General features: G+C 66.9%; 50 protein-coding genes (1 of these 50 running past the window's edge). 33 read left to right on the forward strand and 17 right to left on the reverse strand.

The window, feature by feature from the left end; translation table 11 throughout:
- Positions 1-123: 123 nt before the first annotated feature.
- Together rsmI and NUU27_RS07950 are read left to right on the forward strand one after the other, a co-directional pair.
- Complete coding sequence (gene rsmI, locus NUU27_RS07945; RefSeq protein WP_257761550.1) at positions 124-1,032, forward strand: 16S rRNA (cytidine(1402)-2'-O)-methyltransferase; 909 nt, start codon at positions 124-126, stop codon at positions 1,030-1,032.
- Entirely contained in the window at positions 1,022-1,390 is a 369-nt protein-coding gene (locus NUU27_RS07950; RefSeq protein WP_257761551.1) for a YraN family protein, read from the forward strand. Before rsmI ends, NUU27_RS07950 begins: the two co-directional genes overlap by 11 nt.
- A 33-nt stretch (positions 1,391-1,423) precedes the next feature.
- Here NUU27_RS07950 and NUU27_RS07955 read toward each other — a convergent pair whose 3' ends face one another.
- On the reverse strand, positions 1,424-2,803 hold the full coding sequence (locus NUU27_RS07955; protein ID WP_257761552.1) for a cytochrome P450: 1,380 nt from the start codon (positions 2,801-2,803) through the stop codon (positions 1,424-1,426).
- A gap of 156 nt (positions 2,804-2,959) precedes the next feature.
- Here NUU27_RS07955 and NUU27_RS07960 point away from each other — a divergent pair, with 156 nt between their 5' ends.
- Positions 2,960-3,157, forward strand: a complete 198-nt coding sequence (locus NUU27_RS07960; RefSeq protein WP_257761553.1) for a CsbD family protein — start codon at positions 2,960-2,962, stop codon at positions 3,155-3,157.
- Between the two features lie 55 nt (positions 3,158-3,212).
- Here NUU27_RS07960 and aztD read toward each other — a convergent pair whose 3' ends face one another.
- Together aztD and znuA are read right to left on the reverse strand one after the other, a co-directional pair.
- On the reverse strand, positions 3,213-4,421 hold the full coding sequence (aztD, locus tag NUU27_RS07965; RefSeq protein ID WP_257761554.1) for a zinc metallochaperone AztD: 1,209 nt from the start codon (positions 4,419-4,421) through the stop codon (positions 3,213-3,215).
- Positions 4,422-4,573: 152 nt separating this feature from the next.
- The gene (znuA, locus tag NUU27_RS07970; RefSeq protein WP_257761555.1) at positions 4,574-5,563 is read right to left on the reverse strand and encodes a zinc ABC transporter substrate-binding protein ZnuA; all 990 of its coding nucleotides are present in this window, start codon (positions 5,561-5,563) and stop codon (positions 4,574-4,576) included.
- A 155-nt stretch (positions 5,564-5,718) separates the two neighbouring features.
- Here znuA and NUU27_RS07975 point away from each other — a divergent pair, with 155 nt between their 5' ends.
- From NUU27_RS07975 to NUU27_RS07985, 3 genes are read left to right on the forward strand one after another with little or no spacing between them, the layout of a single operon-like run.
- The gene (locus tag NUU27_RS07975) at positions 5,719-6,615 is read left to right on the forward strand and encodes a metal ABC transporter ATP-binding protein (RefSeq protein WP_257761556.1); all 897 of its coding nucleotides are present in this window, start codon (positions 5,719-5,721) and stop codon (positions 6,613-6,615) included.
- A complete protein-coding gene (locus NUU27_RS07980) occupies positions 6,605-7,426 on the forward strand; it encodes an iron chelate uptake ABC transporter family permease subunit (protein WP_257761557.1) in 822 nt (273 codons plus the stop codon). The genes NUU27_RS07975 and NUU27_RS07980 overlap by 11 nt, the downstream gene beginning before the upstream one ends.
- Positions 7,423-7,818: a Fur family transcriptional regulator gene (locus NUU27_RS07985; RefSeq protein WP_257761558.1), complete on the forward strand. Its 396-nt coding sequence runs from the start codon at positions 7,423-7,425 to the stop codon at positions 7,816-7,818. The genes NUU27_RS07980 and NUU27_RS07985 overlap by 4 nt, the downstream gene beginning before the upstream one ends.
- A gap of 290 nt (positions 7,819-8,108) precedes the next feature.
- Here the strand turns inward: NUU27_RS07985 and hisD are convergent, their stop codons facing one another.
- From hisD to NUU27_RS08020, 7 genes are all read right to left on the reverse strand, one after another.
- The gene (hisD, locus tag NUU27_RS07990; protein WP_257761559.1) at positions 8,109-9,440 is read right to left on the reverse strand and encodes a histidinol dehydrogenase; all 1,332 of its coding nucleotides are present in this window, start codon (positions 9,438-9,440) and stop codon (positions 8,109-8,111) included.
- A gap of 83 nt (positions 9,441-9,523) precedes the next feature.
- A complete protein-coding gene (locus NUU27_RS07995) occupies positions 9,524-9,979 on the reverse strand; it encodes a GNAT family N-acetyltransferase (RefSeq protein WP_257761560.1) in 456 nt (151 codons plus the stop codon).
- The gene (locus NUU27_RS08000) at positions 9,972-10,901 is read right to left on the reverse strand and encodes an ABC transporter ATP-binding protein (protein ID WP_257761561.1); all 930 of its coding nucleotides are present in this window, start codon (positions 10,899-10,901) and stop codon (positions 9,972-9,974) included. Before NUU27_RS08000 ends, NUU27_RS07995 begins: the two co-directional genes overlap by 8 nt.
- A complete protein-coding gene (locus NUU27_RS08005; RefSeq protein ID WP_257761562.1) occupies positions 10,898-11,701 on the reverse strand; it encodes an ABC transporter ATP-binding protein in 804 nt (267 codons plus the stop codon). The genes NUU27_RS08000 and NUU27_RS08005 overlap by 4 nt, the downstream gene beginning before the upstream one ends.
- Entirely contained in the window at positions 11,698-12,594 is an 897-nt protein-coding gene (locus NUU27_RS08010) for an ABC transporter permease (RefSeq protein WP_257761606.1), read from the reverse strand. Before NUU27_RS08010 ends, NUU27_RS08005 begins: the two co-directional genes overlap by 4 nt.
- 11 nt (positions 12,595-12,605) lie before the next feature.
- Entirely contained in the window at positions 12,606-13,583 is a 978-nt protein-coding gene (locus tag NUU27_RS08015; RefSeq protein ID WP_257761563.1) for an ABC transporter permease, read from the reverse strand.
- Positions 13,584-13,674: 91 nt separating this feature from the next.
- Positions 13,675-15,333 (reverse strand): ABC transporter substrate-binding protein, encoded by a 1,659-nt coding sequence (locus NUU27_RS08020; protein WP_257761564.1) that lies wholly within the window; start codon positions 15,331-15,333, stop codon positions 13,675-13,677.
- A 251-nt stretch (positions 15,334-15,584) separates the two neighbouring features.
- Between NUU27_RS08020 and NUU27_RS08025 the strand changes: the two genes are divergently transcribed.
- The 11 genes from NUU27_RS08025 to NUU27_RS08075 all read left to right on the forward strand — a co-directional run bounded on the left by NUU27_RS08025 (position 15,585) and on the right by NUU27_RS08075 (position 30,710).
- Positions 15,585-18,959: a response regulator gene (locus NUU27_RS08025; protein ID WP_257761565.1), complete on the forward strand. Its 3,375-nt coding sequence runs from the start codon at positions 15,585-15,587 to the stop codon at positions 18,957-18,959.
- A gap of 45 nt (positions 18,960-19,004) precedes the next feature.
- Complete coding sequence (locus NUU27_RS08030) at positions 19,005-20,927, forward strand: beta-N-acetylhexosaminidase (protein WP_257761566.1); 1,923 nt, start codon at positions 19,005-19,007, stop codon at positions 20,925-20,927.
- A gap of 180 nt (positions 20,928-21,107) precedes the next feature.
- A complete protein-coding gene (locus NUU27_RS08035; RefSeq protein WP_257761567.1) occupies positions 21,108-22,637 on the forward strand; it encodes an ABC transporter substrate-binding protein in 1,530 nt (509 codons plus the stop codon).
- A gap of 193 nt (positions 22,638-22,830) precedes the next feature.
- Positions 22,831-23,772 carry an ABC transporter permease gene (locus NUU27_RS08040; RefSeq protein WP_257761568.1) on the forward strand — a complete coding sequence of 314 codons (942 nt, stop codon included), beginning with the start codon at positions 22,831-22,833 and terminating at the stop codon, positions 23,770-23,772.
- Complete coding sequence (locus NUU27_RS08045) at positions 23,772-24,635, forward strand: ABC transporter permease (RefSeq protein ID WP_257761569.1); 864 nt, start codon at positions 23,772-23,774, stop codon at positions 24,633-24,635. Before NUU27_RS08040 ends, NUU27_RS08045 begins: the two co-directional genes overlap by 1 nt.
- On the forward strand, positions 24,635-25,852 hold the full coding sequence (locus NUU27_RS08050) for an amidohydrolase/deacetylase family metallohydrolase (protein ID WP_257761570.1): 1,218 nt from the start codon (positions 24,635-24,637) through the stop codon (positions 25,850-25,852). The genes NUU27_RS08045 and NUU27_RS08050 overlap by 1 nt, the downstream gene beginning before the upstream one ends.
- Positions 25,849-26,865: an ABC transporter ATP-binding protein gene (locus NUU27_RS08055; RefSeq protein WP_257761571.1), complete on the forward strand. Its 1,017-nt coding sequence runs from the start codon at positions 25,849-25,851 to the stop codon at positions 26,863-26,865. The genes NUU27_RS08050 and NUU27_RS08055 overlap by 4 nt, the downstream gene beginning before the upstream one ends.
- Positions 26,862-27,863: an ABC transporter ATP-binding protein gene (locus NUU27_RS08060; protein WP_257761572.1), complete on the forward strand. Its 1,002-nt coding sequence runs from the start codon at positions 26,862-26,864 to the stop codon at positions 27,861-27,863. The genes NUU27_RS08055 and NUU27_RS08060 overlap by 4 nt, the downstream gene beginning before the upstream one ends.
- Positions 27,864-27,899: 36 nt before the next feature.
- A complete protein-coding gene (locus NUU27_RS08065; RefSeq protein WP_257761573.1) occupies positions 27,900-28,394 on the forward strand; it encodes a RidA family protein in 495 nt (164 codons plus the stop codon).
- Between the two features lie 166 nt (positions 28,395-28,560).
- Positions 28,561-29,763 (forward strand): aminotransferase class V-fold PLP-dependent enzyme, encoded by a 1,203-nt coding sequence (locus tag NUU27_RS08070; RefSeq protein WP_257761574.1) that lies wholly within the window; start codon positions 28,561-28,563, stop codon positions 29,761-29,763.
- Between the two features lie 140 nt (positions 29,764-29,903).
- Positions 29,904-30,710: an IclR family transcriptional regulator gene (locus tag NUU27_RS08075; protein WP_374566062.1), complete on the forward strand. Its 807-nt coding sequence runs from the start codon at positions 29,904-29,906 to the stop codon at positions 30,708-30,710.
- A gap of 13 nt (positions 30,711-30,723) precedes the next feature.
- Here the strand turns inward: NUU27_RS08075 and NUU27_RS08080 are convergent, their stop codons facing one another.
- From NUU27_RS08080 to NUU27_RS08100, 5 genes are read right to left on the reverse strand one after another with little or no spacing between them, the layout of a single operon-like run.
- The gene (locus NUU27_RS08080; RefSeq protein WP_257761576.1) at positions 30,724-31,233 is read right to left on the reverse strand and encodes a GAF domain-containing protein; all 510 of its coding nucleotides are present in this window, start codon (positions 31,231-31,233) and stop codon (positions 30,724-30,726) included.
- Between the two features lie 14 nt (positions 31,234-31,247).
- Positions 31,248-32,000, reverse strand: coding sequence for an ABC transporter ATP-binding protein (locus tag NUU27_RS08085; RefSeq protein WP_257761577.1), 753 nt, complete (start codon positions 31,998-32,000; stop codon positions 31,248-31,250).
- Positions 31,997-32,842 (reverse strand): ABC transporter ATP-binding protein, encoded by an 846-nt coding sequence (locus tag NUU27_RS08090; RefSeq protein ID WP_257761578.1) that lies wholly within the window; start codon positions 32,840-32,842, stop codon positions 31,997-31,999. The genes NUU27_RS08085 and NUU27_RS08090 overlap by 4 nt, the downstream gene beginning before the upstream one ends.
- On the reverse strand, positions 32,839-33,735 hold the full coding sequence (locus NUU27_RS08095; protein WP_257761579.1) for an ABC transporter permease: 897 nt from the start codon (positions 33,733-33,735) through the stop codon (positions 32,839-32,841). Before NUU27_RS08095 ends, NUU27_RS08090 begins: the two co-directional genes overlap by 4 nt.
- Complete coding sequence (locus NUU27_RS08100; RefSeq protein WP_374566067.1) at positions 33,732-34,808, reverse strand: ABC transporter permease; 1,077 nt, start codon at positions 34,806-34,808, stop codon at positions 33,732-33,734. Before NUU27_RS08100 ends, NUU27_RS08095 begins: the two co-directional genes overlap by 4 nt.
- Positions 34,809-35,010: 202 nt before the next feature.
- Here NUU27_RS08100 and NUU27_RS08105 point away from each other — a divergent pair, with 202 nt between their 5' ends.
- The 7 genes from NUU27_RS08105 (at position 35,011) to queF (ending at position 40,842) form a co-directional block, all read left to right on the forward strand.
- Positions 35,011-35,706: a helix-turn-helix domain-containing protein gene (locus NUU27_RS08105; protein ID WP_257761580.1), complete on the forward strand. Its 696-nt coding sequence runs from the start codon at positions 35,011-35,013 to the stop codon at positions 35,704-35,706.
- Positions 35,707-35,708: 2 nt separating this feature from the next.
- Positions 35,709-37,295, forward strand: a complete 1,587-nt coding sequence (locus NUU27_RS08110) for an ABC transporter substrate-binding protein (protein WP_257761581.1) — start codon at positions 35,709-35,711, stop codon at positions 37,293-37,295.
- A 64-nt stretch (positions 37,296-37,359) separates the two neighbouring features.
- Positions 37,360-38,457, forward strand: a complete 1,098-nt coding sequence (locus NUU27_RS08115; RefSeq protein ID WP_257761582.1) for a Xaa-Pro peptidase family protein — start codon at positions 37,360-37,362, stop codon at positions 38,455-38,457.
- Between the two features lie 132 nt (positions 38,458-38,589).
- Positions 38,590-39,294, forward strand: coding sequence for a 7-cyano-7-deazaguanine synthase QueC (gene queC, locus NUU27_RS08120; protein WP_257761583.1), 705 nt, complete (start codon positions 38,590-38,592; stop codon positions 39,292-39,294).
- Positions 39,287-39,643 carry a 6-carboxytetrahydropterin synthase QueD gene (gene queD / locus NUU27_RS08125; RefSeq protein WP_257761584.1) on the forward strand — a complete coding sequence of 119 codons (357 nt, stop codon included), beginning with the start codon at positions 39,287-39,289 and terminating at the stop codon, positions 39,641-39,643. Before queC ends, queD begins: the two co-directional genes overlap by 8 nt.
- Positions 39,640-40,359: a 7-carboxy-7-deazaguanine synthase QueE gene (gene queE, locus NUU27_RS08130; RefSeq protein WP_257761585.1), complete on the forward strand. Its 720-nt coding sequence runs from the start codon at positions 39,640-39,642 to the stop codon at positions 40,357-40,359. The genes queD and queE overlap by 4 nt, the downstream gene beginning before the upstream one ends.
- A gap of 15 nt (positions 40,360-40,374) precedes the next feature.
- On the forward strand, positions 40,375-40,842 hold the full coding sequence (gene queF, locus NUU27_RS08135) for a preQ(1) synthase (protein ID WP_257761586.1): 468 nt from the start codon (positions 40,375-40,377) through the stop codon (positions 40,840-40,842).
- 175 nt (positions 40,843-41,017) lie between these two features.
- On the opposite strand, the gene metH is transcribed toward queF, so the two are convergent.
- Entirely contained in the window at positions 41,018-44,812 is a 3,795-nt protein-coding gene (gene metH, locus NUU27_RS08140; RefSeq protein WP_257761587.1) for a methionine synthase, read from the reverse strand.
- 202 nt (positions 44,813-45,014) lie between these two features.
- The gene (locus NUU27_RS08145) at positions 45,015-47,117 is read right to left on the reverse strand and encodes a bifunctional rhamnulose-1-phosphate aldolase/short-chain dehydrogenase (protein WP_257761588.1); all 2,103 of its coding nucleotides are present in this window, start codon (positions 47,115-47,117) and stop codon (positions 45,015-45,017) included.
- Positions 47,118-47,352: 235 nt separating this feature from the next.
- Between NUU27_RS08145 and NUU27_RS08150 the strand changes: the two genes are divergently transcribed.
- The 9 genes from NUU27_RS08150 to NUU27_RS08190 form a co-directional block, all read left to right on the forward strand.
- Complete coding sequence (locus NUU27_RS08150; protein WP_257761589.1) at positions 47,353-48,129, forward strand: DeoR/GlpR family DNA-binding transcription regulator; 777 nt, start codon at positions 47,353-47,355, stop codon at positions 48,127-48,129.
- The gene (locus NUU27_RS08155; RefSeq protein ID WP_257761590.1) at positions 48,126-49,538 is read left to right on the forward strand and encodes an FGGY-family carbohydrate kinase; all 1,413 of its coding nucleotides are present in this window, start codon (positions 48,126-48,128) and stop codon (positions 49,536-49,538) included. Before NUU27_RS08150 ends, NUU27_RS08155 begins: the two co-directional genes overlap by 4 nt.
- Positions 49,535-51,058, forward strand: coding sequence for a sugar ABC transporter ATP-binding protein (locus NUU27_RS08160; RefSeq protein ID WP_257761591.1), 1,524 nt, complete (start codon positions 49,535-49,537; stop codon positions 51,056-51,058). The genes NUU27_RS08155 and NUU27_RS08160 overlap by 4 nt, the downstream gene beginning before the upstream one ends.
- Before the next feature lie 5 nt (positions 51,059-51,063).
- On the forward strand, positions 51,064-52,056 hold the full coding sequence (locus tag NUU27_RS08165; RefSeq protein WP_257761608.1) for an ABC transporter permease: 993 nt from the start codon (positions 51,064-51,066) through the stop codon (positions 52,054-52,056).
- A gap of 10 nt (positions 52,057-52,066) precedes the next feature.
- A complete protein-coding gene (locus NUU27_RS08170) occupies positions 52,067-53,014 on the forward strand; it encodes an ABC transporter permease (protein ID WP_257761592.1) in 948 nt (315 codons plus the stop codon).
- 60 nt (positions 53,015-53,074) lie between these two features.
- The gene (locus tag NUU27_RS08175) at positions 53,075-54,181 is read left to right on the forward strand and encodes a substrate-binding domain-containing protein (protein WP_257761593.1); all 1,107 of its coding nucleotides are present in this window, start codon (positions 53,075-53,077) and stop codon (positions 54,179-54,181) included.
- 89 nt (positions 54,182-54,270) lie between these two features.
- Positions 54,271-55,338 carry a class II aldolase/adducin family protein gene (locus NUU27_RS08180; RefSeq protein WP_257761594.1) on the forward strand — a complete coding sequence of 356 codons (1,068 nt, stop codon included), beginning with the start codon at positions 54,271-54,273 and terminating at the stop codon, positions 55,336-55,338.
- Between the two features lie 4 nt (positions 55,339-55,342).
- Positions 55,343-56,623, forward strand: coding sequence for an FGGY-family carbohydrate kinase (locus tag NUU27_RS08185; RefSeq protein ID WP_257761595.1), 1,281 nt, complete (start codon positions 55,343-55,345; stop codon positions 56,621-56,623).
- Between the two features lie 14 nt (positions 56,624-56,637).
- On the forward strand, positions 56,638-56,774 hold the 5' portion of the coding sequence (locus tag NUU27_RS08190; protein WP_257761596.1) for a TIGR01459 family HAD-type hydrolase. The gene runs 694 nt beyond the window's last position; the window shows 137 of its 831 coding nt (coding positions 1-137); the start codon lies at positions 56,638-56,640; its stop codon lies off the right edge, out of view.

The following is a 56,774-nucleotide window of genomic DNA, read 5'->3' on the forward strand; positions in this document are numbered from 1 at the left end:
CCGGCCTTGCGGCCGGCCGAAGTCCAAAGTTTCATAAACTGCGTCTTCCTCAATTTCGCGCGCGACTTTGCAACCATGCTGCCGGCATGTCAAAGAGATGTGCGAACGGGAACGGTGAAGCCTATGGAAAAGCAGCGCGCGGAGAAGAGTTTCGTGGTGGGCGGCGCGCGCATCGGTGCGGGTCCGCTGGAGCCCGCTCTCTATCTGGTGGCGACACCGATCGGCAACCTTGCCGACATCACGCTGCGCGCGCTGGAGGTGCTGGCCGCCGCCGACATCCTCGCCTGCGAGGACACGCGCACCTCGCGCATCCTGATTTCCCGCTACGGCATCAAACGCGCCATGACGGCCTATCACGAGCACAATGCGCGCGAGGCGGGCCCACGCCTGCTTAACGCCCTCGAGGCAGGGCAAAGCGTCGCCCTGATCTCGGACGCCGGCACGCCGCTCGTCTCCGACCCCGGCTACCGGCTGGTCGAACAGGCCGTCGAGAAAGGTATCCGCGTGGTTCCCGTGCCCGGTCCCTCCGCCGTGCTCGCCGCGCTGTCGGCCTCCGGGCTGCCGACCGACGCTTTTTTGTTTGCCGGCTTCCTTCCGGTCAAGGACGGCCAGCGCCAGCGCCGGCTCGAGACGTTCCGCCAGACGCCGGCGACGCTGATCTTTTTCGAATCGCCGCGCCGGCTGGCCGGAAGCCTTGCCGCGATGGCAGAGGCGCTGGGCGGCGATCGACCGGCCTGCGTGGCACGCGAAATCACCAAGACCTTCGAGGAGATGCGGCGCGACACGCTGGCAAAGCTCGCCGCGCATTACGCCGAAGCCGGCGCGCCGAAGGGCGAGATTGTCGTCTGCATCGGCCCGCCGGGCGAGGCGGCAGAGGCGAGCATGGTGGACACCGACCGCCTGCTCCTGTCGCTCGCCGCCGAGATGCCCGCCGCCAAGGCGGCCGGCGAGGCGGCCCGTATGACGGGCGCCCGCAAGGCCGATCTCTACCAACGCCTGATCGAGCTGAAGGCCGCCAGCGATGCCGGCTGAGGCGCGGCAAAAAGCCTATCGGCGCGGCCATCGCGGCGAATGGCTGGCCGCAGTCGCGCTGATGGCCAAGGGCTACCGCATCCTCGCCCGTCGGCACCGCACGAAGCTTGGCGAGATCGATCTGATCGCCCGGCGCGGCGACCTCGTCGCCATCGTCGAGGTCAAGGCCCGTCCGAGCCTTGAGCAGGCGATGGAGGCGGTGGGCTACGAGGCGCAGCGCCGCATCGAGCGCGCCGCCGATCTGTGGCTGGCCCGCCAGCCCGATCACGCCCGGCTGTCGCTGCGCTTCGACCTCGTCGCCGTGCTGCCACGCCGCTGGCCCGTGCATGTGGAGAATGCGTTTTCGGGAAGAGGATAGGCCGGCAAGCTCCGCCTCACCCGGGAAGACGTCTCATGCCGACGAACGCCGGCTCACCCGCATCGGCAAGCCGCCCTGCGGCTGGGTGGTGAGCTTCTGCACCGGCCAGGGCTTCGTCTCGGGCAGCGTGTCGAAGCGGAAGCGCGACAGGAGCACGGCGAGCGCGATCACCGCTTCCTGCATGGCGAAGCTGGCGCCGATGCACACACGCGGCCCGGCGCCGAAGGGCAGATACTGGTAGCGATCGAGCTTCTCGCGGTTTTCCGGGTGGAAGCGCGACGGCAGGAAGGCTTCCGGATTGTCCCACAGCGCCCGGTGGCGATGCACCGTCCACGGCATTACCAGAACCTGCGCACCCTTGACGATGGTGAAGTCGCGGTACCGATCCTCCGCCAGGGCCTCGCGATTGATCGAGGGCGCCGGCGGATAGAGCCGCATCGCCTCCTCGAAGGCGGCGCGCGTCAACGGCATGGCATCGAGCCATTTCACGGGATCGGGCTCGCGCGCCAGCACCGCATCGATCTCCGCCTCGACCCTGTCGCGCTCCCAGGACGCTTCGGCCAGGCAATAGATGGTCCAGCCGAGCGCCCGGGCCGTGGTCTCGTGGCCGGCGCCGATGAAGGTGATCAGATTGTCCTCGATCTCCTGCCTGGAAAGGCCGTCCGGCCCCTCGGCGCGCAGGAGCAGGGTGAGGAAATCCTCCGGCACGTCGGTGCCCTGCGCGATCCTGGCCTTCCGCATCTCCATGGTTTCGGCGACGATGTTGCGGAAGAAGGCGAGTGAGTTGCGGCCGAGCAGCCGGGTGATGCGGGGCAGCCAGTCGGGCGCCCCGAGCAGATCGAGCGGATCGACGCGGCCCATGGTCTCGAACAGACGGTCGACCTGATGGGCGAACGCGCTTGGATCGCCGGCGATCTCACCGGAAAACAGCGTTTCGGCGAGGATGTCGAAGGTGAGCAGCGTCATGTCCCGCGAGACGTCGACCGGGCCGGCCGCGGCCTCGTAGCGCTCGGCGAAGGCCTCGGTGCGCTCCAGCATCGGCCGTGCGAAGCCGGCGATGTGGCGCGGCGTGAAGACCGGCGCCATCGCCTTGCGGGAGCGCCGCCACACCTCACCTTCGGCGGTCAGCAGGCCGTCGCGCAGGATCGGGCGCAAGATCTTCTGGCGCACGCGCGCCATCTTGTAGTTCCTGGCGTTGTCGACGAGCACATGGCGGATCAGGCCGGGATCATTGGCGATGACAAGCGGCCCACCGATACCGCCTTCGATGTAGATCCACGGCTCGTTGTAGGAAGGCTCGCCCCACAGCTCCAGCGGATTGCGGTAGACGATGCGCATCATCTGCAGCGTGGATGGCGGCTTCGTGCGCGGGCTCGGTGCGGGCGGCACGAACGGCGCAGGCGTGGTCTTCATCGGCAAATCCTTTCCCGCATAATCTAGGCCCCGGAGGGCGTCTCTTCAAATCGGGCAAACGGCGGGAACCACTGATGACCTGGCGCATTGATAGGGCGTCCCAGGCAAATGGAAACGAACAGGAATGCGCTCCGCTGAGATGCGCAAGGAGGCGTCATGAACTGGAATCAGGTCGAAGGCAATTGGGAGCAGTTCAAGGGCAAGGTCCAGAAGAACTGGGGCAAGCTCACCAACGATGATCTCGATGTCGTGCACGGCAACCGGAAGGAACTCGCCGGCAAGCTGCAGGAACGCTACGGCAAGGCTCAGGAAGAGGCCGAGCGCGAGATCGACGACTGGCTGTCGCGCCACTGACCAGCCGCTGCCGAACGAATGGAAAGCCCCGCGTGTGCGGGGCTTTCCGGCCGTCTCAGTGGTTTTCGTGCGCCTCGCCGGCGCCGCCCACCGCGACAATGTTGTAGGGCATGCCCTCGATCGCGATGGTGCGCGCCTTTTCGAACGTGTCGGCGCTCACCGCGTGGATGCTACCCTTCAGCGGATCCGTCACCATGATCTCGTCACCGGCCACGGCGATGCGCGGACGCGGATCCGACCAGTGACCGTCCATCGAATAGGGCTCCGTCAGCGCCACCGAGCGGTCGATCTTGCCGGCCAGAACGTTGACGCGGTTCAGCTTGCCGTCCTCGGTGAAGACATAGGCGAATTTCGGCCGCACCGGGTCGACGGCGAAGTCGACACGGCGCGTCGGCAGATCGATCAGGCGGAAGGCCTGCTCGTCCTCCGGATCGATCAGCACCACGGAGGAGGGGCCGAAATTGCCGAGGAAATATTGCAGCGCCTTGCCGCCGACAAGCGTCGAGACCTTCGCATCCGAGGGCAGGTCCGCGGTATAGGCGAGATGCCTGATCGTGGGCGCCGCGCCGCGACCGCCCGTCACCAGCAGCAGACCTGTCTTGCAGGCGATCGCCGTGATGTTGCCCGACGTCGCCTCGCCGTGCAGGCCGGGGCAGGACACCGGCTCGCCCACCATCTGGCCCGCCGCATCCACCACGACGACGCCTTCCGGCAACTCGCTCGGATCCGTCCGGTTCGGCACGGTCAGGATGGCGTGCGCACCGTAGGGAATGGCGACGCCATGATGCGGGGCGCTCGTCTTCAGTTCGCGCGGCGCGGGCATGCCATCCTCAAGCACCTTTTCCGACACGAGGCGGGCCACGCCTTCCCCGTCGAAGAACAGCGCCACGTCGCCGTGATGCGCGACGAAATGCACGGGGCGTTCGCCGTCGACCGACCCGGCCAGCGCCTTCGGCGCCGTAACCTCGATGTCGGCGTGGTCGCCGTGATCGTCGAAGTGGATGCCGGTCGAAAAGCCCGTCACCGTGTTGGCGTCGCGCTGCACGGCGAAGACGGTCCGGCCGTTCTCGGTTGCATAGTTGCGGGCCGGTGCGGCAAGCGGAAAGGTTTCGAGCGTCTCGCCCTTTTCCGCGTCGAGCACGTGAAGCACGGGCGCCGTGTGGTCGGCCACGAACAGCCGCCAGGCCTCCCGTTCACCGGCCTCGCCGGCTCCCGTCGCTGCCAGCGCCAGTCCGGCTCCGCAGAGCAAGGCATGTGGTCGCATCGTCGTCTCTCCTTTATGTAATAACGTTACTAATCAAATGAAATGGAAGCCAGACCAACCGGCTGGCTCTTGCCGGCACGGGGCAGCGGACAAATGCCTCCCGGCAGGGCAGCGTTTCCGCAAAACCCTGCCGAGCCCGGCCCCGCGCTGCCTCAGCTTTGCGCCGAAAGACAGGTCTTAAGCGAGGTCGCCATGCCGCGGATCAGCTCGAAATAAAGGTCCGGGCCATCCGTCAGCGTCGCGCCCAGCGGGTCGAGGACACCCGCCTTGGCGCTGGTTCCCTCGGTCACCACCTCGACCAGGCGAGGCTCGAACTGCGGCTCGGCGAAGACGCAGGCCGCATCGAGCGCCTTCACCTTCGTGTGAATCTCGTCGACACGCTGCGCGCCGGGGATCACCTCGGGGCTGACGGTGATGGAGCCCGCCGCCGCCAGGCCGAAGCGCTTCTCGAAATACTGGTAGGCGTCGTGAAAGACGACGAACGGTTTGTCCTTGACCGGCGCCAGCTCCGCCGACACCTCGGCTTCCAGCGCGTCGATCCTGCCTTCCAGCTTGGCCGTGTTGGCGGCATAGGTGGCGGCGTTGTCCGGATCGGCTTCCGACAGGGCTTCAGCGATCGCCCGCGCCATCACCTTGGCGTTTTCCGGATCGAGCCAAAGATGCGCGTCGGGGCCGTGGTCATCGTGGTCGTGACCCGCCTCGGCCTCGTGGCTGCCCGCCTCGTCATCGTGATCGTCGTGGTGATCGTCTTCCTCACCCTCATGCGCATGCGCCTCGAAAGCGCCACCTTCGCGGGGCTGGAGCAAGGTCAGCCCCGCGGCTTCCGAAAGCGTCACCAGCTTCGCCCCCTCAGCCAGCGTGTCCAACGGCTTGGCGAGAAAGGCTTCCAGGTTCGGGCCGACCCAGAACACCAGATCGGCATCGGCGAGCATGCGCGCCTGGGAGGGGCGCAGCGAGTAGGTGTGCGGCGAGCCGGCGCCCTGCAGGATGAGTCCCGGCTCGCCGACACCCTCCATCACCGCCGCGACCAGGGAATGGACGGGCTTGATGGATGTGACGACCTGCGGTTCCGCGGCCAGCGCTCCGCCGGCCGACAGGGCAAGCAGGGAGGCGGCGGCGAAAAGGGCGCGAGTGGATTTCATGAGGGGCTCCTGTGGAAGGTCGAACGGACGCAAGATGCGCAGCCGGGACATGCCGACAGATCGATGAATCGACGTGCCATTATGTTATGACATTACATCTCCTTGCGTTATGCTATAACGTGTGCCATATGCGCTGACAAGCCGGAAAAACTCGCATGTTGAAAAAGCACTCCCCCTCTCTCGAAACCACGTCCGAACCGTTGGTCGAGATGCACAATGCCGGCGTCTTCCGCGCCGGGCGCTGGCTGGTGCGCGGTGTCGACCTTGCCGTCAGGCGCGGCGAGATCGTCACGCTGATCGGGCCGAACGGCTCGGGCAAGAGCACCACTGCGAAGACCGCCATCGGCGTGATAAAGCCGTCCGAAGGGCATGTGCACCGCTCGAAGCGTCTCAAGGTCGGCTATGTGCCGCAGAAGGTGGCGATCGACTGGACGCTGCCGCTCAGCGTCGAGCGCCTGATGACGCTCACCGCGCCGGCAAGCCGCGCGGAGATCGGCGCCGCGCTCGAGGCTGCCGGCGTGGCGCATCTTGCCGGACGGCAGGTGGCGGCGCTTTCCGGCGGCGAATTCCAGCGCGCCCTGCTCGCCCGCGCGCTTCTGCGCAAGCCCGACCTGCTGGTGCTCGACGAACCCGTGCAGGGCGTCGATTTCACCGGTGAGGTGGCGCTCTACGAGTTGATCCGCGACATCCGCAACCGGACTGGCTGCGGCATCCTGATGATCTCGCACGACCTGCATATCGTGATGGCCGACACCGACACGGTGATCTGCCTCAACGGGCATGTGTGCTGCCGCGGAGCGCCGCAGAGCGTCATGGTCAGCCCCGAATACAGGAAACTGTTCGGCGCGCGCGCCGCCGAGGCGCTGGCGCTCTACCGCCACCACCACGACCACACGCATCTGGCCGACGGTCGCGTGCGCCATGCCGACGGCTCGATCACCGACCATTGCCACGCCGAGGACGGGCATCACCATCACGGTGACGACGCCCACGACCACGGCCATGACCGCTCGAGCCGGGCGCAGAGCGACGGAGAGCCCCATGCTCGATGATTTCTTCACCCGCGCCCTCATCGCCGGCATTGGCCTGGCGCTGGTCACCGGCCCGCTCGGCTGCTTCGTCGTCTGGCGGCGCATGGCCTATTTCGGCGACACCATGGCCCATTCGGCGCTGCTCGGCGTGGCCCTGTCGCTGGTCATGCAGATCAACCTGATGATCGGCGTCTTCCTGGTCGCCGCCCTCGCTTCGCTGGCATTGCTTTTTCTGGAAAAGCGCGGCGCATTGTCCACCGATGCGCTGCTCGGCATCCTGTCGCACTCGACATTGGCGCTCGGCCTCGTCATGGTGGCTTTCATGACATGGGTGCGGGTCGATCTGATGGGCTTCCTGTTCGGCGACATCCTCGCCGTGTCGAAGCTCGACATCGCGCTCATCTATGGCGGCGGCGCGGCGGTTCTGGTCCTGCTCGTTGCCCTGTGGCGACCGTTGCTGGCGGCCACGGTCAACACCGACATCGCCCAGGCGGAGGGGCTCAACCCCGAGCGATCGCGCTTCGTCTTCATGCTGCTGATGGCCGCCGTCATCGCCATCGCCATGAAGCTGGTCGGTATTCTCCTGATCACCGCCCTGCTCATCATCCCGGCGGCCACGGCGCGGCGCTTTGCCGATGGACCGGAGACGATGGCCGTGCTTGCAGCTCTCATCGGCGCGGCCTCCGTGGTTGCCGGCCTTGCCGGCTCGCTCGAATTCGACACGCCGTCCGGCCCGTCCATCGTCGTGGCGGCGCTCCTCTTCTTCGTGCTCAGCCTCGCCCCCTCGCCGCTGGCGAAAACCCCCGACCGCGTGACGGAGGACCGGCCATGACCCCCGACCTGACCCGCAACCAGAATCTTGTCATGAAGGCGCTGTCGAGCGCCGAGGCGCCGCTCAGCGCTTACACGATCCTAGACCGGTTGCGCAGCGACGGCCTGCGCGCGCCGCTACAGGTCTACCGGGCGCTCGACAAGCTCACCGAGATGGGTCTGGTGCACCGGCTCGAAAGCCTCAACGCCTTCGTCGCCTGCGCGCACCCGCACTGCCACGAGCAGGAACTCATCGCCTTCGCCATCTGCGAGAACTGCGGCAAGGTGGAGGAATTCTCCGACGACACGGTCAAGGAGCGACTGGAAGGCTGGGCCAGGACCCATCGCTTCAAGGCGGCCAAGACGACCATCGAGATCCGCGGCGATTGCGGCGGATGCGCCGATAAAGGGTAGCGCTGGGGCTTAGAGCGGGATGAGGAAAAGTGTGAAGCGGTTTTCCGCCCGCATCCCGCTCAATTCTTTGGAATCGATCGCGTTTTATGATTTTGGATTGATTCAATCCAAGATCATCGCGATCTAGGGTCAGGACCTATGAATATGGCCGCAATGGTCGGCCTGATTTGCACGGGCTACTTTGTCGCAAGACCTTGAAAGACGTGAAGTCTTCCTGCGGTCCTGCTCCGCGTATCCGCACAAATCAGGCCGACCATTGCGGCCATATTCATAGGTCCTGACCCTAGCCTCTACCCCTGCTTCTCCACGTGATTGTTCCGGAGCGGCGTCACCGCGTTGCCGTGCGCATCGAACCCCTCGTAGCGGGCGAAGCGCAGCGTATGCGGAGCGAACTCCGCATAGCCCTGCGCCGTCACATGGGCGACGGAAGAGGTCTTCATGAAATCGTGTACGCCAAGCGGCGAGTGGGCGCGCGCCATGCCCGAGGTAGGCAGCACGGCGTTGGGGCCGAGCGCGTAATTCGCCATCGAGCCCGGCGCGTGCTCGCCGAGCAGGATCTCGGAAGCGTTGCGCACCTTCGACAGATATTCGAACGGCGTCTTCGACAGGATCTGCAGGTGCTCGGGCGCGTAATCATTGACGAAGTCGAAGGCCTGGTCCGGCGTTTCGGCGAGCACGATGCCGCCGCTGGTGCCGCCCAGCACGTCCGACGAATAACGCACCCGCTCGGCACCCATCTCGGCCCAGAATTTCGGCAGCGCGTCGCGCACCTTCTCGGCCACCTCACGGGACCAGGTGACAAGGAAGTTGGAGCTGTCGCTGCCGTGCTCGGCCTCGACCAGAAGGTCGAGGGCGGCGATCTCCGGATCGGCGCTCTCGTCGGCGAGCACGATGCTCTCGGTCGGGCCGGCCGGCAGGCGCGAGGCGATCTGGCCCTGCAGGAGCCGCTTGGCGGCGGCGATCCACGGGCTGCCCGGCCCCTCGAACTTGGCGCAGCGCGGCACCGTCGCGGTGCCGTAGGCGGCGGCAGCCACGGCCTGGCCGCCACCCGCCTTGTAGACATGCTTCACGCCGGCGATGCGGGCGGCGACCAGCGTCGCCGCATCCACCTTGCCGTCGGGACCCGGTGGGGTGAGCACGATCGGCATCGGCACACCGGCGACGACCGCCGGGATCGCCGTCATCAGCGTCATGGACGGGAAGGTGCCCTTGCCGCGCGGCGAATAGAGCGCCACGCTGTCGATGGGCGTCGCCCGCTCGCCGACCAGCACGCCGGGGCGGATCTCCTTCATCCACATCTCCTGCGGGCGCTGCGCCTCGTGGAACCGGCGAATGTTGTCGGCGCAGAACTCCAGCGTCTCGATCATCTTCTTGTCGAGGCTCTTGAAGGCGGCATCGAAATCCGCTTCGGTCGCGGCGATCTCGTCGGGTTCCACCGGTGCCTTGTCGAACCGTCGGGCAAAACGCGCCAACGCCACGTCGCCTTCCAGGCGCACCGCCTCGATGATCGGCGCGACGTTCTCGAGGAAATGGGTGAGATCGTCCTCCGTGCGCGTGAGCAGCACCTTGCGCTGCGCATCGGACAGTTTCGACAATTCATGCCAGGCCACGCGCTTCGACATCTTCACCACCGGTCTCCAGGATGCGTTCCGGCGCCACCTATAAATGATTTTCCCGCCAGGAATAGCCCCCGGGGAGCGGCCGCTCAGCGCAGCATGCCGCCATAGATGCCGGGTTCGGAGCCGGGAATCTCGATCGCCCCGCAGTGCCGCTCGTAAAAGCCGACGGGACCGGCGGCGCCGATCACCGCATAGGCATAGCCCGCCTGCCACATGGCATGCAGCGTCGTCGTCAAGAGCCCCGCGCCGATGCCGCGCCCGCGCGCCGCCTCGGCAACGCCCGTGGGGCCGAAAAAGCCCTTCGCGGTGGCGTCGTAGCAGGCGAAACCGAGCAGCTTGCCCTCCTCCACCGCCATCAGCACGCCGGGCGGCCGGGCGGCAAAGGCGACGGCGCATTCGCTCGCCCAGTTGCGGCTGAAATGCCGTTCGGCGAAATCGCACACGACATGCATTTCCGGCGCGATGGCACGGCGGATGACGACGGCGTCGCCACGCGGCGCCTGCGCCGGCAGCTTGTAGAGCGGCACGAGAAGATCAGGCATGGTCGGTCTCCGAATAGGCAATGAAATGGCCAGGCGCCACCTCGCGGTAGCCGGCTACGGGCTGCGCGGCCAGCCGCCGCACCGCCTCGGCCTGCCGCGTGAAGGCAAGCGCATCGCCTCCCGCCGCGTCGAAGCGGCGGGCGGGGTCCGGCACGGCGGAGATCAGCAGCCTCGAATAGGGATGATGCGGATTGCCGATGACGGCGCCGGAGGGCCCGCGCTCCACCACCTGGCCGGCATACATCACCGCCGTCTCCTCGGCGATATAGCGCGCCGTGGCGATGTCGTGGGTGATGTAGAGGAAGGCGATGCTGCGTTCCTCCTTCAATCGCCGCATCAGGTCGAGCACGGATTTGCGGATCGACACGTCAAGCATGGAGGTCGGCTCGTCGGCAACGATCAGCTCGGCGCCGACGGCAAGCGCGCGGGCGAAGCTCACGCGCTGCCGCTGGCCGCCGGAAAGCTGGTGCGGAAATTTTTCCAGCGTCGTCGCCGGGTCGAGCTCCACGTCCGTAAGGATCCGCCGCAGCCGCGCCTCCAGATCCCCGGCGCCGCCGTGCAGCCTCAGCGGCCGCTCCAGGTGATGGCGGATCGTGTGCGTCGGGTTGAGGGAGGCGAAGGGATCCTGGAACACCATCTGCACGGCGGCGAGATAGGCGCGGTCGCCCCGGCGCGTGCGGCCGGCGAAGATATCGGCGCCGCGGAAGCGGATTGTGCCTGCGCTCGGCTCGAAATGGCGGATGACGGCGCGGCCGCAGGTGCTCTTGCCCGAGCCGCTTTCGCCGACCAGCGCTAGCGCCCTGCCGGGCTCGATCGAAAAGCTGACGTTGCGCAATGCCTCGACGCGGCGCGCGGGGCCCAGCACCGGGCGCACGTGAAAGGTCTTGGAGACGCCTTCCAGGGAAAGAAGCGGAGCGTTCATGCGACGGTTCCCTCGATGCGCGGCATGGCGGCCCAGAGCCTGCGCGTATAGTCGTGGCGCGGTGAAGCGACGAGGCTTTCGGCTCCGCCCGCTTCGACGATGCGCCCCTCGAGCATGACGGCGATGCGGTCGGCGAACTGCGCCATCAGCGCCAGGTCGTGGGTGATGAAGAGCACCGAGAAGCCCAGCCTCCGCCGCAGCGCCACGACCTCCTGCAGGATCTCGCGCTGCACCACCACGTCGAGCGCCGTCGTCGGCTCGTCCATGATGACGAGACGTGGCTTCAGCGTCAGCGCCATGGCCAGCACGACCCGTTGCCGCATGCCGCCGGAAAGCTGGTGCGGAAACGCGTCGAGCCGGTCGGCCGGAAGGCCGACCATGGCCATCATCTCGGCGGCCTTCCGGCGCGCCGCCGCTCGGTCCATCCTCTCGTGGCGCGCCAGCATGTCGCGGAACTGCTCGAACACGGTCAGGACCGGATTCAGCGAGTTCATGGCGCTCTGGAACACCATCGAGGCGCCGCTCCAGCGCCAGGCCTCCAGCCTGCGGCGCGGGAAGGCGAGCACATCGTCCCCCTCGAACAGGATCCTGCCTTCGCTGATGAAGGCCGGCGGGCGGTGCATCCGCATGATCGAGAAGGCGATGGTGCTCTTGCCGCAGCCGCTCTCGCCGGCTAGCCCCAGGATCTCGTTGTGGCCGATGTCGAAGGAGACGTTGCGCACGGCACGGAAGGTGCCGGTCGGCGTCAGATAGTCGACGCAGAGATTCTGCACCGACAGGAGGGGCTCCGGCGCGCTCATGCCTCCTTCTCCACCAGGCGCTCGCGGTCGAGCTTCTTCTGCAGCTTCATCGCCTTGCCGATGGCGCCGAGCGTGCGCAGGCGCGGATTGGAGATCTCATCGACGCCGAAATTCAACAGCGACAGGCCGACGCCGATGACGACGATGGCGGCGCAGGGCGCGGCCATCTCCCACCAGGCGCCGACGGTGATGGCCGAGGCGTTCTTGGCGTTGTAGAGCATCGTGCCCCAGGAGACAGACAGCGGGTCGCCCAGCCCCAGAAACTCCAGGGTGGCCTGGGTGATGATGGTGAAGATGACGCTGCCGATGAAATTGAAGCCGATGATCGACAAGAGATTGGGCAGCATCTCGACCAGGATCATGCGCCACACCGGCTCGCCGATGAGCTGCGAGGCCTGGATGAACTCGCGGTTCTTCAGCGTCAGCGCCTGCGCGCGGGTGACGCGGGCGCCCCAGGCCCAAGAGGTGAGCCCGATGATCACGGCGATCGCCAGCGGCCCCACCTGGCCGAGGAAAGCGGCGAGCACGAGAAGCAACGGCAGCTGCGGCAGGACCAGGACCACGTTGGTGGCGAAGTTCAGCGTCTCGTCCGTCGTGCCGCCGTAATAGGCGGCCGTCAGCCCCACCACGGTGCCGATCAGCGTGACGATGAGGCCGGCGAGCACGCCGACCATCAGCGAGGTGCGCGTGCCCCAGACGAGTTGGGTATAGACGTCGCGGCCCATGCGCGTGGTGCCCATCACATGTTCGACGCTCGGCGGCTGGTGCGGCCGGCTCACCCGCTTGTTGGGGTCGTGGCCGGTGAGGACGGGGGCGGCAAGCGCGACGACCACGTAGAACACCACGATGGCGAGGCCGAAAGCAGCCTTGCGGTTGCGCAGGAAGATCTTCAGGAGGCCGAGCATCAGGCCCTCCTCAGGCGCGGGTCGAGCGCCACATAGGCGATGTCGACCGCGAAATTCGCCGTCAGCATCGCCAGCGTCATGATCAGGAGCTGGCCCTGGATGAGCGGGAAATCGCGGGCGATGACGCCGGTGTAGAGCAGGTTGCCGAGCCCCGGATAGTTGAACACCACCTCGGTGATCAGCGAGCCGCCGAACACGGAGCCGAGGCTGATGGCGAAGGCGGTGACCGACGGCAGCAGCGCGTTGCGGGCGGCATAGTTGTAGCGCACCCGCGCGTCCGACAGGCCCTTGGCTTCGGCGAGATGCACGTAATCCTCGCCGAGCTGGCCGATCATGTTGTTGCGCATGGTGACGAGATAGCCGCCCACCAGCACCAGGCCCAGCGACAGGACCGGCATCACCGCATGGACTAGCATCGACTTCACGAACGGTCCACCGAGCGACGGCTCCAGCGCCGGGTCGTAGGCATAGCCCGTCGGCAGCCAGTTGAGCGACACGGCGAAGACGAACAGCGCCGTCAGCGCCACCACCACGGCGGGCACGGATTGCAGCGCCAGCGCCAGCGGCGAGACGAGGCTGTCGAAACGCCCGCCGCGGCGCCAGGCGGCGCGTATGCCGAACAGCGTGCCGAGCGCATAGGCGAGCACGGTCGCCGTGCCCGTCAGGAACAGCGTCCACGGCAGTGCCCGCGTCAAAAGGTCGATCACCGGCGTCGGATAGTATTTGACCGACAGGCCGAAATCCCAGGTGAAGATGGATCCGAGATATTTCAGATACTGCAGGTGAAGCGGCTCATCGATGAAGCCGAAGGTTTCCATCAGCGCCTCGCGCGCCTCGGGCGGTATGGTGCCCTGCGCCTGCGCCAGCATGATGTCGGCGGGGTTGCCGGGCATCAGCCGCGGGATCAGGAAATTGAACGTCGCCGCCACCAGGAAGGCGACGAGATAGAACGCCAGACGGCGCAGAACGAAGCGCATGATCTTCCCCTGTATCGCACACAGGCGCTCCTACACCCCCTCTGGCCTGCCGGGCCAGGGGGTGTGATGGGGCGCCGCGGCAAAACATCAATCAATCCTCCACCGGCCTGAGCGACAACAGATGCAGCAGCCGTTCCGGCGTCTCGTCGTGCACGACCGGCTTGGCGACCGGATTCTCGGCGCTGAAGAAACCCGTGAACCGCTTGGTGTTGTACTGGTACCAGAGCGGGTTGTTGAACACCGCGACATAGGGCATGTCGCGGCCGATCTCCATCTGGATGTCGTTCATGATCTGCCGCTGCTCTTCGGCATCGGCGGTCTTGAAGAAACCGTCGAGGAGCGCGTCCAGCTTTTCGTTGTAGTAGCGGGTGGCGCCGAAGCGCGTCTTGCCCTGGTGGCGCGAGTGGAGGCCGAGATCCATGTGGTATTGCGGCGTGACGCCGGTGAAATAGGCGTTCATCGCCATGTCGAAATCGCCGTTGATCAGGCTTTCCGACCACACCGCCTGTTCCGGCGTCGCCACCTGCGCCTCGACGCCGATCGCCGTCAGGCCCTCCACGCCGAGCTGCACCGTGTTGATCCAGTCGGTCCAGCCGTTCGGCACGATGATGTTGAAGGAGATCTTCTTGCCGCTCGGCGTCTCGATGTGGCCGTCGCCATCCGTATCCTTGTAGCCGGCCTCCTCGAGCAGCGCCTTGGCGCCGTCCACGTCGTAGCGCGTGAACCTGCCATATTCCGCGTCGACCTCGGGATTGTTCCACGAATGGAAGGCCTGGCCGAGACCTGAGGGATACTGATTGATGGTCGGATAGCCGTAGCCGGCGATGTCGACCATCGCCTCACGATCGAAGGACATCGAGACGGCGCGGCGGAAATCGACGTCGGTGAAGGCCTCGCGATTGCCCTCGTTCTTCGTCTCCATGTTGAAGTTGAAGGCGACGAGGGAGCCGGCCGGGAACCAGTATTTGTGGTGCTCGGGGTCCTGGCCGACGAAGGTCTTCTCGATGTCGGGCAGGAAGGAGCCCATCCAGTCCAGCTCGCCGCGCGCGGCGGCCGCCAGCGCCTGGTCGTTGGTGGCGATCTGCGGGAAGCGCATGCAGTCCACCTTCAGGTTCTCCGCGTCCCAGTATTTTTCGTTGCGGCACTGGATGTATTCCTGCGCCGTGAAACGGCGGATCGTCGTCAGCGGGCCGGTGCCGACCGGGTCGGGGTTGGTGAAGGTCACCGGATCTTCGACATCCGCCCACACGTGCTCGGGCACGACGGCGAGACGGACGATCTGGTAGATGGCGCCGGAATTGGCATCGAGCAGGTGGAAGCGGATGGTCCTGTCGTCGACCACCTCGACCGTGTCTACGATCTTGTCGAGGCCGTAGATATCCAGCGCCTTGTTCTTCTTGACGAGGTCGAGGCTGAAGGCGACGTCCCTGGCGGTGAACGGCTTGCCGTCCGACCACGTGACCCCGTCGCGCAGCGTGACGGTGAGGCTCTTCAGGTCGTCGGCATAATCGTAGGCGGTCGCCAGACGGTAATTCGCCTCACCGCCCTTGAGCGTGTTGAAGATGATCAGCGGCTCGTAGATGAAGTCGTTGACCGAGGGCAGCCGCGTCGACTGGTTGTAGGGATTGTAGTTCTCGATCCAGGCGGTGCGCTGCACCGGCAGCGCGGTGAGAACGGATTCGGCCGCCGCCGACTGCGCCTGCAGGACGCCGGCCGCCAGCACCAGCCCGGCCGTCAAAGAATATCTCATCGGTTCCTCCCTCAAGAGACCGGGCGATCATCCGCCCTCCACATCATCGGCCACCGCGCCAGTCCATTGCGAAATCGGCAGCTCGGACACTGTGGCGGAACAGACCAATCCAATGCCACCTGCCATTTCGTAAATTTCGTCAGTTTCGGTGCATTCGCCGCTCCGGGCGACCCCCGGTCTTGGCGAAAGCGCTCCGCTCCGATAGCGTAACCCCTGTCAGACGGGCAGTTTTGCCGGTCCGGGAGGGTTTCATGCAGTGGCGCGGTTTCTTGCCGGCAGGGTTCCAGGCGCGGCTTCTATTGGTCTTGCTGGTGGTCTCGATCCTACCGCTGGCGATCAGCGCCGCCGCCTTCTTCTCGCTGGTCAACGCCAACATCGCCCGCGAGACCTTCGAGAAGATCGCCTTCGCGCGCGACGCCAAGAAGAGCGAGCTGACGCAGTATGTCTCCTTCGCCCGCCGCCAGGCCGAGAGCCTCGCCCAGACCAACATCGCCCGCTATTCCATCGGCGATTTCTACGGTTTCAGCTATGCGATGGGCCAGATCGCGCCCAGCGAGGCCGAGGCGGCCGATCACCTGCGCGCCCTGTTCGGCGTTGACGACGGGGCGATCGAGCATCCCGACCCGGTCAATTACGACCGCCTGCTGCGCGAGGCGCTCGCCTATGCCAATGCGCACAACCAGTTCCACGAGGAGTATCTCACCTTCGTGGAAAGCTCCGAATTCGACAATGTCTATCTCGTCAACGCGCGCGGACGGATCGTCTATTCGGTGTTGAAGGACGACTATCTCGGCCGGCTCCTGCCGCAGGAGGACGCCACCTTGTCGCGGGCGCTGGCAGCGCTGCGCGCCGCACCCGAGGAGAGCATTGTCTTCTACGACTTCTCGCGCGACAGCCAGACGGGCCGTTTCGCCGCCTATTTCGTCGCCCGGGTCAACCTCTACCAGCGCACCAGCGGCGCCGCGATCCTGCGCCTGCCGGCGGAGAAACTCGCTGCCGTGGTCGGCGGCCACGAGGGCGGCAACGGCACGCTCAGCCTGGTCTCCTCGCGCGGCGCGGTGATCGCTTCCTCGGCGCGCCGCACGCTGCCGGAGGGAACCGCCGTGGCGCTGCCGCAGGCGATGGAAGCGCAAAGCGGCGTAACCATGCTCGAGGCCGGCCTGCTCGGCGCGCCGGCCCTGTCGGCCTGGACGCATCTCTCCCTGCCGGACGCCGTCTGGCTGTTCTCGGTGGATGCGGATGCAGCGTCGGCCTTCGCCGCCAGCACACGGCTGCGCAACATCCTGCTTGCCCTTGTTGCCCTGGCGCTGCCGCTGATCCTGCTCCTGTCCTATTGTCTCGCCCGCTCGCAGACGCGGCCGCTGAAATCGGTCACCGACGCCGCCGAGGCGGTCGCCGCCGGGGCACTCGACATGAAGCTGCCCGAGTTCGACCAGCCGACCGAGTTCGCCCGCCTCTCCCAATCCGTCGCCCGCATGCGCGATGCGCTGCGCGAGCAGGTCAAGCTGATCAGCCAGAAGAACCGCGAGCTGGAAGCGCATATCGGCGAGATCGCCGAGAAGAACGTCGAGCTGGAGCAGGCCGACCGGATGAAGGACCAGTTCCTGGCCAACACCTCGCATGAGCTTCGAACGCCGCTCAACGGCATCATCGGCATCGCCGAGACCCTGTCGGCGGGCGCTGCCGGCGACATCGCGCCGGCACAGCGCAACCAGCTCCAGCTCATCACCTTCTCGGCGCGCCGCCTGTCGCGGCTGGTCGACGACCTGCTCGACCTCTACCGCATCCGCCAGGGCCGCATGCGGCTCGACATCCAGGCCGTCGACGTGGCGACCGGCGTGCGCCAGGTGCTGCTCCTGTCGGAACCGCTGCTGTCCGGAGAGCCGGTCAGCCTGCGCGTCGACATCCCGGACGGCACGCCTCCGGTGGTGGCCGATCCGGTGCGCTTCGAGCAGATCCTCTACAACCTCATCGGCAACGCCATCAAATATGTCGACGACGGCCATATCCACGTCACCGCCTGGCAGGAGGGGGAAGGCGACGGCGCCACGGTGGCGGTCGCCGTCGAGGACACGGGACGAGGCATCTCGCCGGACAATCTCGAGCGCATCTTCCAGCCGCTCGAACAGGCCGACAATGCGGACATCACGCAGAAGAAGAGCGGCACCGGTCTCGGCCTCGCCATCGCCCGCAATCTCGCCGCCCTGCTCGGCGGCACGCTGACGGCGACCAGCGAGCTCGGCCGCGGCTCGCGCTTCGTCCTGCATCTGCCGGCCGCCGGCGCCGATGCGGCGGCGCAGGCGCAGGGCCGCTTCCCCGGCGGCCTGCATCAGACGATCAACGCGCTGGACGCGTTCGAGCCGCCCGTGGCCTCGGCCGGCGGCACGGACGCGCCGACCGTCGTCGTGGTCGACGACGAGCCGATCAACCTGCAGGTGCTGCGCAACGTGCTTCTGCCGCAGGGCTATCGCGTGATCTGCGCCGACAACGGCCGCGCCGGCATCGAGGCCGTGCGCGAGCACAAGCCGGACCTCATCATCCTCGACGTGATGATGAACGACCTGTCGGGGCTGGAGGTGGCGCGGACGCTGCGCCGCCAGCACTCGCTGATCGACCTGCCGATCATCATGGTGACGGCGCGCAGCCGCACGCGCGACATGATCGCCGGCTTCGAGGCGGGCGCCAACGACTACGTGGTCAAGCCCTTCGTCAAGGACGAGCTGCTCACCCGCATCTCGACGCTGATCGAGGCGAGCCGCGCCCGCAGCCGCGCCGAGGAGAACCAGGCGCTGCGTGACGAGGTCGACCGCCGCATCCAGGTGGAGGACGCGCTGCGCCTGTCGCAGCGGCGCATGGCGCGCCTGCTCGACGCGCTGGAAGCCGGCCTCGTCTGCGTCAATGACAAGACGGTAGTGACCTATGCCAACCGCGCCGCCGAAGCGATCTTCGGCCGGCCGCTTGACCGGGCGACACCGCTCGCCGCCCTGCTGCCGGCCGACATCGTCGCCCTGCTCGACGGCCAGTGCCGGACCGATGGCGAGAGCAGCGCCACGCTGCATCTTGCCGGACGCGATTTCAGCATCAACGCTTTCGAGCTGGAGCCGGAGGCGGGTTCGGGCATGGCGCTGGTGCTGAGCGATGCCGCGCAGGAAGCCGAGAGCCTGCTCGTCTCGGTGCGCGGCGCGATCGACAGCGCCCTGCCGGTCATGGCCGCCGAAGCGTGCGTCGAACCTATCCGCACGGCCCCTTCGGACGAAACCTACCGGGCCCTCATCGTGCAGGTGATGACCGGCAGCCTGGCGCTGTGGCGGCGCGTTAGCGGCAAGGACCGCATCGAGTTCGCCGAGGAAAGCGGCATCTGGCGCGTCAGCCTCGACAAGACCTCGCTGCAGACCCGCACTCTCGACAAATATCTCCTCATCGAGACGCTGCCGCTCAACCCGCGCTGGCGCGACGTCATCCGCTCGGCGGAGTTCGCGCTGGCACGCGGCGCGGCGGCGGAAGACGCCGAAACGGACCAGGCGGCGGCGCGGCTTACCGCCGATCTCGCCCGCCTGCGCGACCATCTGCGCCTCGCCACCGCACCGAAGCAGCGCCAGGACCAGCCGCACGACGCGGCACCCTGATAGCCTTTTTCACGACACCGTTCTTCTGCCGGGATCAAGACACACATGCCGAACACCGCCCCTTACCGACTGCTGTCCGACTGGAATGCGCAGGACCGCGTGATCGAGTTGAAGCTTGAAATCGCCGGCGGCGCGACGCTCGCCGGCGCCAAGCTTGCCACCACCTCTCTGTTCCGCATTCATCCCGAATGCCGCATCGAGGGCGCGACGCTTGCCGGGCAGTTGTCCAACCACCATGTCTTCGCCCAGCCCGAAGGGACGCGCATCGCGCCCGGCCAGAGCTGGATCATCCGCGCCGACCGGCTGAGCCATGTTTTGCGCCACTATACCTACGGCCCGAAAAGCGCCTTCCTCATCCTCGCCGATGGCTCGACACATCCCGTCGCCGTCGAGCCCATGACGCTGAACGGTGTGCCGGGCGCGCCGCATTGGGAGGAGATCGCCCCGCAGGACCTGCCGGCCGGCGCCGCCCCGCTCTCCGTCATTCCCGCTCCGCGCGCGGTGAGCGTTGCGGGGCGCCGCGACCCGGCCCTGCCGCTGGTGATCGCCACGGAGGCGCCGCTTGCCGCCCAGAAGGCGTTTTCCGCCGTGCGGGCGCTGGCCGGCCGGTTGTTCACCAGGGACGAGCCCCTTTATTGCCACGGCGAAGGCCACATCGTCGCCGCACAGGACGAGGCCGCGCTGCGCGACGGCGCCTACCGCATTGCCTTCGCGCGCGATGGTATCACCCTCAGCGCCGGCGGCGAGGACGGCTATCGCCACGGCTTCATCACGCTGGGGCAGATGCTGCGCGGCGCGCGGCAGCGGCCCCGCGACTTCGCGCTGCCCGAGGCCGGCACCATCGACGACGAGCCGCGCTTCGGCTGGCGCGGCGCGCATCTCGATGTCGCCCGCCAGTTCTACGCCATGCAGGACGTGGTCGACTTCCTCGACTGCCTCGCCTGGAACAAGCTCAACCGCTTCCACATGCATCTGAACGACGACGAGGCCTGGCGGCTGGAGATCCCCCGCTTTCCGGCGCTGACGGAAAAGGCGGCCTTCCGCGGCGTCGGCGAAATCCTGCCGCCGCTGCTCGGCACGCCCGCCGAGCGCACCGGCGGCTTCTACACGGGCGACGACATTCGCGCGCTTGTCGCGCACGGCCTGTCGCTCGGCATCGAGATCATTCCCGAAATCGACATTCCCGGCCATTGCCACTGCGTGCTGGAGGTGTTGCCGGAATTGCGCGATCCGGGCGAGACCGGTGTCTATCGCTCGGTGCAGTATTTCCCCAACAACGCGCTCAATCCGGCGGTCGAGGCGACCTGGGATTTTCTCGCCGCCGTGTTCGACCGCCTCGTCGAGCTATTCCCGGCGCGCCACCTCCATGCCGGCGCGGACGAGGTGGCGGAGGGCGCCTGGCTCGGCTCGCCGCTCGCCGTGGCGCTCGGCGAAAGGCTGTTCGGCAAGGCGGAGACCTTCACGCTGCAATCCCATTTCCTGAAACGCGTCCAGGAAATGCTGCGTGCGCGCGGACGCGACATCGCCGTATGGGAAGAAGCGGCGCTGGGCGGCGGCCTCGATGCCGAAGGGGCATTGCTCGTCGCCTGGAGAGAATCGAAGAGCGGCCGGGCGCTCGCCGAACAGGGCTATCGGGTCGTTCTGGCGCCGGCCGAGCACTACTATTTCGACATGGCCCGCTCGGCCGAATGGTGGGAGCCGGGCGCGAGCTGGGCCGGCACGGTGTCGCTGCGCGACACCTACGACTACGACCCCGGCAGCGACTGGCCCGACGCGCTGAAGCCGCAACTCGCCGGCGTCCAGTCCTGTCTCTGGTCGGAGAACCTTTCCTTGCCCGGCCTCTTCACCCATCTCGTCTACCCGCGCCTTTCCGCCATGGCGGAAGGTGCCTGGTGCGCGCCCGAGCGCAAGGATTTCGCCCGTTTCCTGGCGACCCAGGACCTGATGCCCGTCTCGGCGAGGGGCTGAGACAGGCTTAAAGGAGCGGGCTGCGCGCCCTCATCCTTGATCTTCGCCATCCGGGGCCGGAGCGGCGGCGGCATCTTTTTTGCTGCCGTTCGCCCGGTTGACATATTCGCGTCTTGGCGTACCATTCTCTTATAACAAATTATATTCTCTTATAAGGGAACAATGGAGAGAGGAGAGACCATGCACCGTTTCACGATCGCCCTCATGCTCGGCGCGGCTGCGCTGAGCGTGACGGCACCGGCCGCCGCCCAGGAAAAGGGCGGCGTCATCAAGGTCGCGACCATCGGCGAGCCGCCGACGCTCGACCCGATGACCTCCACCGCCGACCTGGTCGGCATCATCACCCAGCACATGTTCGAGACGCTCTACACCTTCGATGCCAACTGGGCAGCGACGCCGCTGCTCGCGGCCGAGCTGCCGCAGGTCTCGGACGACGGGCTGAGCTACACGATCCCGCTGCGCCAGGGCGTCACCTTCCACGACGGTTCGGACATGACCGCGGTCGACGTGGTCGCCTCTCTCGAGCGCTGGATGAAGATCGCCACGCGCGGCAAGCAGACGGCCGAGCTCATCAGCCGCGTCGAGGCCGTCGACGATTACACCGTGCGCATCACGCTCAAGGAGCCTTACGCGCCGCTCGTCTCGCTGCTGTCGCTCAACAACTCGGCCGCCATCGTGCTGCCGTCGGAGATCGCCGGCGAAGCCGAGATCAAGGAGCCCGTCGGCACCGGCCCCTACAAGATGAAGGAGCGCAAGCCCGACCAGTATATCGATCTCGTCCGCTTCGACGGCTACAAGAGCCGCGAGGGCGAGCCGAACGGCTATGGCGGCGCACGCCTGCAATATGCCGACGAGATCGTCTTCACGCCGGTGCCTGATGCCAACACGCGCGTCGAGGGCGCCGTTGCCGGCCAGTTCGACTACATCGATTCCATTCCCGTCGAATCCTACCAGCGCATCGCCGACGGCAAGACCGATCCGGTGATGCTCGCCCCCTTCGGCTGGCCGGTCTTCGTGATGAACACCAAGGAAGGCGTCAACGCCGACATCAAGGTGCGCAAGGCGATCCAGGCAGCGCTGGCCCCGCAGGACATGCTGCTTGCGGCCTTCGGCACGGAGGACTTCTTCAAGGCCGACGGCGCCATGTATCCGGAAAGCTATGTCTGGCACACCGAAGCCGGCACCGAGCCCTACAAGCCGGCCGGCGACACGGAAGCCGCCAAGGCGCTGCTTTCCGACTCCAGCTATGACGGCTCGCCGCTGCGCATCCTCACCTCGCGCCAGTACGAGTTTCACTACACCATGGCCCAGGTGGCGGCCGAGTATCTGAAGGCGGCCGGCTTCCAGGTCCAGCTCGACGTGGTCGAATGGGCGACGCTCACCCAGCGCCGCACCGACCCGGCGCTGTGGGATATCTACATCACCCACTCGCCCTTCCTGCCCGAGCCGTCGCTGACCGGCATCATGTCGGACTCCTCGCCCGGCTGGTGGGTCTCCGACAACAAGCACAAGGTGCTGGCCGCCTTCAACTCGGAAGCCGATCCGAAAAAGCGCGCCGAGCTCTGGGCCGACGTGCAGAAGGCCATCTACGACGAGGTGCCCGCCTACAAGGTCGGCAACTTCAACGCCGTCGGCGCCCAGTCGCCAAAGCTGAAAGGCATGCAGGCGGCGCCGTGGCCCTATTTCTGGAATGCCTGGCTGGAGAAGTGATGCCGGGGCGCCTGCCCCTCATCCGCCTGCCGGCACCTTCTCCCCGCAAGCGGGGAGAAGGAGGATGGCCTCAACGTGGATGCCCCCTCTCCCCGTTCACGGGGAGAGGGTAAGGGTGAGGGGCGAAAACGACGGTAACGGATACACTGCGCGGCACACGAAGCCGCCAACGAAGAGAACAGACCGCAACACCATGCTACGCGCAGCCTTCAACCGTCTGGTCGGCATGCTCACGGTGATGATCCTCGTGGTCACCATCGTCTTCGTCATCGTGCGCGTCACGCCCGGTGATCCGGCCGCCGTCATGCTCGGGCCGGAAGCCACCGCGCAGGACGTCGAGGACCTGCGCCAGCGGCTCGGCCTCGACGGATCGCTGATCGAGCAGTTCGGCGTCTATGTGGCCGGCATCGCCAGGGGCGACCTCGGCCAGTCGATCTTCCTCGGACAGTCGGTGGGCACCGCGCTCTGGCAGCGCGCCGAACCGACCTTCTTCCTCACCATCTTCTCGCTGCTGATCGCCGTCGTCATCGCGCTGCCCGTCGGCATCGCCTCGGCCTATTGGCGCGGCTCCCTGTTCGACCAGACGATGACGACACTCGCCATGCTGGCGGCCAGCGTGCCGAGCTTCTGGCTGGGGCTGCTCCTGATCCAATCCTTCGCCGTCGGCCTCGGCTGGTTCCCCACATCCGGCTATGGCGGGCCGGGCACGACGCTTTTCGAACGGCTGCATCACCTGGTGCTGCCGGCCGTGACGCTCGGCGTCGTCAGCTCCGCGCTCATCATGCGCTTCACCCGCGCCTCGATGCTCGACGTGCTCAACGACGACTATGTGCGCACCGCCCGCTCGAAGGGCATGACCGAATGGCGCGTCGTGCTGAAACATGCGCTGAAGAATGCGCTGATCCCGATCCTCACCGTCATCGGCCTGACTGCCGCGCTGCTCATCTCGGGCGCCATCGTCACCGAGACCGTGTTCGGCCTGCCAGGCGTCGGCAACCTCATCGTTTCGGCGGTTCTGCGGCGCGACTATCCCGTCATCCAGGGGGCGCTGCTGATCGTCGCCGGGCTCTACGTGCTGGTGAACTTCCTCATCGACATGCTCTATCTCCTCGTCGACCCAAGGGTGCGTTACTGATGGCCGGGGCTGCTTCCATCGCGGGCCGCGAGCCCAATCTGCTGATGCGTCTCGTGTCGCGGCCGACAGCGCTCGGCGGTCTTCTGGTGCTGGTGGTGATCGCCCTGGCGGCGCTTTTCGCCCCCTGGCTCAGCAGCCATGCGCCGGGCCAGCTCTCCATCGCCAACCGGCTCACGCCGCCCGGCGCCCTCTACCTGATGGGCACGGACGATCTCGGCCGAGACATCTTCGCGCGCGTCCTTTATTCGGGCCGCACCTCGCTGACCGTCGGCTTCCTGGTCGTCGCCGTCGCCTCCGTCATCGGCATCGTCCTCGGCCTCGTCGCCGGCTTCTTCCGCAAGGCCGACGCGCCGGTCTCGCGCCTGATCGACGCCATGATGGCCTTTCCCGACATCCTTCTCGCCATCGCCCTGGTGGCGGCGCTCGGGCCTTCGGCGGCCAATGTGGTGCTGGCGCTCGGCATCGTCTATGCGCCGCGCCTGGCGCGCGTCGTGCGCGCCTCCACCCTCGTCATCCGCGAGTTGCCCTATGTGGAGGCCGCCCGCGCGCTCGCCGTGCCGACACCGGTTATCCTCGTCCGGCACGTGCTGCGCAACGTCACCTCGCCGCTGCTCGTGCAGGCGACCTTCATCTTCGCCCAGGCGATCCTTGCCGAGGCGGGGCTCTCCTTCCTCGGCGTCGGCATATCGCCCGACATTCCGACCTGGGGAACCATGATCTCGGTCGGGCGGCAATATATGAGCAGCGCCGGCTGGATCATGCTCTTCCCGGGGCTCGCCATTGTCTTCACCGTGCTGGCGCTGCAGCTTCTCGGCGACGGGCTGCGCGACCTGCTCGACCCGCGGCTTGCAAAGGATATCTGATGATCGGCAACCGGTTCCCGCCCGCATCCTCCCCACTCCTCATCCGCAACGCCAGGCCGATCGGCTTCGGCGTTGCGGAGGGCGAGACGCTCGACATCATGGTCGGCGCCGACGGCCGCATCGCCGAGATCGCCGGGTCGATCGATGCCGGTTCGGACGTCCGCCTCGTCGATGCCGCCGGCGCCTTCATCTCGCCGGGCTGGATGGATCTGCATGCCCATGTCTGGTACGGCGGCACCGACATCTCCATCAGGCCTGCGCAAGCCGGCGCCGAGCGCGGCGTCACCACGATCGTCGATGCCGGTTCGGCGGGCGAGGCCAATTTCCACGGCCTGCGCGAGCTGATGATCGAGCCGGCGCGCGAGAACGTCTACGCATTCCTGAACATCGGCTCGATCGGCCTCGTCGCCTGCAACCGTGTGTCGGAGCTGATCGACATGCGCTCGATCGACATCGACCGCATCGCCCACTGCGTCGAGGCCAACCGCGACGTGATCGTCGGCCTCAAGGTGCGTGCCAGCGCCGTCATCACCGGCAGTTGGGACCTCACCCCGGTGCGCCTTGCCAAGAAGCTCGGCCGCGTCCTCGATCTGCCGCTGATGGTGCATGTGGGAGAACCGCCGCCGCTCTATGACGACATCCTGGCGCTGCTCGGCGAGGGCGACATCGTCACCCATTGCTTCAACGGCAAATTCGGCGGCTCAATCCTCGAAGACGAGGATCTCTACACGCTGGTCGAAGAGGCGGCACAGCGCGGCGTCGTGCTGGACGTCGGCCATGGCGGCGCCTCCTTCTCCTTCGACGTGGCCAAGGCGGCGCTGGCGCGCGGCCTGCCGCCCACCACCATCTCCACCGATCTGCACAACCGCTCCATGGACGGCTCGGTGTGGGACATGGCCACCACCATGTCGAAGCTGCTCTCACTCGGCATGAGCCTTGACGACGTCGTCGCCGCCTCCACCATCCGGCCGCGCCAGGCGATCCGCCTGCCGTATGAAAATCTCCTGTCGCCCGGCGAGCCCGCCGAGTTCACCATCTTCGAGATGGAACGCTCGACGATCGAGGTGAAGGATTCCAAAGGCGTCTCCAGCCGGCTGAGCGAGTTGTTCTCGCCGCGTCATGCGATCCTCGGCGCCGAGGCGATCGCCGCCAGCCGCTACCAGCCGGCGCCGGAGGCCGCCATCCAGTCCTGCCCGCATTGCGGATGGGCGCTATGACCCAGATGCCCGCCGACGTCATCCTCTCGGTGCGCGACCTGCACACCTGGTTCGTCACCAAGCGCTTCACCGCCAAGGCGGTGGACGGGGTGACCTTCGACCTGAAGCGCGGCGAGACGCTGGCCGTCGTCGGCGAGAGCGGGTCGGGCAAATCCGTCACCTCCCTGTCGATCATGGGGCTGGTCTCGAAGCCGGGCGGCATCGCCGGCGGCGAGATCCTGTTCCGCGACCGGCAGGAGCGCGTGCACGATCTGGCGCGGCTGACGCCGAAGGGGCTGCGCGCCATGCGCGGGCGCGAGATAGCCATGATCTTCCAGGAGCCGATGACCAGCCTCAACCCGCTCTACACGGTGGGTGACCAGATCGGCGAGATGATCGCCCTGCACGAGCCCGTATCGCGCCAGGAGACACGCAGCCGGGCGCTCGAAATGCTCAAGCATGTCGAGATTCCCGATGCCGAGAGCCGTCTCGACGACTACCCGCACCAGATGTCGGGCGGCATGCGCCAGCGCGTCATGATCGCCATGGCGCTGGCCTGCAACCCGTCGCTGCTCATTGCCGACGAGCCGACCACGGCGCTCGACGTCACCATCCAGGCGCAGATCCTCGATCTCCTTTCGCGGCTGCAGAAGCAGTTCGGCATGTCGATTCTGTTCATCACCCACAATCTCGGCGTCGTCGCCGAGATCGCCCATGAGGTGGTGGTGATGTATGCCGGCCGCGTGGTCGAGCAGGCGCCGGTGAACGATCTCTTCGCCCGCCAGAAGCACCCCTACACCAAGGGCCTGCTCGCCTGCACGCCGCATGCCCGGCGCGACATCAGCGAGGCCGGCGAGCGCAGGGCGCTCTACTCCATCACCGGTTCCGTACCGCCGATCACCGACCTGCCGCCCGGCTGCGCCTTCGCGCCGCGCTGCGACTATGCCGTCGAGGCCTGCCGCGCCGTTCCACCGGCGCTGATGGAGGCCGGCGCCGGCCGCCTGTCGCGCTGCCTGAGGAGCAACGAGCTATGACCCTGCAACCCGCCTTCGCGGAGAAACGCGACACCACCGCTCCGCTGCTCAGCATCGAGGGGCTTACCAAGCGCTTCACGGGGCGCGGCGGGCGCACCGTCTATGCCGTCGAGGACGTCAGCTTCGCCATCCGCCGCGGCACGACCGTCGGGTTGGTCGGCGAATCCGGCTCCGGCAAGACCACCGCCGGCCGCGCCATCCTGCGCCTGATCGAGCCGACCGCCGGCAGGGCCGTGTTCGAGGGCACCGACCTCTTCTCCCTCCCCGAGCGGCAGATGCGCGCCTGGCGCCAGCGGCTGCAGATCATCTTCCAGGATCCGTTCTCCAGCCTCAATCCGCGTATGCGCATCGACGCCATCATCAGCGAAGCGCTCGATGCACGGGGGTTCCCGCGCGGTGAGAAGCGGCGCGAGCGCATCGCCGAGCTCCTCACCCTCGTCGGCCTTTCCCCCGACCATGCGCGGCGCTTCCCGCACGAATTCTCCGGCGGCCAGCGCCAGCGCATCGGCATCGCCCGGGCGCTCGCCGTCGAGCCGGATTTCGTCGTCGCCGACGAACCCGTCTCCGCCCTCGACGTGTCGGTGCAGGCGCAGGTCCTCAACCTCCTGAGCGACCTGCAGAAGCGGCTCGGCCTGACCCTGCTCTTCATCTCGCACGATCTCTCGGTCGTCGAGTATCTCTGCGACGAGGTGGTGGTGATGTATCTCGGCCGCGTCATGGAGCGGGGGCCGGCGCGCCAGGTCTATGCCGATCCGCGCCATCCCTACACCAGGGCGCTGCTCGCCACCGCGCCGGTGCCCGACCCGACCGTGAAGCGTCGGCGTGTGCCGCTTACCGGCGACATCCCGAGCCCACTCGACCCGCCCTCCGGCTGCGTGTTCCGCACACGCTGCCCGCACGCCATCGAAGCCTGCGGCGGCGCGGTGCCGCCGACCGAAACCCTGGGAGAAGGGCATGCCGTCGCCTGCATCCGCCATCGCGAGCTTGCCGCCGCCTGACACGACAACGAGACAGACAATTATTGGAGTTCTTGCATGAATTTTTCCGAGCTGGCCAAACGCCCGGAAACGACCCCTTACGATCGCCTCGAGGCACTCGGCATCGTTCTGCCGCCGCCGCCGACGCCGGTCGCCAATTTCGTCACCCATGTGGCGGAGGGCAACCTTCTCTTCCTGTCCGGCCAGGGGCCGACGGAGGCGGACGGCAGCCAGCACACGGGCAAGGTGGGCGGCGACGTCTCTGTCGAGGACGCCTACCGCCATGCGCGCCTGACCGGCATCAACCTGATCGCCGTCATGCAGGAGGCGCTGGGCGACCTTTGCCGCGTCAAGCGCGTCGTCAAGCTGCTCGGCATGGTCAACGCCACGCCGGAGTTCACCGAGCATCCCACCGTCATGAACGGCTGCTCGGACCTGTTCATCGACGTGTTCGGCGAACGCGGCGTGCATGCCCGCTCGGCCGTGGGCTTCGGTTCGCTGCCGGGGCAGATCACCGTCGAGATCGAAGCCGTGATCGCGATAGAGGGTTGAAATGCGTGACGATCGCCCCTCACCCTTACCCTCTCCCCGCGTGCGGAGAGAGGGAGGCACAGACGTCGCGGCCATCCTCCTTCTCCCCGCCCGCGGGGAGAAGGTGCCGGCAGGCGGATGAGGGGCAAGCGCTCTGTGACGGCCATCATCAGAAAGGATTGAAACCATGATCCGCAACGACGACATCCGCGCCCGGCTCGGCCTGCGCCCGGTCATCAACGTTTCCGGCACGATGACCTCGCTCGGCGCCTCAATCGTCGTGCCGCAGGCGGTCGAGACCGTCGCCGCCATCCTCAGCCAGTGGACCGAGATGTCGGACCTGCAGCGCACGGCGAGCCGGACCATCGCCCGGCTGACGGGGGCGGAGGCGGGCTGCGTCACCGCCTCCTGCTCGGCCGGCATCACACTCGCCGTCGCCGCCGCCATGACCGGCAGCGATCTGGCGGCCATCGAGCGCCTGCCCGACGCGACGGGCCTCAAGGACGAGGTGGTCATCCAGGCCGGCCACATGGTCAGCTACGGCGCGCCGGTCGAGCAGGCGATCCGCCTTGCCGGCGCCAGGGTGGTGCCGGTCGGCCAGGCGACCAGCGCCCATGCCTACCAGCTCGAAGGGGCGATCACCGAGAAGACCGCCGCTGCCGTCTATGTGGTCTCGCATCACGTGGTCGAATACGGGCAGATCCCGCTCGCCAACTTCATCGCGCGCGCCCATTCCAAGGGCGTGCCGGTGATCGTCGACGCGGCCTCAGAATACGACCTTACCGGCTTCATCGCTGCCGGCGCCGACATCGCGCTCTATTCCGGCCACAAGTTCCTCGGCGGCCCGACCTCGGGCATCATCGCCGGCGCCAAGGGACTGGTGCGGGCCGCCCATCTGCAGAATCGCGGCATCGGCCGCGGCATGAAGATCGGCAAGGAAGGCGTCGCCGGCGTCATCGCCGCGCTCGAAGCCTGGGAAACGCGCGATCATGCCGGCATCCGCGAGCGCGAGAGGAAGGCACTCGACCTGTGGGTGAAGACGCTCGCCGGCCGGCCCGGCGTCACGGCGCGCATCATGCCGGACCCGACCGACAACCCGCTCGACCGGTTGCGCGTCGACATCGATCCGCAAGCCGCCCGCATCACCGCCTGGGACCTTGCCGACCGCATGGCGGCGGGCGAGCCGCCGGTCGTCGTCCGCGACCACGAGGCCGAGCACAACTATTTCTTCCTCGATCCCTGTAACCTGCATCCCGACGAGGAGGCGATCGTTGCCCGGCGGCTCACCGAGGAGCTCGACCAAGCGGCAGCGGCGGCCGAACCCGTCGTCTCCTCCTTCGCCGAGCGGGCGATGCGCCAGGAGGCCGGGCTTCTCAATTGGCCGGATTGAGCCCAGATGCTATAGATCGGTTCATCGTTTCATGGAAATGTTGCCTCGTTCTATCTCTTTGTTTTTCCGCATTTATGCGGTCGTCAGGTGATTCCACCTGACTGCAAAATGCTCTAGCGCAAAACTGCCTGACCGGATGGATGGACCCCGTGAACACGCAAGCGATAACGGAAGAGACGACGCAGAAGCGCACGCGCACCAGCGCGCTCGAGCGTATCCTGCAGGTCCTCGATTTCCTGCAGGAGTCCGACCAGCCGGCCACCGCCTACGAGATCGCCCGCGCCGTCGGCGCACCGCTGTCGACGGTGTATGGCATCGTCGAGGACATGGTGGCGAAGGGCCTGCTCGACCGGCAGGAAAACGGTGCGCTGTGGTTCGGCCCGCGTCTCTATCACTATGGCCTCACCTATGCGCGCCGGCTCGACCTGCTCTCCGCCGCAACGCAGGAAATGACCGATCTCGCGCTGGGCTCGCGCGAGACCGTGCAGATCTGCGGCCGGGACGGCGACCATATGGTCGTGCTCGCCATGGTCGACGGGCCGGACCATTTCCACGTATCCTCGCGCGTCGGATCGCGCACGCCGCTCAACTGGTCGGCGTCGGGCCGTCTGCTCGTCGGCCACCTGCCGGAGGAGGAGCGCCGGGCGATCCTGGCGCATGCCGTCCGCCCCTCACCCACCGGCAATGCCGAGACCGACGTGGCAACGCTCTCCGAGGCCGCACGCAAGGCCTATGAGGAGCGGTTGTGCATCCAGGCGGGGGAATCCGACTTCTCGGTCGCCTGCATCGCCGCCCCCATCCTCGACGCGGAAGGCACCTGCCGCGCGACGGTGTCGATCGTCGTGCCCGACCACAAGGTCGACCAGAAGGACCCGGACCTGAAGGCGCTGGTGCAGCAGAGCGCCCACCGCATCGAACAACGCCTCGGCTGGTCGCGGCGAGGGTGAAGGAGCGCCTACGCTAGTTCATTCCCGCCGCAAGCCCGCGGCTCGCCAGATAGGCCGCCTTCGCTGGCACGGAGAGCCAGTCCTTCGCCAGCGCCACGCGCTCGGGCGTGTAGTGATGCTCCACATCGAGCATGTTCACCGTACCGACCAGCGTGTCGCCCAGGACCACCGGCAGGTTGATCACCGAGCCGCAGCCCAGCCGGCCGATCAGCTCGTGGTCGGGAAAGACGGTCGCGATGTCGGCGAGGGTGTTGGCGACGAAGCATTCGCGATTCCCGTGCACGGTCTCGAACCAGCGGTCGTAACGGATCGGCTTGGTGCCGGAGACCGGATAGTCGGCCGGATGCGAGGTGTAGGCGCGGCGCGCCGTCCCGGTTTCCATGTCCGCCGTCATGAAGGTGAACAGCTTCGCGCCCACAACGGCGCGGGTGAGCGCAAGCAACGCGTCGAAAGGCGCATCGGGGGTCGTGGCCAGCGACAGCGCGCGGTCGAATTCGGCCAGCGGGCCGGTGAAGTCGGTCATGTTCAGGTCTCTGCTTATGCGGGTTGCAGGGCGCCGCCGCTGGCGGCGTAGAGCTCGCGCGAATAGGGGTCGGCCAGCCGCCCCGTCTTCAGCGCCGAAACATCGGCGATCTCGACCACGCGGCCGTGGCGCATCACCGCCAACCGGTCGCAAAGAAAGGAAACCACCGGCAGGTTGTGGGTGACCATCAGATAGGTGAGCCCCTGTTCGCGACGCAGCTTCTTCAGGAGGTTGAGGATTTCCGCCTGCACCGAAACGTCGAGCGCCGAGGTCGGCTCGTCGAGCAGAAGCACGCGCGGCGAAAGCATCAGCGCCCGGGCGATGGCGACCCGCTGGCGCTGGCCGCCGGAAAGCTGGTGCGGAAAACGGAAGCGGAAGCGCTGGTCGAGCCCGACGGCGGCGAGCATGTCCCTGACGCGGGCGTCGCGCCCGCCGATGCCGTGGATCGCCAGCGGCTCGGCCAGGCAATCGTCCACCGTCTTGCGCGGATGCAGCGAGCCGTAAGGATCCTGGAACACCATCTGGCAGACCTTCGCGAAATCCCGGTCCGGAGCGTGACCGCGCGGCTTGCCGAGAATGGCGATCGCTCCCGTCCATTCCGGCGCCAGGCCGGAAATGGCACGCAGGATGGTCGATTTGCCGGAGCCGGACTCGCCGACCAGCGCAAAGCTCTCGCCTTCGGCGACGGAGAATGCGACGTCGTGCACCACCGGCGTCTTGCCGTAGCTGATGGAGAGATTCTCGAGGTGAATCGCCGTAGCGCTCATGTGCCGGCCCCCGTGGTCCAGGCGCCGCGGTCGAGCACCGGCAGCACGTCGCGGTCCTCGTCCATGCGCGGCATCGCCGCCAGCAGGCCGCGCGTATAGGGGTGGCGGGCGAGATGCAATTCGCTCGCCCTGCACTCCTCGACGATCTCGCCGCCGTTCATGACCAGGATGCGGTCGCAATAGCGCGCCACCAGGTTCAAGTCGTGGCTGATCAGGATCAGCCCCATGCCCTTGCCGGTGACGAGGTCGTCGATGATGTCGAGCACCTGAGCCTGCACGGAGACGTCGAGCGCCGAGGTGGGCTCGTCGGCGATCAGGAGGTCGGGTTCCGGGATCAGCATCATGGCGATCATGACGCGCTGGCCCATGCCGCCCGAGACCTCGTGCGGGTAGAGGCCGGCGACGCGCTCCGGATCGTTGATGCGCACAGCCTCGAGCATGGAGAGGACGCGCGCCTTGAGCGCCCGGCGTGGCAGCTTCGCATGGGTCAGCAGCGCCTCGGCGATCTGCTCGCCGACCGTCATCACCGGATTGAGCGAGAATTTCGGGTCCTGCATGACCATGGAGATGCGGGCGCCGCGCAGGGCACGCATGCGCCTCTCGCTCAGCGCCAGGAGATCGATGCCGTCGAAGACCAGGCGGCCGGCCGAGACATGCCCCGGCGGGCGGATGAGGCGCAGGATCGAGCGGCCGGTCATGGACTTGCCGGAGCCGCTCTCGCCGACGATGCCGAGCCGCTCGCGGCCGAGCGAGAAGGAAATGCCCCTGACGACGTCGACCGGCCCCCTGGCGGTCGGGAAGGTGACGGTCAGCCCTTCGACCTCGAGCAGCGGCACGCTCATTGCTTTTCTCCCTGCTTGGGGTCGAGCACGTCGCGCAGGCCATCGCCGAGGAAGCAGAAGCCGAGACTGACCAGGATGATGGCGAAGCCCGGCATGGTGGCGACCCACCACTGGTCGAGGATGAAGTTGCGGCCGCGCGAGATCATGGCGCCCCATTCGGGCAGCGGCGGCTGTGCGCCGAGGCCGAGGAAGCCGAGGCCGGCCGCCGTCAGGATGATGCCGGCCATGTCGAGCGTCACGCGGACGATGGTGGAGGAGGCACACAGCGGCAGCACGTGGCGCAGGATGACGCGCACCGACGAGGCGCCCTGCAGGCGCACGGCGGCGATGAACTCGGCATCGCGGAACGTGATGGTCTCGGCGCGGGCGATGCGCGCATAGACCGGCCAGGCGGTGATGGCGATGGCGATGATGGCGTTCTCGATGCCCGGCCCCAGCGCCGCGACGAAGGCGAGCGCCAGGATCAGCTTCGGCATCGACAGGAAGATGTCGGTGATCCCCATCAGGATGCGGTCGGCCCAGCCGCCGAAATAGCCCGACACCGCGCCGACCACCAGGCCGACGGGGGCGGCGATGACGGCCACCATGGCAACGATCAGCAGCGTGATGCGGGCGCCGTAGACGACGCGCGAATAGATGTCGCGGCCGAGCTCGTCCGTGCCCATCCAATGGGCGGCCGAGGGCGGCATCAGGCGGTTGGCGAGATCCTGGCCGACCGGCGACTGGGGGGCGATCAACGGCGCAAAGACGGCCATGGCGACAAGCACGAGGATGATCAGCCCGCCGACCACGGCGAGCGGATTGCGCAGCAGAGCGGTCCACACGCGCCAGGCCCGGCCGAGACCGGCCTGCAGGCGCGAGGTGGGCGAATCGTCGAGAAGCCAGGCGATCATCGGCGGGCCCTCGGGTCGAGGATACGGTACAGCACGTCGGAGATCTTGTTGATCAGGATGAAGACGGCGCCGATCACCAGCGTCGCGCCGAGCACGGCGTTCATGTCGGCGTTGAGCAGCGCCGTGGTCAGATAATTGCCGATGCCGGGCCAGGAGAAGACCGTCTCGATCATCACCGAGCCCTCCAGCAGGCTGGCATAGGAGAGGCCGATCACGGTGATGAGCTGGATGCGGATCGGATAGAAGGCGTGGCGCCAGACGACGCGCCGCTCCGGCACGCCCTTCACCCTGGCGGTCGTCACATATTCCTGGCCGAGCTGATCGAGCATGAAGGAGCGCGTCATGCGGGCGATGTAGGCGAGCGAGAAGAAGCCGAGGATGGAGGCCGGCAGCACGAGATGGCTGACGGCGTTGCGGAAGATGTCCCACTCGCCGGCGATCAGGCTGTCGACCAGGTAAAGACCGGTCACAGGATCGAGAAGGCCGTCGTAGAAGATGTCGACCCGGCCCGGCCCGGCCACCCAGCCGAGCCCGGCATAGAAGACGGCAAGGCCGACGAGACCGAGCCAGAAGGCCGGCACCGAATAGCCGAGCAGGCCGAGGACGCGGATCGCCTGGTCGACGAGGCTGCCCTGGCGGGTCGCCGCCACGACGCCCATCGGCACGCCCAGGGCCACGCCGATCACGATGCCTGTCGTCGCCATCTCCAGCGTCGCCGGAAAGACGCGCGCCAGGTCGTCGATCACCAGCCGGCCGGTGGAGACGGAGCGGCCGAGATCGCCCCTCAGCACGTCGCCGACATAGGAGAAGAACTGCACGATGAGCGGCCGGTCGAGACCCATCGCCTGCCGCGCCGCCTCGTAGACCTCCTTCGTCGCGCGGTCGCCGACCACCGACAGCACGGGGTCGATCGGCACGACGCGGCCGATGAAGAAGGTGATGGCGAGCAGCCCCAGGAAGGTTCCGGCAACGACGATGGCGAAACGCAGGAGGCTCATGGCCCCGCCCCAGGCCCGCCCGGCCAGCATGCCGGCACGCACTGCGGCAACGCCCGTCGAGGGTTCAAACGCCATGCCGCCCCCCATCGTGGTTTGCGAAAATCACTAAGCCTGCCGCCAACGAATCCCCCGTCGCCAAGGAAGCGGCCCATTCGCCCGTCCGGCGTCACCGCTCCTGCTGCTCGCTTCAAACCCGGCGCATGGGCCGCCGAAAAAGTTCTTGGAGCATACAAAGAAATCTGCTTACATCAAAAAAATTTTTGTGGGGGAAAAATCTTTGAGTAACCAGACGGCGCGCGCCGCCTCCGATGCCGAAACCAGGATCGGCATGCTGATCAGGGCCCGCCGGCGGCAGCTCGGCCTCACCCTGCAGCAGCTCGGCGATGCGGCGAGCCTGTCGGTCGGCTATCTAAGCCAGGTCGAGCGCGACAATGCGACGCCGACCCTTGGCACCCTCGCCGGCATCGCCCGCGCGCTGGGCGTCGGCCTCGATTATTTCGTCGCCCAGCCGCGGGCGGAGGATGCGCTCACCCGCGAGGAGACGCGGCCGCGTTTCTCCATCGCCGGCTCGTCGGTGATCTACGAGCGGCTCGGTGCGGAATTTCCGGGCAATCAGCTCTCCTCCTTCATCCTCACCGTGCCGCCGGGCTATGCCTCGGAAACGGTGAGCCATGAAGGCGAGGAACTGATCTACATTCTCGACGGCTCGATCACCCAGTATCTCGACGGCGAGGCGATGGTGATGGAGGCCGGCGACAGCCTGCATTACCGCGGCAACGTTCCGCATGCCTGGTCGAACCCCAACGAGACGCCGGCACGCATCCTGTGGACCGGCACGCTGACGCTGTTCAAGGCCGGCGGCCAGCAGTCCGCCCGCTTCGAGCTGGTGTCGCCCGACAAGACCATCCCGGACACGAAGCCGGTGCATTCCAAGGCCAAGAGCAAACCCAGATCCAGAAAAAAGGAGGAGTAGACATGAGGCTCTTCAGAACGGCCCTTCTCGCAGCCGCATTCGCCCTGCCCCTGTCACAGCAGGCCGTTGCCGTGACGCCGGATGACCTGCTGGTCGTGGCGCAGAACATCGACGACATCGTCGCCATCGATCCGGCGCAGGCCTATGAGTTCTCGTCGGGCGAGCTGGTCTCCAACGTCTATGACCGCCTGGTGCAGTACGATGCCGAGGACACCACCGTGCTCGCCCCCGGCCTTGCCGCCGAATGGCAGGCGGACGCCGAGGCCAGGACCATCACCTTCACCATGCGCGAGGGCGCCGTCTTCCACTCGGGCAATCCGGTGCGCGCCGAGGACGTGGTGTTCTCCTTCGCGCGCGTCATCAAGCTCAACCTGACGCCGGCCTTCATCCTCGCCCAGCTCGGCTGGACGCCGGAGAACATCGGCGAGATGGTCACCGCCGACGGCAACAAGGTGATCGTCAGATACGAGGGCGCGTTCTCGCCGGCCTTCGTGCTCAACGTGCTGGCCGCACGCCCTGCCTCCATCGTCGACGAGAAGACGGTGATGGAACACGAGGAAGGCGGCGATATGGGCAACAAGTGGCTCAACGCCAATTCGGCCGGTTCCGGCCCGTTCGAGCTCACCGCCTACCGGCCCGGCCAGATGGTGCGGCTGATCACCAATCCCGATTACTTCAAAGGCGCGCCGAACATCAAGGGCGTGCTGATCCAGCACGTGGCGGAAGCGGCCACCCAGCAGCTCCTCCTGCAATCGGGCGACGTCGACATGGCGCGCAACCTCACGCCGGACCAGATCGCCGGCATCAAGGCCGACAACCTCAAGGTGGAGACCTATCCGCAGGCGGCCGTCCACTTCCTGTCGTTCAACCAGAAGGTGGAGACACTGCAGCCGGAGGCCCTGTGGGAGGCGGCACGCTATCTGGTCAATTACCAGGGCATGACCGACAGCTTCCTGAAAGGGCAGATGGAGATCCATCAGGCCTTCTGGCCGAAGGGCTTTCCCGGCTCCTATGACGAGACGCCCTACAGCTACGATCCGGAAAAGGCCAGAAAGATCCTTGCCGAGGCCGGCATCCAGACGCCGATCAAGGTGACGCTCGACGTGATCAACTCGACGCCTTTCACCGATATGGCGCAATCGCTGCAGGCAAGCTTCGCGGAAGCCGGCATCACCTTCGACATCATTCCGGGAACCGGCTCGCAGGTCATCACCAAATACCGCGAGCGCAGCCACGAGGCGATGCTGCTCTACTGGGGTCCGGATTTCATGGACCCGCATTCCAACGCCAAGGCCTTCGCCTACAATCGCGACAATTCCGACGACAACTACCAGGCCACCACCACCTGGCGGAACGGCTGGGCCGTGCCGGCGGACATGAACGACATGACCTCCGCGGCACTTGCCGAGTCGGACCCGGAAAAGCGCAACGAGATGTATGTCGAGCTGCAGAAAAGGGTTCAGGCGAAGTCGCCGATCGTCATCATGTTCCAGGCCGCCTATCAGGTGGCGATGGACAAGAAGGTGACCGGCTACGTCAACGGCGCCACCTCCGATTTCGTCTACTATCGCCTCGTCACCAAAAACTGACCGGCCGCGACGGGCCGTCCCGCACGAGGGCGGCCCTGTCCCAGCATCCCTTCCGGAGTTCTCCATGTCCAGCCTATCCGATCAGCGTCTTGAAGCCCTGCGCCGGCGCATGCACGACACCGGCACCCATCTCGTGGCGATCGGCCCTTCCAGCCACATGATGTACATGGCCGGCCTCGACCCGCATGGCGACGAGCGCCCCGTGATGCTGCTCGTCTCGCGCGATCACGCCGGCTTCCTGATGCCGGCGCTCAACATCGACAGCTCGCGGCAGAAGACCGCCCTGCCGTTCTTTGCCTGGCGCGACGACGACGGACCCGATGCGGCTCTCGCAGACCTCCTCAAGGCATCGAACCTGCCGGAAAAACCCAGCGTCGTCATCGACGAGACGATGCGGGCCGACTTCGCCCTGCTCCTGCTCGACGCACTGCCGGGCGCGCAGCGCCGCTTCACCGGCGACACGGTCGGCCATCTCAGGGCCCGCAAGGATGCCGGCGAATACGAGCGGCTGAAGGCGAGCGCGCTGCTCAACGACAAGGCCGCCATGGCAGGTTTCGACGCGCTGAAGCCCGGCATCAGCGAGCTCGACGTGGCGGCGGCGCTCCGCGACGTCTACAAGGCGGCCGGTGCGGCGCCGGTCTTCACCAGCGTCTGCTTCGGCGGCAACGGCGCCTTCCCGCATCATCACACCGGCGAAACGAAGCTGAAGGAGGGGGACGCGGTGCTGATCGACACCGGCGGCCGGCTCGACGGCTATCCTTCGGACATGACCCGGGTCGGCTTCTTCGGCACGCCTTCGGCGGAGTTCGAGAAAGTGCATGGCATCGTCGAAAGGGCGGTCACGGCAGCGCTCGCCGCCGCCAGGCCCGGCATTCCCGCCAGCGCGGTCGATAAGGCGGCGCGCGACGTCATCACCGAAGCCGGCTACGGGGAGTTCTTCACGCATCGAACCGGCCACGGTCTCGGCATCGACATCCACGAGCCGCCTTACCTCACCGCAACCTCGGAAACGGTGCTCGACGAGGGCATGGTGTTCTCCATCGAGCCGGGCATCTATCTGCCGGGCACGTTCGGCCTCAGGCTGGAGGAAATCGTCATCCTGCGCGCCGACGGGCCGGAGATCCTTTCGGGAATGCCGCGGGCGGCGCAGATCAGAGGTTAGACATCGGGCTACCCCCAAGCCCTGCGCTGAATCACCGCTTTTCATCACCCCGAGGATTTGCTAGGTCCTCGGCCGCCGGACGTGGTCCGGCACCGGTCGCAGCCTACCCGGTTACAAAACAAGGACCCTGACATGAAGACACTCGTCGTCTGCTCCGGCGGACTCGATTCCGTTTCCCTCGCCCATATGATGGCGCGGGAGGAGATGCTCGTCGGCCTCGTCTCCTTCGATTACGGCCAAAGGCATCGCAAGGAACTGCATTTCGCGGCGCGCGCCGCCACCCGCCTCGGCGTGGCGCACGATCTCATCGACATTTCGGGCATCGGCAAACACCTCGGCGGCTCGGCGCTGACCGATGCCATCGACGTGCCCGACGGGCACTATGCCGAGGAGACTATGCGCGTCACCGTCGTGCCGAACCGCAACGCCATCATGCTGACCATCGCCTTCGGCATCGCCGCCGCGCGCGGGGCCGATGCGGTTGCCGCGGCCGTCCACGGTGGCGATCACTTCATCTATCCCGATTGCCGGCCCGCCTTCGCCGAGGCTTTCCAGGCCATGCAGGATGCGGCGCTCGACGGCATCGGCCGCATCCGCCTCCACACGCCATTCCTTCACGGCACGAAGGCCGACATCGTGCGCGAAGGGCAAAAGGCCGGCACGCCATTCGCCGAGACCTGGTCTTGCTACAAGGGCGGCGAATTGCATTGCGGGCGCTGCGGAACCTGCGTCGAGCGGCGCGAAGCCTTTCATGAGGCCGGCGTCGAGGATCCGACCGCCTACGAGGACCCGGACTTCTGGCTGGCGGCGACCGGCCGGGAGGCGCACCGTGTATAGAATCAGCAAGGAATTCCACTTCTCCGCCTCGCATCGCCTGGCGGGCCTGCCGGACGACCACCCCTGCGCGCGGCTGCACGGGCACAATTATATCGTCGTGGTGGAGCTTTCCTGCGAGCGGCTCGACAATCATGGTTTCGTGCGCGACTACCGCGAGCTCGCTCCCCTGAAGCGGTACATCGACGACACGTTCGACCACCGGCATCTGAACGAAGTGTTCGGCCATGACGGCGTGACCGCCGAGTTCCTCGCCAAGGCCGTCTATGACTGGTGCAAGGCGCGCTGGAGCGAGGTGTCGGCGGTGCGCGTCAGCGAGACGCCCAAGACCTGGGCCGAGTACCGGCCATGAGCACGCTGCGCATCGCCGAGATCTTCGGCCCAACCATCCAGGGCGAAGGGGCGCTGATCGGCATGCCGACGGTGTTCGTGCGCAGCGGCGGATGCGATTATCGCTGCCACTGGTGCGACAGCCTGCACGCCGTCGACAATGCCTATCGTCATGAATGGCTTCCCATGCAGAGCGCCGATGTCTGGGCGCGGGTGCGCGAGCTCTCGGGCGGCGTGCCGCTCGTCGTCTCGCTTTCCGGCGGCAACCCGGCGATCCAGCCCTTTGCGAACCTGATCGGCAGAGGCAAGGCCGAGGGCTATCGCTTCGCGATGGAGACGCAGGGATCGATCGCGCGCGACTGGTTCAGCGAGCTCGACATGCTCGTGCTGAGCCCGAAGCCGCCATCCTCCGGCGAAACGGTCGACTGGGCCTGTTTCGAAAATTGCCTGGAGGCGGCCGGCGGCGCCGCGCGGGTGATGAAGCTCGTCGTCTTCGACGAGGCGGACTATGCCTGGGCGAGAGCGGTCGCAGCGCGCTATCCGGCCCTGCCGCTCTATCTGCAGCCCGGCAACCACACCCCGCCGCCACCCAGCGCCAAGGACGCCCCCATCGACACGGACGGCATCCTGGAGCGCATGCGCTGGCTGGTGGATCGCGCGGCCGCCGATCGCTGGTTCACCCCGCACATCCTGCCGCAGCTTCACGTGCTCCTCTGGGGCAACAAGCGCGGCGTCTGACACGAGGAGATTCCGATGCCGGAAAAGACGATCTACAGCGATCTCACGCTTCTCGGCGGCAAGAGCGACTTGCCGCGCTCCCCCGAGGAAGCACGGATCGAACGCGTGCCGAACCCGCAGAAGGATGCGCGCTATGCCGTGCGCTTCACCGCGCCCGAATTCACCTCGCTCTGCCCGCTCACCGGGCAGCCTGATTTCGCCCATCTGGTGATCGACTACGTGCCGTCGGGCTGGCTGGTGGAAAGCAAGTCGCTCAAGCTCTATCTCGGCTCGTTCCGCAACCATGGCGCCTTCCATGAGGATTGCACCGTGGCGATCGGCCGGCGCCTCGCGGACCTGCTGGAGCCGGAGTGGTTGCGCATCGGCGGCTACTGGTATCCGCGTGGCGGCATCCCCATCGACGTGTTCTACCAGACCGGCGAGCCGCCCCGCGATGTCTGGCTGCCCGACCAGGGCGTCCCGGCTTACCGCGGACGCGGTTGAAAACCGGTCATCAAGCGTCCGATTACGGCCGTGGCCGAGCATGTCGCGCCAACATTCGCTACGAACCGCTGGGTTCGGCGAAAGGCCATACCGGCTGTGGATTCTCCGGCGTCGGGAACAGCCTGCGGACGCATCATAGCCGGGCAGCGGCGAGTGCCGCCGCCCGGAATGGACGTCACGCGGCGGCTTCGGCGGCGCGTGACGGAACGTAATTGAGGACGGGGGCGAGCCAGCGCTCGACCTCGGCGAGGCTCATGCCCTTGCGCCGCGCATAATCCTCGACCTGGTCCCGCTCGACCTTCGCCACGCCGAAATAATAGGCTTCCGGGTTGGAGAAATAGAGCCCGGACACGGAAGAGCCGGGCCACATGGCGTAGCTCTCGGTGAGCTTCACGCCGGCGTTCCTTTCCGCATCGAGCAGGCGGAACAGCGTCGCCTTTTCCGTATGGTCGGGCTGGGCGGGATAGCCGGGCGCCGGGCGGATGCCGCGATAGGGTTCGCCGATCAGGTCCTCGGGCGTGAAGGCTTCCTCCGGGACATAGCCCCAGAACTCCTTGCGGACCCGCTCGTGCATCCGCTCGGCGAAGGCTTCGGCGAAGCGGTCGGCGAGCGCCTTGACCATGATCGAGGAGTAGTCGTCATTGGCGCGCTCGAAGCGCTCGGCGATGGCGACTTCCTCGATGCCCGCCGTGACGACGAAGCCGCCGAGATAGTCCGCCTTGCCGCAGTCCTTGGGCGCCACGAAGTCGGCGAGCGCCAGGTTCGGCTTGCCGTCACGCTTCGTCAGCTGCTGGCGCAGGGTGAAGAAGGTGTCGAGCCGTTCCGCGCGGGCCTCGTCCGTGTAGAGCTCGATGTCATCGCCGACCGCATTGGCCGGCCAGAAGCCGATCACCGCCCGCGGCGCGAACCATTTTTCCTCGACGATCTGCTTCAGCATCGCCTGCGCGTCGGCATAGAGCTGGCGTGCGGCATGGCCCTGCTTCTCGTCGTCCAGGATCTTCGGGAACCGGCCCCTGAGCTCCCAGGTCTGGAAGAACGGCGTCCAGTCGATGTAGCGCGCGAGCTCGGCAAGGTCCCAGCTCTCGAACGTTCTGGCGCCGAGAAAGGCAGGCTTCGGCGGCGTGTAGCTTGCCCAGTCGCCACGATACCGGTTGGCGCGGGCGGCCGGCAGGGGCAGGCGCTGCTTCTCGGCCTCCGAGCGGGCGTGCGCCTCCGACACCTTGACGTACTCGGCGCGCAACGCCTCCACATAGCCGGGCTTCGCCTCCGCCGACAAAAGGTTCGAGACGACGCCGACGGCGCGGCTGGCGTCGGTCACGTAAACGGCCTGGCCCTTCGTGTAGCGGGGGTGGATCTTCACCACCGTGTGGACGCGGCTGGTCGTCGCTCCGCCGATCAGAAGCGGAATGTCGAAGCCCTCGCGCTCCATCTCTGCGGCGACATGCGCCATCTCGTCGAGCGACGGCGTGATGAGGCCGGACAGGCCGATGATGTCGACCTTCTCCGCCTTCGCCGTCTCGAGGATCTTCGCCGCCGGCACCATCACGCCGAGATCGAGGATCTCGTAATTGTTGCACGCCAGCACCACGCCGACGATGTTCTTGCCGATGTCGTGGACATCACCCTTCACCGTCGCCATCAGGATCTTGCCGGCGCTCTCGCGCTCGCCGCCGCCATTGGCCGCCTTCTCGGCCTCCATGTAAGGCAGGAGCACGGCGACGGCCTGCTTCATGACGCGCGCCGATTTCACCACCTGCGGCAGGAACATCTTGCCGGCGCCGAACAGGTCGCCGACCACGTTCATGCCCGCCATCAGCGGTCCCTCGATGACATGCAGAGGCCGCTTGGCCGCCTGGCGCGCTTCTTCCGTGTCGGCCTCGATGTATTCGGTAATGCCGTTCACCAGCGCATGTTCCAGCCGCTTGCCGACCGGCCATTCGCGCCAGGCAAGGTCCTTTTCCCGGGCTTCCCTGCCGCCGGTGCCCTTGAACCGCTCGGCGATCTCCAGAAGCCGCTCGGTGGCCGTGCCGCCGGCCTTCGGCGCGCGGTTGAGCACCACGTCCTCGCACGCCTCGCGCAGCTCGGGATCGATCGATTCGTAGACGGCCAGCTGGCCGGCATTGACGATGCCCATGTCCATGCCCGCCTGGATGGCGTGGTACAGGAACACCGCATGCATCGCCTCGCGCACCGGCTCGTTGCCGCGAAACGAGAAGGACAGGTTCGACACGCCGCCCGACACATGGACATGCGGCAGGCCGGCGGTGATCTCGCCGGTCGCCTCGATGAAGTCGGCGCCGTAATTGTCGTGCTCCTCGATGCCGGTGGCGACGGCGAAGATGTTCGGGTCGAAGATGATGTCTTCCGGCGCCAGGCCCGCCTCCTCCGTCAGGAGCCTGTAGGCGCGGGTGCAGATGTCGACCTTGCGCTTCTTCGTGTCGGCCTGGCCGGTCTCGTCGAAGGCCATCACGACGACCGCCGCGCCATAGGCACGGCACAGACGCGCCTGGCGAAGAAAAGCCTCCTCGCCTTCCTTCAGCGAGATCGAGTTGACGATGGGCTTGCCCTGGACGCATTTCAGGCCGGCCTCGATCACCTCCCATTTGGAGGAATCGATCATCACCGGCACGCGGGCGATGTCTGGCTCGGCGGCGACGAGGTTGAGATAATCGACCATCGCCTTCTGCGAATCGATCAGACCCTCGTCCATGTTGATGTCGATCACCTGGGCGCCGTTCGCCACCTGGTCGCGTGCAACGTCGAGCGCGGCGGCGAAATCGCCTGCCGTGATCAGCTTGCGGAAGCGGGCCGAGCCGGTGACGTTGGTGCGTTCGCCGACATTCACGAAGGGAATGTCGTCGGTCAGCGTGAAGGGCTCCAGGCCGGACAGGCGCATCTGCACGGGATGCTCGGGCAGAGCCCGTGGCTTGTGCCTCGCAACCGCCTCGGCGATCGCGGCGATGTGCTCGGGGGTCGAGCCGCAGCAGCCGCCGACGACGTTGACCAGCCCCTCGCGAGCGAACCCCTCCACCTGCGCGGCCATGAATTCGGGGCTCTCGTCATATTCGCCGAAGGCGTTCGGCAGGCCGGCATTCGGATAGGCGCAGACGAAGGCATCGGCGACGTCGGCGAGCTCCGCCAGATGCGGGCGCATGGCGGCCGCGCCGAGCGCGCAGTTGAGCCCGATGGTGAACGGCCTGGCGTGCCGCACCGAATGCCAGAATGCCGTCGGCGTCTGGCCGGAGAGCGTGCGGCCGGACAGGTCGGTGATGGTGCCGGAGATCATCACCGGCAGCCGGATGCCCTTCTCGGCGAAGATCTCCTCGGCGGCGAAGATGGCCGCCTTTGCGTTCAGCGTGTCGAAGATCGTCTCGATCAGGACGATGTCGGCGCCGCCGTCGACAAGGCCGCGCAACTGCTCGCCATAGGCGATCCGCAGATCGTCGAAGGTGACGGCACGGAAACCCGGATTGTTGACGTCCGGCGAGATGGAGGCCGTGCGGTTGGTCGGCCCCAGCGCGCCGGCGACGAAGCGGCGACGGCCATCCTCCTGCGCGGCGCGCAGCGCGGCCCGCTTGGCAAGCCGGGCTCCATCGCGGTTCAGCTCATAGACCAGCTCCTGCATCTCGTAATCGGCCTGGGCGATCGCGGTGGAGGAGAAGGTGTTGGTCTCGATGATGTCGGCGCCGGCCTTGGCGTACCGGTAGTGAATGTCCTCGATCGCCTTCGGCTGGGTCAGGATCAGGAGGTCGTTGTTGCCCTTCTGGTGGCAGGCACAGCCGACGAAACGGTCGCCCCGGAAGTGGTCCTCATCGAGCCCCAGTCCCTGGATCTGCGTTCCCATGGCGCCGTCCAGCACCAGGATGCGCTCGCTCGCCGCCGCCCTCAGCGCCTCGAAGACATCCGAGCCGTCGGACTTTGCGGCGACTGGGCCGAACAGGGTATCGATGGACGAATGCGCTTGCGACACGTTACAGCCTTTCCCCGAGCGGAATGAGATGAATGGGCGGCTTTGCGCCCGCACCCCGCTCAAACTTACCGGAAGCGACGACGACGATCGTTCGGGATCGTCGCGATCTCAGACTGTTCGTCACATAAAGATATCTTTATGTCAACATGCTGCATACCCGGGCATAGCCGGCCCGCACCTTGTTTGCCGGCGTAGCATCGCTTCAGCGCGTGAAGCTCTGCGCGTTGCCGGCGTCGACATTGATGATGTTGCCGGTCGATTTGGCCGACATGTCCGAGGCCAGGAAGTAGACCGCCTCGGCGATGTCCTCGGGGAACACCGAGCGCTTCAGCATGGAGCGTTTGCGGTAGTGCTCCTCCAGTTCGTCGGGCTGCATCGCATAGGCCGCGGCGCGCTGCTGGCGCCATTCGCCGCTCCAGATCTTGGAACCGCGCAACACCGCGTCGGGGTTGACCGTGTTGACGCGGATCTGGTGCTCCGCGCCCTCCAGCGCCAGACAGCGGGCCAGATGGATCTCGGCCGCCTTGGCCGTGCAATAGGCGGCCGCGTTGGGCGATGCCGCAAGGCCGTTCTTGGAGGCGATGAAGACGATGTTGCCGCCGAGCTCCTGCTGCTTGAAACAGCGGAAAGCCTGGCGCGAGACGAGGAAATAGCCCTTCGCCAGGATGTCCATGTTGCGGTTCCACATGGCAAGGTCGGTGTCCTCGATCGAGGCCGAGGACGAGATGCCGGCATTCGAGACGAGGATATCGACGCCGCCATACGCGACAGCGCTTTCGGCATAAGCCGCCGCGACGGCGCCCTCGTCCGTGACGTCCAGCCTGACGGAGCGGACGAAATCGCGGCCGAAGGCGCTGCTGATCTCTTCATGGGCGGCGGCAAGCGCCGTCTCGTCGATGTCGGCGAGCACCACGCAGGCGCCTTCGCGCAGGAGGCGGACCGCCGTCGCCTTGCCGATGCCGCCGGCGCCGCCGGTGACGAAGGCCACCCGGCCGGCCAGGGATTCCGGCTTCGGCAGGCGCTGCAGCTTGGCCTCCTCGAGCTGCCAGTATTCGATGTCGAAGGCCTCCTGCTCGGGCAGCCCGACATAGGCCGAGACGGCGGAGGCGCCGCGCATCACGTTGATGGCGTTGACGTAGAACTCGGCCGAGATGCGCGCGGTCGCCTTGTCGCCGGCGAAAGTGAACATGCCGACGCCGGGCACCAGGTAGACGACCGGATTGGGATCGCGGATCGGCGGCGAATCGGCATGCCGGCAGCGATCGTAATAGGCCTGGTACTCGGCACGGTAGGCATCGAGCGCTTCCGGCAGGGCGGCGGCGACGGCCTCGACATCCGGCTTGCCGGGGTCGAACCCGATCACCAGGGGCCTGATCTTGGTGCGCAGAAAATGGTCCGGGCACGAGGTCCCGAGCGCGGCCAGCCGGCGGAGCTCCCGCGCGTTGACGAATTCGAGGACGGCCGCCGAATCGTCGAAATGACCGAGCTTGTACCGGCCCTCCTTCGAGATCAGGCCGCGGATCCTCGGCATCAGCCGTGCCGCGATGGCGCGCCGCTCGCCGGCCGGCAGTGCCGTCACGGCACGGCCACCGAAGGCGGGCTTGTCCCTGGTCTGCCGCTCGAACCAATCGATCGCCCTGTTGATCGTGTCGATGGTCGTCGTGTAGCAAGCCTTCGGCGTGTCGCCCCAGGTGAAGAGTCCGTGGCTTTCCAGGATCACGCCCTTGGCGTCCGGATTGTCGCGGCAGAATGTCTCCAGCCACAGGCCGAGCTCGAAGCCCGGCCTCTTCCATGGCAGCCAGCCGATCTCGCCGCCGAAGATCGCCTTCGTCAGATCCTGCGAGTTCTTCGCCGCGGCGATGGCGATGATCGCGTCGGGGTGCATGTGATCGACATGGGGCCGCGGCACGAAGGCGTGCAGAGGCGTGTCGATCGATGCCGCGCGCGGATTGAGGTTGAAGGTGCAGTGGGGCAGGTAGCCCACCATCTCGTCCTCGTGTTCGAGCCCGCGGTAAAGGCCCTTGAGCGCGTGCAGCCTGTCCATGTAGAGCGTCGCGAAACCGTCGAGCCTGATCGAGGCGCTGTCGCCGCCCGACCCCTTCACCCACAGGACCTCGACCTCCTCGCCCGTCAGCGGATCCTTCTGCCGGATCTTCGACGAGGTGTTGCCGCCGCCGTAATTGGTGACGCGCTTGTCCGAGCCGAGGATGTTGGAGCGGTAGACCAGCCTTTCGGGCTCGCTCATCGCCGACGCTTTCGCGTCGTCCCACAGATTGGCGAGCCGTGCGGAATGTGTGTCGAGCATTGCCGAATCCTCCCGATGCGGCGCGACCGGCACCGCCCTCGTCTGGCTCCAATTCAGGCGAAGCCACCGGCTTTGTCAATCGCAAAAAGATTGAACTCAATCACTACCGCAGCGCAATATGATTTATTTGCAGCGCGACATGATTATCTTTCGTCAAAATTCGCTTGCACCAGAAATTTGTTTGCGTAAGTTAAATCACGGCACTGCCCTTCGCGAAGGCATGGGAGGATGTTTCGTGAACGATCTGGACCGCCAGCAGCAGATCATCGAGCTTCTGCGTGACCGGCCATTCGCCTCGGTCCGCGAGCTGCAGCAGCGCCTTGGCGTGTCGGCGGCGACGGTGCGGCGCGACATTGACAAGATCGACGAGGCCGGCGGGGCGCGAAAGGTCTATGGCGGCGTCTCCGCGCTGGACGGGGCGGCGCTGCACACCGCCTTTGCGCGGCCCTATGACGAAAACCGCGACCTGGCCGTCGACGCCAAGCGCCAGATCGCCGATCTGGCGGCGACGATGGTCGCCGACGGCGACAGCGTCATCGTCAATGGCGGCTCCACCTGCTTCCATCTCGGCGCCAAGCTGGCCGACCGCAACATCCGCCTCTTCACCAACTCCATGCCGCTCGCCGCCTATCTCGGCGATCACGGTAAATGCGCGCTGACGGTCGCCGGCGGCGAGTTGCACCGCGAGCCGCGCGTCATCTATTCGCCATCGCAGCCGACCACCTTCTATGCCTCGAAATTCTTCCTCGGCGCACAGGGCATCAGCGCCGAGGGCCTGCTGGAATCGCATCCGCTGATGGTGCGCTCGATCCAGGAACTGAGCGGCAATGTCGACCAGATCGTCGTGCTGGCCGACAGCCGCAAATTCTCCATTCACGCACGCAACGTCGCCCTGCCCCTGTCACGGGTCGGCACGCTGATCACCGATGACCGCCTGTCCGACCAGGCCGCAAAGATGGTCGAGAATGCCGGCATCACGCTGCGCATCGCAACCGACGGGGGCGCCACGTGAGCGGTGCCCTGGCGGTCCTCGACCTCGGCAAGACGAACTCGAAACTGTTCGTCTTCGCGCCGGACGGCGCGCTGCTCGACGAACGCCGGACGAAGCCCGAATGGAAGACGTTCCACGGCAGGAGCGTCCTCGACGAGAAGCGCCTTGCCGCCTGGATCGAGGAGGCGCTTGCCGACGTCACCGCCGCATATGGCGTGACAGGGCTGATGATCTCGGCGCATGGCTGCACCTTCGCCCTCGTCGGCGGCGCGGGCCTGCTTCATCCGATCCTCGATTACGAACAGGAGATACCTGAGGCGGTCGCTGCCGTCATCGATCCCCAATTGCCCGATTTTTCGGAAACCTACACGCCCTGGCTGCCGCTCGGCTTCGCCATCGCCCGGCACATTCACTGGCTCGAGACGGAAGAGCCGGAAACGTTCGCCGCCACCGAGGCGATCCTCTGCTATCCGCAGTACTGGGTGTGGCGCTTCACCGGGCGCCGGTTGTCGGAATGGTCTTATCTCGGCGCCCACAGCCAGCTCTGGGCACCGCTCAGGCGGGATTTCAGCTCACTGGTCGACAGGCTCGGCTGGCGAAGGAGGTTTCCCCCGCTCGCGCCGGCCGGCGCCATCGTCGGCCGCACCGATGTCACGCTTGCCGACGGCACGACGCGCAGCATCGCCGTGCACAACGGCGTTCACGATTCCAACGCGGCGCTCGCCTATTACCGCATGACCGGGCTGACCGGCTTCACCCTGGTCTCCACCGGCACCTGGGTCATCATCATCAATCTCGACTGCCCGTTGAACGAGCTGGACGGCGCCCGCGACATGATCGCCAACGTCACCGTCGAGGGCGAGCCTGCCCCCTCGCTCCGCTTCATGGGCGGACGCGAATACGACGTGATCAGCGAGGGCTGGAGCGAACCGATCCCGCAGGCCGCCGTCGAGCGGGTCATCGCGCGCGGCATCTTCGCCATGCCCTCCTGGGCGGCGGGCGGCCCCTTTCCCGAGACGACGGGCCACATCGTCGGCGGCGACGTTTCCGGCGAGGAGCGCGCCGCCGTCGCCGCCCTCTACGTGGTCATGATGACCGACCTGTCGCTCGACCTCATCCATTCCGACAATCTCCTGGTCGTCGACGGCGGGCTGGCGCGGATCGATCTCTTCATCCGCATGCTGGCGCAGCTGCGCCCGGCGCAGACGGTGGTCCGCTCGATGATGAGCGAAGGTTCGGCGACGGGCGCCGCGGCGCTCGCCTTCGACAGTCTCGGCCTGGCACCGTTCAAGGACGAGACCGTTCCCGTCGCGGCAAGCCGTGTTTCAGGGCTCGAAACCTATCGCCTGCACTGGCGGGCGATGGCGCAGGAAGCCCGCGCGACGGCGCGGGCAGGGACGGGCACGGTCGCCAAGGGGGTGGGAGCATGAGCGATACGACCCCCTATGTCAGCCTGAAGGGCATGTCGAAATCCTTCATCGGCATCAAGGTGCTCAAGGACGTGGATTTCGACGTGCGGCCCGGCGAGGTGCATGCCCTGCTCGGCGAGAACGGGGCCGGCAAGTCGACGCTCATCAAGATGATGTCGGGGCTCTACACGCCCGATGCGGGCACCTTCACCGTCGGCGGCGAAGAGGTGAAGTTCTCGTCGACGCGCGATGCGGCCGCCAAGGGCATCGCCACGGTCTATCAGGAACTGCTCCTGTTTCCGGAACTGTCGGTCGCCGAGAACGTGTTCCTCGGCAACTATCCGCGCACGGCCGCCGGCATCATCGACTGGGCCGAGGTGCGCCGCCGCACCCGCGACCTGCTCGACCAGCTCGACAGCCCCGAGCTCGACGGCGACGCCAAGGTGCTGACGCTCTCGGTCGCCCAGCGCCAGCGCGTCGAGATCGCCAAGGCGCTGAGCAAGGACGCCCGCATCCTGATCATGGACGAGCCGACCGCCTCGCTGGTCGAGTCCGACGTGCAAAGGCTGATGGAGGTGGTCAGGCAGTTGCGCGCACGCGGCGTCGGCATTGTCTATGTCAGCCATCGCCTGCCGGAGATCTTCGCGCTCGCCGATCGGGTCACCGTGCTGCGCGACGGCGCCCATGTCGCCACCCGAAACATCGAGGAGGTCGACGAGCAGCAGCTCGTCTCCATGATGGTCGGCCGGCCGATCGACAGCCTGTTTCCGAAGGCCGAGGCGAAGATCGGCGAACCGGTCCTGGAGGTGAAGAGCCTCAATCACGGCCGTCAGGTGCGCGACATTTCCTTCACGCTCCGGCGCGGCGAGATCCTCGGCATCGCCGGCCTCGTCGGCAGCGGCCGCACCGAGCTGGCGCTGACGCTGTTCGGGATGACGCCGGCGACCTCCGGCGAGATCCTGATGGAGGGAAGACCCGTGCGCATCACGTCGCCGCGGCAGGCGCGCGACCTCGGCATCGCCTATGTGCCGGAGGATCGAGGCTTGCAGGGGCTGGTGAAGGCCATGGCCATCCGCAAGAACGTCTCGATGGCGACGATGGAGCGCCTGTCGTCCGGCATCTTCATCAAGGCCGGTGCCGAGGCCCGGCGGGCGCTCGAGGCGGTGAAGCGGCTGAGCATCCGCTGCCGCGACATCGCACAGCCGGTCGGCGAGCTGTCGGGCGGCAATCAGCAGAAGGTCGTGATCGCCAAATGGCTGGAGACCGTCCCGAAAGTGCTGATCCTCGACGAGCCGACGCGCGGCGTCGATGTCGGCGCCAAGGCCGAGATCCACACCATCATGGGGGAGCTGGTGAAGCAGGGCGTGGCAATATTGATGATTTCCAGCGAGCTGCCGGAGGTGCTCGGCATGAGCGACCGGATCCTGGTGATGAGCGGCGGCGGCATCACCGGCGAGATCGACCGCACCGAGGCGACGCCCGAGCGGGTCGGCGCGGCGATGACGGCGCACCGCAACGGCATCGAGGAGGCGGTTCGATGACGGCGATGGTCGACCTGCCCCCGGTCCGCTCCCGGACAGGGCTCCAGCGCCAGGGTTTCATCCGGCGCCTGTTTTCCGAATACGGACAGGAAATCATCGTCCTCTCGGCAATCCTCGTCCTTTTCGTGGTCGTGACCCTCATCAATCCGCGCTTCATCAGCGCCAACAACCTGACCACGATCTTTTCGGGCAATGCCTATATCGCGGTCGCCGCGATCGGCATGGCGATGATCATCGTGACGGGGCATATCGACGTGTCGGTGGGGGCGCTGATCGGCGTCCTGGCGACGATTTCGGGCACGCTGGCGGTGGCCGGCTATCCGATCTGGTTCGCCTGGCTCGCCCCCGTCGTGGTCGGCATGGCGATCAACGCGGTCATCGGCATCCTCGTCGCCTATGCGCGCATCCCCTCCATCGTCGTCACGCTGGGGGCGCTGTCCATCCTGCGCGGCGGGCTGATCAGCGTCACCGGCGGCACCTGGATCACCGACCTGCCGCCGGACTTCCTGATCGCCCAGAAGCGGCTCCTCGGCTTTCCCGTTCCCCTGCTCGTCATGGTGGCGCTGACCGTTCTGGCCGCGCTCTGGATGCGCTACACCGCCTTCGGCCGCTCCCTCTATGCAATCGGCGGGAACGCCGAGGCGGCCCTTGCAACGGGCATCCCGATCGCCCGGCGCACCGTCGCCGTGTTCGCCATCCATGGCGCCTTCGCCGGCCTCGCGACCATCCTCTTCGCCACGCAATTGCAGGTGATCCAGTCGACCGTGCCGCCCAACCTCGAACTGACGGTGATCACCGCCGCGGTCATCGGCGGCGTGTCGATCCTCGGCGGTACGGGAACCGTGATCGGCTCGACGCTGGCGACGATCCTGTTTGCGACCATCGGCTCGGCGCTGATCTTCGTCAATGTTTCGGCCTACTGGCTGCGCGCCGTGATCGGCCTTCTGATCCTGGCGACGGTGCTCGCCGACATGCTGCGCCGGCGCGGCAGAGGCTGAGGGCGGACCGATGGCTTTGAGATCCCTGATCCGTCACGAGACCTTCCTGGCCCTGCTGCTGGTGATCGTCCTGTTCGTGCTGTCCCAGCAGTCGGACCGCTTCTTCACCGTCGGAAACCTGCTCAACCAGGGCCGGCTCATGACCGAGGTCGGGCTGATCGCCATCGCCATGACCTTCGTGATCGCCACCGGCGGCATCGATCTCTCCGTCGGGTCGATCCTCGGTTTGTCGGCGATCCTGACCGGCGTGTTCTGGCAGAATGCCGGCCTGCCGCTGCCATTTGCGGCTGCCGGTGCGATCGCCGTCGGGACGCTGGCCGGCTTCGCCAACGGCGTCATCATCACGCGCTTTCGCGTGCCGCCGCTGATCGCCACGCTGGCGACGCTGGCGCTCTATCGCGGCCTTGCCGAGGGCATCAGCCAGGCGCGTTCGGTGCGCGGCTATCCCGAATGGTTCTACCTTCTCGGCCAGCGCGACGTGCTGGGCGTGCCGACGCAGCTCTGGATCCTGATCCTCGCGGCCGTCGTCGCCTCCATCATCCTCGCCTACACCACCTGGGGGCGCACGGTCTATGCCGTGGGCTCGAACGAAGTCGCCAGCCGCTTCTCCGGCCTTGCGGTCGAGAAGACCAAGCTCGCCCTCTACACGGCCTCCGGCTTCGCCGCCTCGGTGGCGGCGGTGATCTTCGTCTCGCGCGTGTCGACCACCCGGTCGGACATGGGCAGCGGCATCGAACTCGACGCGATCACCGCCGTGGTGCTGGGCGGCACGTCGATCTTCGGCGGCCGCGGAACCATCGTCGGCACGATGATCGGCCTCTGCCTCATCCAGGCACTGAAGAACGGGCTGTCGCTCGCCGGCGTCAAGGGCGACGGCACGATCATGCTCATCGGCGCCGTGCTCATCCTGGCGATCCTCGCCAGCAATCTCTTCGAGAGGAGCGGCACTCGAACCTAGGGAGAAGAAGCGTCCTTCACTGCCGCTCAAAAGTGTCCGGACGATCATTTGGAGGATGAAATGCGTAACGTGGTATTCTCTGCGCTCCTGGCGTTGTCCTTCTCGACAAGCCTCAGCCACGCCCAGTCGGCATGGACGGGAGCCGACGACCTGCCGACCAATCCGCTGGCCTGCGACGCGACGCCGGCGACACCTGCCGCTGCGGACTACGACGGCGGGCAGCCGACCAACGCACCCGACCGGAAGGGCAAGACGATCAAGGTGGTCGACGTGCCGAAGCTCGTCGGCATCGGCTATTTCAACGCCACCTCGAAGGGCATTGCCGATGCGGCCGCCGAAATGGGCACGATGGATGCCAAGACGGACGGTCCGAGCAAGGCCAATATCGACGACCAGATCACGCTGATCGACAACTACATCACCAGCGGCGTCGACGGCATCCTCTTTGCCGCCAACGATCCGGTCGCCATCGCGCCGGTGCTGAAGAAGGCGCTCGCCGCCGGCATCAACGTCGTCGGCTATGACGCCAATTCCACGCCGGACGCCCGCCAGTGGTTCGTCAACCAGGCGGAGTTCAACGGCATCGCCAAGGCGATGGTCGATTCGATGGCGGCCGAGATCGGCGAGGACGGCGCCTTCGCCATCGTCACCTCGACCTTCACGACGCCCAACCAGGCACGCTGGATCGCCGAGATGCAGGCCTACCAGGCCAAATGCCATCCGGACATGAAATGGCTGGAGACGGTCGAGGCGCAGGAAGACAACATCCTGTCGTTCAACCAGTCCAACACGCTGATCAACAAATATGGCGACGAGCTCAAGGGCATCTTCGGCATGACCAGCGTGGCGACGCCGGCCGCCGCCGACGCCGTGACGCAGGCCGGCAAATGCGGCAGCATCGCCGTCGTCGGCCTCGCCACGCCGAACGCCATGAAGCCATACGTCGCCTCCGACTGCGTGAAGTCGGTGGTGCTGTGGAACCCGGTCGACCTCGGCTATGCCGCCGCCTATGTGCTGCGCGCTGCCGCCGACGGCACGCTGACGCCCGGTGCCACCTCGGTCAGCGCCGGCAAGCTGGGCGACCTTTCCGTCATCAACGGCTCGGAGATCCTGCTCGGCGCGCCGACGATCTTCACCAAGGACAACATCAACGACTTCGACTTCTGAAGTCTTTCGGGGAGACGCGCGGTGCGTCTCCCTCATCACCGCATGCCTGGACACCGGACGCATCGGGGTCGAACGAAAGGATCGCCTTCATGTCGGAAACAATCGACCGGCAGGCTGAACTCGCCCAGCTCAAAGCCGTGTCGGCCAAGATCGGCAGCGATCCCCTCCTGACGCAAGGTGCCGGCGGCAACACCTCGCTCAAGGTCGGCGATACGCTGTGGATCAAGGCGTCCGGCACGTGGCTCGCCGACGCCATGCGGCGGGACATCATGGTGCCGGTGGAGATGGCACCGCTGATCGCGGCGGTGGAAGCCGTCGATCCGATCGCCGAAGAGGCGCATCGCTTCACCGTCGCGGCACTGAACACGTGCGGCCTTCGCCCTTCGATCGAGACCACCGTGCATGCCCTGTTGCCGCAGCGCGTCGTGCTGCATGTGCACTGCGTCGACACCATCGCCTTCGCCGTGCGCACAGACTGCGTCGACCAGATCACGCCCCGCCTGGCGGGCCTCAACTGGGCCTATGTTCCCTACGCACGGCCCGGCCTGCCGCTGGCGCTGGCCATCTGCGACCATCGCCAACAGCGCCCGGACGTCCTGGTGCTGGCCAACCACGGGCTCGTCGTGGCCGCCGAGACGGTCGCCGCGGCACAGGCCCTGCTCGACGACGTCAAGACGCGGCTGAGGGCCGCGCCCCGCGCTACTCCGGGCGCAGATGCCGACCGGCTCGCAGCACTGGCCGCCGGATCGGCATTCCGCCTGCCGGACACCGAGACCGCCCACGGCGTCGCCCTCGATCCCGTGAGCACGGCCCTGGCGGCGCGCGGAAGCCTCTATCCCGATCACGTCATCTTTCTCGGCGCAGGCTCCGTCATCGCGCGTGACGGAGAGGATGTCGCTAAGGTCGTCGAGCGCGTCGGGACCGCACCGGCCTCGATCCTGTTTCCCAGCCTCGGCGTTCTCATGCGCGGCGATGCACCGCCCAATGCGGATGCGATGGCACGGTGTCTCGCCGACGTCGCCGCGCGCGTTCCGGCCGATGCCCCGATACGCGTGCTGACACCGCAGGAGCACCATCAACTGACCGACTGGGACGCGGAGAAATATCGCCAGGAGCTGGCCCGCAAGGCCGCAGCCGACACGGCGAAGATCACCTGACCCCATGCGTGAGACCCTCGCCATCGGCATCGATCTCGGCACCTCCGGCGCACGCGCCGTGGCCATGACGCCGGAGCGCCGGATCGTCGCGCGGGCTGCCGCGCGGTTCGCCGATCTCGGCGCCGACCCGCGGGCACCAGGCGATTGGTGGCAGGCGGTCGAAACCGCACTCGGCGGCGTGCTCGACGCCGTCGACAAAACCTGCGTCAGGGCCGTCTCGGTCGACGCCACATCCGGCACGCTGCTCGCCGTCGATCAACGGGGAACGCCGATCGCCCCAGCGCTGATGTATGACGACAGGAGCGCCGATGCATCGCTGCTCACCCGCATCGCACCGCTCATTCCCCAGCAGAGCGCCGCGCACGGTGCGACCTCGGGCCTCGTGAAAGCACTGGCTTTGCAGGCGGTGCCGGGCGTCGAGCGGATCCTGCACCAGGCGGACTGGATCGCCGGCCGCCTCACCGGCGACTACGGCACGACCGACGAGAACAATGCGCTGAAGACCGGCTACGACCCGCTGGCGCGACGCTGGCCTGCCTGGATGGCCGAGACCGGGTTGAAGACCGGTCTGCTGCCCGAGGTGGTGGAGCCCGGCACCCCGCTCGGAAGGTTTGCCGGCCCCATGGCGCGGGCATTCGGCCTTGATCCCGAAGCCATCGTCGTCGCCGGCACCACCGACGGCTGCGCATCCTTCCTGGCGACGGGCGCCCACACGCCCGGCGACGGCGTCTCGGCCCTCGGCTCGACGCTGACCGTCAAGCTGCTCGGCGACCGGCCGATCTTCGCACCCGGCTACGGCATCTACAGCCACCGCATCAATGGCATGTGGCTCGCCGGCGGCGCCTCCAACAGCGGCGGCAGGGTGCTGGCGCATTTCTTTGCCGGCGCGGAGATCGAGCGGCTCTCGGAAAGGATCGATCCGGCCACCGCGACCGGGCTCGACTTCTATCCGCTCCTGGAGCCGGGCGAGCGCTTTCCCGTGATGGACCGGACCCACCCGCCACGCCTCGAGCCGAGGCCGGCCGACGATGCCGAGTTCCTCAAGGCCATGTTCGAGGGCATCGCGGCGATCGAGAAGCTCGGCTACGATCGCCTTGCCGAGCTCGGCGCGCCGCCGCTGCGTTCGATCCGCACCGTCGGCGGCGGCGCCGGCAATCCGGCGTGGACCCGGATCCGCCAACGGGCGCTCGGCGTGCCGTTCCTGCCGGCGCATTCGGACGAGGCGGCAGCCGGCACTGCGGGCCTTGCCCTGGCGGGTCTGCGGAGCATGGGAGCCCTTCGATGACGGGAGGCGGCACGATGCGCACCCTTTCCGGCGTCCGCGACCTCGCCGAGCGGTTCGACACCTTCGTGCTCGACCAGTTCGGCGTGCTTCACGACGGCAGCAACCCCTATCCGGGCGCCGTCGAGACGCTGATGCGGCTGAAGGCGGCGGG

Source organism: Nitratireductor sp. ZSWI3, assembly GCF_024655565.1.
GTDB lineage: Bacteria > Pseudomonadota > Alphaproteobacteria > Rhizobiales > Rhizobiaceae > Nitratireductor.

Bases quoted from the DNA above. Each gene is read 5' to 3' on its own strand.
- rsmI (WP_257761550.1), top strand. From the start codon at position 124: ATGGAAAAGCAGCGCGCGGAGAAGAGTTTCGTGGTGGGCGGCGCGCGC.
- NUU27_RS07950 (WP_257761551.1), top strand. From the start codon at position 1,022: ATGCCGGCTGAGGCGCGGCAAAAAGCCTATCGGCGCGGCCATCGCGGC.
- NUU27_RS07955 (WP_257761552.1), bottom strand. From the start codon at position 2,803: ATGAAGACCACGCCTGCGCCGTTCGTGCCGCCCGCACCGAGCCCGCGC.
- NUU27_RS07960 (WP_257761553.1), top strand. From the start codon at position 2,960: ATGAACTGGAATCAGGTCGAAGGCAATTGGGAGCAGTTCAAGGGCAAG.
- aztD (WP_257761554.1), bottom strand. From the start codon at position 4,421: ATGCGACCACATGCCTTGCTCTGCGGAGCCGGACTGGCGCTGGCAGCG.
- znuA (WP_257761555.1), bottom strand. From the start codon at position 5,563: ATGAAATCCACTCGCGCCCTTTTCGCCGCCGCCTCCCTGCTTGCCCTG.
- NUU27_RS07975 (WP_257761556.1), top strand. From the start codon at position 5,719: ATGTTGAAAAAGCACTCCCCCTCTCTCGAAACCACGTCCGAACCGTTG.
- NUU27_RS07980 (WP_257761557.1), top strand. From the start codon at position 6,605: ATGCTCGATGATTTCTTCACCCGCGCCCTCATCGCCGGCATTGGCCTG.
- NUU27_RS07985 (WP_257761558.1), top strand. From the start codon at position 7,423: ATGACCCCCGACCTGACCCGCAACCAGAATCTTGTCATGAAGGCGCTG.
- hisD (WP_257761559.1), bottom strand. From the start codon at position 9,440: ATGTCGAAGCGCGTGGCCTGGCATGAATTGTCGAAACTGTCCGATGCG.
- NUU27_RS07995 (WP_257761560.1), bottom strand. From the start codon at position 9,979: ATGCCTGATCTTCTCGTGCCGCTCTACAAGCTGCCGGCGCAGGCGCCG.
- NUU27_RS08000 (WP_257761561.1), bottom strand. From the start codon at position 10,901: ATGAACGCTCCGCTTCTTTCCCTGGAAGGCGTCTCCAAGACCTTTCAC.
- NUU27_RS08005 (WP_257761562.1), bottom strand. From the start codon at position 11,701: ATGAGCGCGCCGGAGCCCCTCCTGTCGGTGCAGAATCTCTGCGTCGAC.
- NUU27_RS08015 (WP_257761563.1), bottom strand. From the start codon at position 13,583: ATGCGCTTCGTTCTGCGCCGTCTGGCGTTCTATCTCGTCGCCTTCCTG.
- NUU27_RS08020 (WP_257761564.1), bottom strand. From the start codon at position 15,333: ATGAGATATTCTTTGACGGCCGGGCTGGTGCTGGCGGCCGGCGTCCTG.
- NUU27_RS08025 (WP_257761565.1), top strand. From the start codon at position 15,585: ATGCAGTGGCGCGGTTTCTTGCCGGCAGGGTTCCAGGCGCGGCTTCTA.
- NUU27_RS08030 (WP_257761566.1), top strand. From the start codon at position 19,005: ATGCCGAACACCGCCCCTTACCGACTGCTGTCCGACTGGAATGCGCAG.
- NUU27_RS08035 (WP_257761567.1), top strand. From the start codon at position 21,108: ATGCACCGTTTCACGATCGCCCTCATGCTCGGCGCGGCTGCGCTGAGC.
- NUU27_RS08040 (WP_257761568.1), top strand. From the start codon at position 22,831: ATGCTACGCGCAGCCTTCAACCGTCTGGTCGGCATGCTCACGGTGATG.
- NUU27_RS08045 (WP_257761569.1), top strand. From the start codon at position 23,772: ATGGCCGGGGCTGCTTCCATCGCGGGCCGCGAGCCCAATCTGCTGATG.
- NUU27_RS08050 (WP_257761570.1), top strand. From the start codon at position 24,635: ATGATCGGCAACCGGTTCCCGCCCGCATCCTCCCCACTCCTCATCCGC.
- NUU27_RS08055 (WP_257761571.1), top strand. From the start codon at position 25,849: ATGACCCAGATGCCCGCCGACGTCATCCTCTCGGTGCGCGACCTGCAC.
- NUU27_RS08060 (WP_257761572.1), top strand. From the start codon at position 26,862: ATGACCCTGCAACCCGCCTTCGCGGAGAAACGCGACACCACCGCTCCG.
- NUU27_RS08065 (WP_257761573.1), top strand. From the start codon at position 27,900: ATGAATTTTTCCGAGCTGGCCAAACGCCCGGAAACGACCCCTTACGAT.
- NUU27_RS08070 (WP_257761574.1), top strand. From the start codon at position 28,561: ATGATCCGCAACGACGACATCCGCGCCCGGCTCGGCCTGCGCCCGGTC.
- NUU27_RS08075 (WP_374566062.1), top strand. From the start codon at position 29,904: ATGGACCCCGTGAACACGCAAGCGATAACGGAAGAGACGACGCAGAAG.
- NUU27_RS08080 (WP_257761576.1), bottom strand. From the start codon at position 31,233: ATGACCGACTTCACCGGCCCGCTGGCCGAATTCGACCGCGCGCTGTCG.
- NUU27_RS08085 (WP_257761577.1), bottom strand. From the start codon at position 32,000: ATGAGCGCTACGGCGATTCACCTCGAGAATCTCTCCATCAGCTACGGC.
- NUU27_RS08090 (WP_257761578.1), bottom strand. From the start codon at position 32,842: ATGAGCGTGCCGCTGCTCGAGGTCGAAGGGCTGACCGTCACCTTCCCG.
- NUU27_RS08095 (WP_257761579.1), bottom strand. From the start codon at position 33,735: ATGATCGCCTGGCTTCTCGACGATTCGCCCACCTCGCGCCTGCAGGCC.
- NUU27_RS08100 (WP_374566067.1), bottom strand. From the start codon at position 34,808: ATGGCGTTTGAACCCTCGACGGGCGTTGCCGCAGTGCGTGCCGGCATG.
- NUU27_RS08110 (WP_257761581.1), top strand. From the start codon at position 35,709: ATGAGGCTCTTCAGAACGGCCCTTCTCGCAGCCGCATTCGCCCTGCCC.
- NUU27_RS08115 (WP_257761582.1), top strand. From the start codon at position 37,360: ATGTCCAGCCTATCCGATCAGCGTCTTGAAGCCCTGCGCCGGCGCATG.
- queC (WP_257761583.1), top strand. From the start codon at position 38,590: ATGAAGACACTCGTCGTCTGCTCCGGCGGACTCGATTCCGTTTCCCTC.
- queE (WP_257761585.1), top strand. From the start codon at position 39,640: ATGAGCACGCTGCGCATCGCCGAGATCTTCGGCCCAACCATCCAGGGC.
- queF (WP_257761586.1), top strand. From the start codon at position 40,375: ATGCCGGAAAAGACGATCTACAGCGATCTCACGCTTCTCGGCGGCAAG.
- NUU27_RS08145 (WP_257761588.1), bottom strand. From the start codon at position 47,117: ATGCTCGACACACATTCCGCACGGCTCGCCAATCTGTGGGACGACGCG.
- NUU27_RS08160 (WP_257761591.1), top strand. From the start codon at position 49,535: ATGAGCGATACGACCCCCTATGTCAGCCTGAAGGGCATGTCGAAATCC.
- NUU27_RS08165 (WP_257761608.1), top strand. From the start codon at position 51,064: ATGGTCGACCTGCCCCCGGTCCGCTCCCGGACAGGGCTCCAGCGCCAG.
- NUU27_RS08170 (WP_257761592.1), top strand. From the start codon at position 52,067: ATGGCTTTGAGATCCCTGATCCGTCACGAGACCTTCCTGGCCCTGCTG.
- NUU27_RS08175 (WP_257761593.1), top strand. From the start codon at position 53,075: ATGCGTAACGTGGTATTCTCTGCGCTCCTGGCGTTGTCCTTCTCGACA.
- NUU27_RS08180 (WP_257761594.1), top strand. From the start codon at position 54,271: ATGTCGGAAACAATCGACCGGCAGGCTGAACTCGCCCAGCTCAAAGCC.
- NUU27_RS08185 (WP_257761595.1), top strand. From the start codon at position 55,343: ATGCGTGAGACCCTCGCCATCGGCATCGATCTCGGCACCTCCGGCGCA.